This is a genomic window from Phenylobacterium sp. (assembly GCF_030693625.1).
Classification (GTDB): domain Bacteria; phylum Pseudomonadota; class Alphaproteobacteria; order Caulobacterales; family Caulobacteraceae; genus Phenylobacterium; species Phenylobacterium ferrooxidans.
This window is the reverse complement of the sequence record NZ_JAUYAF010000062.1, coordinates 1-53,238: the sequence shown is the minus strand read 5'-3', so window position 1 is coordinate 53,238 and position 53,238 is coordinate 1. Positions and strand designations below refer to the sequence as shown.

At 66.7% G+C, this 53,238-nt stretch carries 51 protein-coding genes, 3 tRNA genes and 1 pseudogene; 5 read left to right on the top strand and 50 right to left on the bottom strand.

Features of this window, described 5'->3' with window-relative positions; translation table 11 throughout:
* Positions 1 to 234: 234 nt before the first annotated feature.
* From Q8N10_RS13140 to clpX, 39 genes are all read right to left on the bottom strand, one after another.
* Entirely contained in the window at positions 235 to 936 is a 702-nt protein-coding gene (locus Q8N10_RS13140; protein WP_304780162.1) for an ABC transporter ATP-binding protein, read from the bottom strand.
* Entirely contained in the window at positions 929 to 2,224 is a 1,296-nt protein-coding gene (locus Q8N10_RS13135; RefSeq protein ID WP_370690219.1) for a lipoprotein-releasing ABC transporter permease subunit, read from the bottom strand. The genes Q8N10_RS13140 and Q8N10_RS13135 overlap by 8 nt, the downstream gene beginning before the upstream one ends.
* Positions 2,215 to 3,528: a proline--tRNA ligase gene (gene proS, locus Q8N10_RS13130; RefSeq protein ID WP_304780159.1), complete on the bottom strand. Its 1,314-nt coding sequence runs from the start codon at positions 3,526 to 3,528 to the stop codon at positions 2,215 to 2,217. The genes Q8N10_RS13135 and proS overlap by 10 nt, the downstream gene beginning before the upstream one ends.
* 281 nt (positions 3,529 to 3,809) lie before the next feature.
* Positions 3,810 to 4,073 carry a DUF1467 family protein gene (locus Q8N10_RS13125; RefSeq protein WP_304780156.1) on the bottom strand — a complete coding sequence of 88 codons (264 nt, stop codon included), beginning with the start codon at positions 4,071 to 4,073 and terminating at the stop codon, positions 3,810 to 3,812.
* Complete coding sequence (gene mce, locus Q8N10_RS13120) at positions 4,070 to 4,495, bottom strand: methylmalonyl-CoA epimerase (protein WP_304780154.1); 426 nt, start codon at positions 4,493 to 4,495, stop codon at positions 4,070 to 4,072. The genes Q8N10_RS13125 and mce overlap by 4 nt, the downstream gene beginning before the upstream one ends.
* Positions 4,496 to 4,564: 69 nt before the next feature.
* Entirely contained in the window at positions 4,565 to 6,853 is a 2,289-nt protein-coding gene (locus Q8N10_RS13115; protein ID WP_304780152.1) for a CaiB/BaiF CoA-transferase family protein, read from the bottom strand.
* Between the two features lie 120 nt (positions 6,854 to 6,973).
* On the bottom strand, positions 6,974 to 8,662 hold the full coding sequence (locus Q8N10_RS13110; RefSeq protein ID WP_370690218.1) for a ribonuclease J: 1,689 nt from the start codon (positions 8,660 to 8,662) through the stop codon (positions 6,974 to 6,976).
* Entirely contained in the window at positions 8,662 to 9,444 is a 783-nt protein-coding gene (locus Q8N10_RS13105) for a type III pantothenate kinase (RefSeq protein ID WP_304780149.1), read from the bottom strand. Before Q8N10_RS13105 ends, Q8N10_RS13110 begins: the two co-directional genes overlap by 1 nt.
* 2 nt (positions 9,445 to 9,446) lie before the next feature.
* Positions 9,447 to 10,184: a biotin--[acetyl-CoA-carboxylase] ligase gene (locus Q8N10_RS13100; protein WP_304780147.1), complete on the bottom strand. Its 738-nt coding sequence runs from the start codon at positions 10,182 to 10,184 to the stop codon at positions 9,447 to 9,449.
* Positions 10,185 to 11,615: an NADH-quinone oxidoreductase subunit NuoN gene (gene nuoN / locus Q8N10_RS13095; protein ID WP_304780146.1), complete on the bottom strand. Its 1,431-nt coding sequence runs from the start codon at positions 11,613 to 11,615 to the stop codon at positions 10,185 to 10,187.
* Between the two features lie 10 nt (positions 11,616 to 11,625).
* Positions 11,626 to 13,131: an NADH-quinone oxidoreductase subunit M gene (locus Q8N10_RS13090; protein ID WP_304780169.1), complete on the bottom strand. Its 1,506-nt coding sequence runs from the start codon at positions 13,129 to 13,131 to the stop codon at positions 11,626 to 11,628.
* Positions 13,128 to 15,227 (bottom strand): NADH-quinone oxidoreductase subunit L, encoded by a 2,100-nt coding sequence (gene nuoL, locus Q8N10_RS13085; protein WP_304780143.1) that lies wholly within the window; start codon positions 15,225 to 15,227, stop codon positions 13,128 to 13,130. The genes Q8N10_RS13090 and nuoL overlap by 4 nt, the downstream gene beginning before the upstream one ends.
* A gap of 10 nt (positions 15,228 to 15,237) precedes the next feature.
* Positions 15,238 to 15,546, bottom strand: a complete 309-nt coding sequence (gene nuoK, locus Q8N10_RS13080) for an NADH-quinone oxidoreductase subunit NuoK (RefSeq protein ID WP_304780140.1) — start codon at positions 15,544 to 15,546, stop codon at positions 15,238 to 15,240.
* Complete coding sequence (locus Q8N10_RS13075; RefSeq protein WP_304780137.1) at positions 15,543 to 16,160, bottom strand: NADH-quinone oxidoreductase subunit J; 618 nt, start codon at positions 16,158 to 16,160, stop codon at positions 15,543 to 15,545. Before Q8N10_RS13075 ends, nuoK begins: the two co-directional genes overlap by 4 nt.
* An 83-nt stretch (positions 16,161 to 16,243) precedes the next feature.
* A complete protein-coding gene (gene nuoI / locus Q8N10_RS13070; protein ID WP_304780134.1) occupies positions 16,244 to 16,735 on the bottom strand; it encodes an NADH-quinone oxidoreductase subunit NuoI in 492 nt (163 codons plus the stop codon).
* A gap of 7 nt (positions 16,736 to 16,742) precedes the next feature.
* Positions 16,743 to 16,940: a hypothetical protein gene (locus Q8N10_RS13065; protein WP_304780131.1), complete on the bottom strand. Its 198-nt coding sequence runs from the start codon at positions 16,938 to 16,940 to the stop codon at positions 16,743 to 16,745.
* A complete protein-coding gene (gene nuoH / locus Q8N10_RS13060) occupies positions 16,937 to 18,016 on the bottom strand; it encodes an NADH-quinone oxidoreductase subunit NuoH (RefSeq protein WP_304780128.1) in 1,080 nt (359 codons plus the stop codon). Before nuoH ends, Q8N10_RS13065 begins: the two co-directional genes overlap by 4 nt.
* Before the next feature lie 3 nt (positions 18,017 to 18,019).
* The gene (nuoG, locus tag Q8N10_RS13055) at positions 18,020 to 20,062 is read right to left on the bottom strand and encodes an NADH-quinone oxidoreductase subunit NuoG (protein WP_304780125.1); all 2,043 of its coding nucleotides are present in this window, start codon (positions 20,060 to 20,062) and stop codon (positions 18,020 to 18,022) included.
* A gap of 4 nt (positions 20,063 to 20,066) precedes the next feature.
* Entirely contained in the window at positions 20,067 to 21,383 is a 1,317-nt protein-coding gene (nuoF, locus tag Q8N10_RS13050) for an NADH-quinone oxidoreductase subunit NuoF (protein ID WP_304780122.1), read from the bottom strand.
* A 6-nt stretch (positions 21,384 to 21,389) separates the two neighbouring features.
* Positions 21,390 to 21,599: a hypothetical protein gene (locus tag Q8N10_RS13045; RefSeq protein ID WP_304780120.1), complete on the bottom strand. Its 210-nt coding sequence runs from the start codon at positions 21,597 to 21,599 to the stop codon at positions 21,390 to 21,392.
* The gene (gene nuoE, locus Q8N10_RS13040) at positions 21,596 to 22,276 is read right to left on the bottom strand and encodes an NADH-quinone oxidoreductase subunit NuoE (RefSeq protein ID WP_304780118.1); all 681 of its coding nucleotides are present in this window, start codon (positions 22,274 to 22,276) and stop codon (positions 21,596 to 21,598) included. Before nuoE ends, Q8N10_RS13045 begins: the two co-directional genes overlap by 4 nt.
* 10 nt (positions 22,277 to 22,286) lie before the next feature.
* Positions 22,287 to 22,637: a nuclear transport factor 2 family protein gene (locus tag Q8N10_RS13035; RefSeq protein WP_304780116.1), complete on the bottom strand. Its 351-nt coding sequence runs from the start codon at positions 22,635 to 22,637 to the stop codon at positions 22,287 to 22,289.
* The gene (locus Q8N10_RS13030) at positions 22,634 to 23,851 is read right to left on the bottom strand and encodes an NADH-quinone oxidoreductase subunit D (protein ID WP_304780113.1); all 1,218 of its coding nucleotides are present in this window, start codon (positions 23,849 to 23,851) and stop codon (positions 22,634 to 22,636) included. Before Q8N10_RS13030 ends, Q8N10_RS13035 begins: the two co-directional genes overlap by 4 nt.
* Positions 23,852 to 24,490 carry an NADH-quinone oxidoreductase subunit C gene (locus Q8N10_RS13025; protein WP_304780110.1) on the bottom strand — a complete coding sequence of 213 codons (639 nt, stop codon included), beginning with the start codon at positions 24,488 to 24,490 and terminating at the stop codon, positions 23,852 to 23,854.
* Positions 24,487 to 25,083 (bottom strand): NADH-quinone oxidoreductase subunit B family protein, encoded by a 597-nt coding sequence (locus tag Q8N10_RS13020; protein ID WP_304780107.1) that lies wholly within the window; start codon positions 25,081 to 25,083, stop codon positions 24,487 to 24,489. Before Q8N10_RS13020 ends, Q8N10_RS13025 begins: the two co-directional genes overlap by 4 nt.
* Positions 25,053 to 25,430, bottom strand: coding sequence for an NADH-quinone oxidoreductase subunit A (locus tag Q8N10_RS13015; protein WP_304780104.1), 378 nt, complete (start codon positions 25,428 to 25,430; stop codon positions 25,053 to 25,055). Before Q8N10_RS13015 ends, Q8N10_RS13020 begins: the two co-directional genes overlap by 31 nt.
* Before the next feature lie 203 nt (positions 25,431 to 25,633).
* A tRNA-Asp gene (locus Q8N10_RS13010) sits at positions 25,634 to 25,710 on the bottom strand.
* Between the two features lie 129 nt (positions 25,711 to 25,839).
* The gene (locus Q8N10_RS13005; RefSeq protein ID WP_304780101.1) at positions 25,840 to 26,022 is read right to left on the bottom strand and encodes a YegP family protein; all 183 of its coding nucleotides are present in this window, start codon (positions 26,020 to 26,022) and stop codon (positions 25,840 to 25,842) included.
* A gap of 75 nt (positions 26,023 to 26,097) precedes the next feature.
* Entirely contained in the window at positions 26,098 to 27,204 is a 1,107-nt protein-coding gene (locus tag Q8N10_RS13000) for a hypothetical protein (RefSeq protein WP_304780098.1), read from the bottom strand.
* Between the two features lie 58 nt (positions 27,205 to 27,262).
* Positions 27,263 to 27,832: an NADPH-dependent FMN reductase gene (locus Q8N10_RS12995; protein WP_304780095.1), complete on the bottom strand. Its 570-nt coding sequence runs from the start codon at positions 27,830 to 27,832 to the stop codon at positions 27,263 to 27,265.
* Between the two features lie 49 nt (positions 27,833 to 27,881).
* Entirely contained in the window at positions 27,882 to 29,807 is a 1,926-nt protein-coding gene (locus tag Q8N10_RS12990) for an NAD(P)-binding domain-containing protein (protein WP_304780092.1), read from the bottom strand.
* A 77-nt stretch (positions 29,808 to 29,884) separates the two neighbouring features.
* Positions 29,885 to 30,802: an aldo/keto reductase gene (locus Q8N10_RS12985; protein ID WP_304780091.1), complete on the bottom strand. Its 918-nt coding sequence runs from the start codon at positions 30,800 to 30,802 to the stop codon at positions 29,885 to 29,887.
* Positions 30,803 to 30,847: 45 nt separating this feature from the next.
* On the bottom strand, positions 30,848 to 31,789 hold the full coding sequence (locus tag Q8N10_RS12980) for a DUF3618 domain-containing protein (RefSeq protein ID WP_304780088.1): 942 nt from the start codon (positions 31,787 to 31,789) through the stop codon (positions 30,848 to 30,850).
* Entirely contained in the window at positions 31,786 to 32,175 is a 390-nt protein-coding gene (locus tag Q8N10_RS12975; protein WP_304780085.1) for a phage holin family protein, read from the bottom strand. Before Q8N10_RS12975 ends, Q8N10_RS12980 begins: the two co-directional genes overlap by 4 nt.
* 2 nt (positions 32,176 to 32,177) lie before the next feature.
* On the bottom strand, positions 32,178 to 32,810 hold the full coding sequence (locus Q8N10_RS12970; RefSeq protein ID WP_304780082.1) for a hypothetical protein: 633 nt from the start codon (positions 32,808 to 32,810) through the stop codon (positions 32,178 to 32,180).
* A gap of 416 nt (positions 32,811 to 33,226) precedes the next feature.
* A tRNA-Val gene (locus Q8N10_RS12965) sits at positions 33,227 to 33,303 on the bottom strand.
* Positions 33,304 to 33,464: 161 nt separating this feature from the next.
* On the bottom strand, positions 33,465 to 33,737 hold the full coding sequence (locus Q8N10_RS12960) for an HU family DNA-binding protein (RefSeq protein ID WP_293493154.1): 273 nt from the start codon (positions 33,735 to 33,737) through the stop codon (positions 33,465 to 33,467).
* Between the two features lie 158 nt (positions 33,738 to 33,895).
* Positions 33,896 to 36,295 (bottom strand): endopeptidase La, encoded by a 2,400-nt coding sequence (lon, locus tag Q8N10_RS12955; protein ID WP_304780078.1) that lies wholly within the window; start codon positions 36,293 to 36,295, stop codon positions 33,896 to 33,898.
* Between the two features lie 326 nt (positions 36,296 to 36,621).
* Entirely contained in the window at positions 36,622 to 37,884 is a 1,263-nt protein-coding gene (gene clpX, locus Q8N10_RS12950; RefSeq protein ID WP_304780075.1) for an ATP-dependent Clp protease ATP-binding subunit ClpX, read from the bottom strand.
* A 335-nt stretch (positions 37,885 to 38,219) separates the two neighbouring features.
* Between clpX and Q8N10_RS12945 the strand changes: the two genes are divergently transcribed.
* On the top strand, positions 38,220 to 38,885 hold the full coding sequence (locus tag Q8N10_RS12945; protein ID WP_304780072.1) for an HAD-IB family hydrolase: 666 nt from the start codon (positions 38,220 to 38,222) through the stop codon (positions 38,883 to 38,885).
* A gap of 9 nt (positions 38,886 to 38,894) precedes the next feature.
* A complete protein-coding gene (locus Q8N10_RS12940; protein WP_304780069.1) occupies positions 38,895 to 39,149 on the top strand; it encodes a hypothetical protein in 255 nt (84 codons plus the stop codon).
* On the opposite strand, the gene Q8N10_RS12935 is transcribed toward Q8N10_RS12940, so the two are convergent.
* The 7 genes and pseudogenes from Q8N10_RS12935 to Q8N10_RS12905 all read right to left on the bottom strand — a co-directional run bounded on the left by Q8N10_RS12935 (position 39,139) and on the right by Q8N10_RS12905 (position 46,893).
* Positions 39,139 to 39,657, bottom strand: a complete 519-nt coding sequence (locus tag Q8N10_RS12935) for a hypothetical protein (protein ID WP_304780066.1) — start codon at positions 39,655 to 39,657, stop codon at positions 39,139 to 39,141. The two genes, Q8N10_RS12940 and Q8N10_RS12935, sit on opposite strands and share 11 nt — an antisense overlap.
* A gap of 5 nt (positions 39,658 to 39,662) precedes the next feature.
* Entirely contained in the window at positions 39,663 to 40,277 is a 615-nt protein-coding gene (locus Q8N10_RS12930; protein ID WP_304780064.1) for an ATP-dependent Clp protease proteolytic subunit, read from the bottom strand.
* Positions 40,278 to 40,419: 142 nt separating this feature from the next.
* Positions 40,420 to 42,150, bottom strand: a complete 1,731-nt coding sequence (locus Q8N10_RS12925; protein WP_304780061.1) for an ATP-binding protein — start codon at positions 42,148 to 42,150, stop codon at positions 40,420 to 40,422.
* 2 nt (positions 42,151 to 42,152) lie between these two features.
* Positions 42,153 to 42,689, bottom strand: a pseudogene (locus Q8N10_RS12920) (YfiR family protein).
* A 1-nt stretch (position 42,690) separates the two neighbouring features.
* A complete protein-coding gene (locus tag Q8N10_RS12915; protein ID WP_304780058.1) occupies positions 42,691 to 44,619 on the bottom strand; it encodes a TonB-dependent siderophore receptor in 1,929 nt (642 codons plus the stop codon).
* A 176-nt stretch (positions 44,620 to 44,795) separates the two neighbouring features.
* A complete protein-coding gene (gene tig, locus Q8N10_RS12910; protein WP_304780167.1) occupies positions 44,796 to 46,154 on the bottom strand; it encodes a trigger factor in 1,359 nt (452 codons plus the stop codon).
* 154 nt (positions 46,155 to 46,308) lie between these two features.
* Entirely contained in the window at positions 46,309 to 46,893 is a 585-nt protein-coding gene (locus tag Q8N10_RS12905) for a bifunctional 2-polyprenyl-6-hydroxyphenol methylase/3-demethylubiquinol 3-O-methyltransferase UbiG (protein ID WP_304780055.1), read from the bottom strand.
* Between the two features lie 119 nt (positions 46,894 to 47,012).
* Between Q8N10_RS12905 and Q8N10_RS12900 the strand changes: the two genes are divergently transcribed.
* A tRNA-Leu gene (locus Q8N10_RS12900) sits at positions 47,013 to 47,097 on the top strand.
* Between the two features lie 97 nt (positions 47,098 to 47,194).
* Here the strand turns inward: Q8N10_RS12900 and Q8N10_RS12895 are convergent.
* From Q8N10_RS12895 to Q8N10_RS12880, 4 genes are all read right to left on the bottom strand, one after another.
* Positions 47,195 to 47,809: a LysE family translocator gene (locus Q8N10_RS12895; protein WP_304780052.1), complete on the bottom strand. Its 615-nt coding sequence runs from the start codon at positions 47,807 to 47,809 to the stop codon at positions 47,195 to 47,197.
* A gap of 243 nt (positions 47,810 to 48,052) precedes the next feature.
* The gene (locus Q8N10_RS12890) at positions 48,053 to 49,471 is read right to left on the bottom strand and encodes an NAD(P)H-hydrate dehydratase (protein WP_304780165.1); all 1,419 of its coding nucleotides are present in this window, start codon (positions 49,469 to 49,471) and stop codon (positions 48,053 to 48,055) included.
* Positions 49,472 to 49,523: 52 nt separating this feature from the next.
* Positions 49,524 to 50,093, bottom strand: a complete 570-nt coding sequence (locus Q8N10_RS12885) for a histidine phosphatase family protein (protein WP_304780049.1) — start codon at positions 50,091 to 50,093, stop codon at positions 49,524 to 49,526.
* A gap of 8 nt (positions 50,094 to 50,101) precedes the next feature.
* Entirely contained in the window at positions 50,102 to 51,637 is a 1,536-nt protein-coding gene (locus tag Q8N10_RS12880) for an acetyl-CoA acetyltransferase (RefSeq protein ID WP_304780046.1), read from the bottom strand.
* Between the two features lie 233 nt (positions 51,638 to 51,870).
* Between Q8N10_RS12880 and Q8N10_RS12875 the strand changes: the two genes are divergently transcribed.
* Entirely contained in the window at positions 51,871 to 52,209 is a 339-nt protein-coding gene (locus Q8N10_RS12875; RefSeq protein WP_304780044.1) for a P-II family nitrogen regulator, read from the top strand.
* 39 nt (positions 52,210 to 52,248) lie between these two features.
* Positions 52,249 to 53,238, top strand: a 990-nt coding sequence (gene glnA, locus Q8N10_RS12870) for a type I glutamate--ammonia ligase (protein WP_305663936.1), incomplete at its 3' end; no start/stop codon positions are given.

Sequence of the window (53,238 nt, the reverse complement as noted above, 5' to 3'; positions counted from 1 at the left end):
GCGCCGATCACACGCTCACGAAGATCAACTGACAGCGCCTTGCTCATAGGTGCCAGCCTCCGTCACCAGCACAGAGCTTGAATCAGAATCCGCGGGCCCTGGGAATCCCCAACGATTCAATCAGGTCGCAGAATGCTCTAGCTTTTACGTCTTGCCGACGCTGGTCTGGCTCGCGGTGGATTTGCTGGGATGGAAGGGCCGCGCTGCGAAGGCTCCTCCTGCGGCCGACCTCCCCTAAAATCCCGTCTGCGTCTCCAGCTTCCCGTCCTTGAGCCCCAGCACCCGGTCCATGTGCCGGGCCAGTTCGAGGTTGTGGGTGGCGACCAGGGCGGCGACGCCGGTGGCGCGGGCGAGCGCATAGAGGTTTTCGAACACCGCCGCTGACGTATGGGGATCGAGGTTGCCGGTGGGTTCGTCGGCCAGCAGGAGGCGGGGCGAGTTGGCGAGCGCCCGGGCGATGGCCACGCGCTGCTGTTCGCCGCCGGAGAGCTGGGCCGGCTGGTGCTTGACCCGTTCGGCGAGGCCGAGCTGTTCCAGCAGGAAGAAGGCGCGCTCGCGGGCGGGCTTGCGGCCCACCCCGGCGATCATCTGCGGCAGGGCCACATTATCCAGGGCCGAGAACTCCGGCAGCAGGTGGTGGGCCTGGTAGACGAAGCCGATGGTGTGAAGGCGCACCCGGGTGCGGATGCGGTCACTGAGGTTGGAGCAGTCGCGGCCTTCGATGAAGATCTGGCCGGCGGTCGGGCGCTCCAGCAGGCCCGCGGCGTGCAGCAGCGAGGACTTGCCCGAGCCGGAGGGGCCGATCAGGCCCACGACCTCGCCCGGCATGACGTCGAGGTCGGCCTCGTTGAGCACCGTCAGGGTCTTGTCGCCGGTCTGGTAGGTGCGGGTCAGGCCGCGGATGGCCAGGACCTGGTCGGCGTGGGTCTCACTCATAGCGAAGCGCCTCCACGGGATCGAGACGCGAGGCGCGCCAGGCCGACGGCAGGCTGGCGATGAAGGTCATGACCAGGGCGCCGCCGGTGATGCCGCCGACCTCCAGCCAGTCGATTTTGGCCGGCACGCGGGTGAGGAAATAGACGTCGGAGTTGAACACCTGGGCGCCGGTGGCCCACTCCACGAACTGCTGGATCTCGCCGATGAAGGTGCAGAACAGCACCCCGATCAGCAGGCCCGTGGCGGTGCCGAGGATGCCGATGGTGGCGCCGGTCATGAAGAAGATGCGCAGGATGCTCCCCTGCCCCGCCCCCATGGTGCGCAGGATGGCGATGTCGCGGCTCTTGTTCTTCACCAGCATCACCAAGCCCGAGATGATGTTCATGGCGGCGATGAACAGCAGCATGGTGAGGATCAGGAACATGACGTTCCGCTCCACCTGCAGGGCGCCCCAATAGGAGGCGTTCTTCTGGGTCCAGTCGGTGACGATGGAGGCCGGGCCGGCCACGCGGGCGACGTCGGGCTTCATGTCGACGGCCTTGTCGGGATCGGCGAGCTTCATCTCCACGAAGTCGACGCCGGTGTCGCGGCCGAAGAACAGCTGGGCCTGGGCCAGCGGCATGTAGATGAAGGCCTGGTCGTACTGACTCATCCCCACCTTGAAGGTGCCGGCCACGGTGTAGGACTTGCGCTGCGGCGTGGCCCCGAAGGCCGTGGCCCCGCCGGTGGGCGAAATGAGCGTCAGGGCGTCGCCGGCCTGGACCCCCAGGTTACGGGCCAGGTCGTCGCCCACCAGGATCATGTCCCCGCCATACTCGCCGTCGCCGAAGCCCTCCAGGGAGCCGGAGACGATGTTGCTGGAGATGATCTCGGTGGCCTTGAGGTCGGCGGGGGACAGACCGCGCACGATGGCGCCGCTGATCTGGCCCATGCCGAGCGCCATGGCCTGGGCCTCGATGACCGGGGCGGCCTGGATCACGCCCGGCAGGGCGCGCAGGCGCACCACCATGGGGTCGCGCTCAGGGGTCTGCAGCACGCCGCCGGCCACATAGACGTGGCCGTTGAAGCCCAGGATGCGGTTCAGCAACTCGGAGCGGAAGCCGTTCATCACGCTCATCACGATGATCAGCACCGCGACGGCCAACGTGATGCCGATGAAGGAGATGATGGAGATTAGGGCGACACCGCCCTGGCTCTTCTTGGCGCGCAGGTAGCGGCCGGCGACGGTGCGCTCCCAGACCCCGAAGGGCTGGCCGCGGCCTCCCAGGGTCGGGTTGCTCACGCGCAGATGACCTTGAGCGCCTGCTCCAGCGGCAGGGTCTGCTTCTCCCCGGTGGCGCGGCGCTTGATCTCCACCGTGCCGTCGGCGACGCCCTTGGGGCCGACCACGAGCTGCCAGGGAATGCCCACAAGGTCGATGGCCGCGAACTTGGCGCCCGGACGCTGGTCGCTGTCGTCCAGCAGGGGGTCCTTGCCCGCCGCGATCAGGGCCTGGTAGGCGGTCTCGGAAACCTCATCGGTTCCGGCGTCACCGGGCCGCAGGTTGATCACCGCCACGCCGAAGGGCGCCACGGCGTCGGGCCAGATGATGCCGGCCTCGTCGTGGCTGGCCTCGATGATGGCCCCGGTCAGGCGTGAGACGCCGACGCCGTACGAGCCGCCATGGATGGGGTGGTTCTGGCCGTCGGGGCCCGCCACCTCGGCCTTCATGGGCTTGGAGTACTTCTCGCCAAAATAGAAGATGTGGCCGACCTCGATGCCGCGGGCCGAGAGGCGCTTGTCCTCGGGCACCTGGGCGAAGGCCGCCTCGTCATGCATCTCCTCGGTGGCGGCGTAGAGGTTGGTGCGCTGCTCCACCAGGGGCTGGAGATCGCCGTCCCAGTCGACGTCGCCGGGCGCGCCCATCTCCACCAAGTCCTTGTGGCAGAAGACCTGGCTCTCGCCGGTGTCGGCCAGGATGATGAACTCGTGGGACAGGTCGCCGCCGATGGGACCGGGATCGGCCTTCATGGGCACCACGTTCAAGCCCATCCGCGCATAGGTGTTCAGATAGGCGATGAACATGCGGTTGTAGGACTTGCGCGCGGCGGCCTCGTCCACGTCGAAGGAATAGGCGTCCTTCATCAGGAATTCGCGGCCGCGCATGACGCCGAACCGGGGGCGGCGCTCGTCACGGAACTTCCACTGGATGTTGTAGAGGTTCTTGGGCAGGTCCTTGTAGCTCTTCACATAGGCGCGGAAGATCTCGGTGATCACCTCCTCGGCCGTGGGGCCGTAGAGCAGGTCGCGCTTGTGGCGATCGGTGATGCGCAGCATCTCGTCGCCGTAGTCCTCATAGCGGCCGCTCTCGCGCCAGAGGTCGGCGAGTTGCAGCGTGGGCATCAGCACCTCGATGGCGCCGGCCCGGTCCATCTCCTCGCGGACGATCTGCTCGATCTTCTTCAGCACCCGCAGACCGAGCGGTAGCCAGGCGTAGATGCCGGCGGCCTCCTGGCGGATCATGCCGGCGCGCAACATGAGCTGGTGGCTGACCACCTGGGCGTCGGAGGGGGCTTCCCGAAGCGTCGGCATGAAGTAACGCGAAAGACGCATCTGGCGGAGATTCCCGGACGAGGTTCAGATCAACGGCCCTGATAGCCGCTGCGCTTGGACCTTGGCAACGAAGCTGGATGAAAAGAAGGCCGCCCAGGGAGGCGGGCGGCCTTCTCGTCGTCGGGGAAAACGCCACGAGCGGCCTTAGGCTGCCCGCGATGTGACTCTTGGTAACCTGGGTTACGCCGCCCGGCGAAGGCGTTACGTGCGGCCCGGGCCACGACATAGGTTTCGCCCAATCTTTAAGCGCGCAGGCCGTGCGGCGCTGAGGCTCTGGGCAATCAGCCCAGGCCGGAGGGGAGGCTGGGCAGCGGAATGACGTTGAACCGCAGCAGCAGCCACAGAGCCACGAAGACGATCGCCGAGACCCAGGTGGTGGTGATGAACTTCTTCTTGATCTTCGGATCCACGGGCGCGGCCGGATCGCCGCCGTCGCCCTTGTTGATCCCGGCCTCGGCGTGGCTGATCGTCCCGAGGGGCAGGACGGCGAACAGCACCACCCACCAGATGGTGAAGTAGATGGCGATGCCGGTGAACCAGGTCATCGGTGAGCTCCCTTGGGGGTTTCCATGAGTTCGACCAGGACGCCGCCCATGTTCCTGGGATGGATGAAGATCACCGGCACGCCATGGGCGCCCATGCGCGGCTCTCCGGTTCCCAGCACCGTGGCGCCCTTGGCGCGCATGTCGTCGCGGGCCGCGAGGATGTCAGGCACCTCAAAGCAGATGTGGTGCTGGCCGCCGGAGGGGTTCTTGGCCAGGAAGCCGTGGATCGGCGAGGCCTCGCCATAGGGCTCGATCAGTTCGATCTGGCTGTTGGGCGTGTCTACGAAACAGACCCAGACGCCCTGCTCGGGCAGGGCGAACTTCTCGCCGATGGAGGTGGCGCCCAGCAGGTCGCGGTAGACCTTCACGGCCTCGTCGATGGAGGGGGTGGCGACCCCCACATGGTTCAGTCTGCCGATCATGCCGTCCGCCTCGCACTTTGCGAGGGCGGTATAGACGACTTCCGCGGGGTTAGGGGAGCGTCTTCACGCCTACTGCGTGAACAGCGCCGTGCCGCCGTCCCGCAGGTGGGCCAGGTTCGCGGCGGGGCCGAAAATGGCGCCGGCGGCCAGCAGCTCGGCGATGTGGGCGTGCGAATAGCCCATCTCCTCCAGCAGTTCGCCGCTGTGCTGCCCGAGGTCGGGCGTGGGGCGCTGGAAGCCGCTGGCGCCGCGGGCGAAGTCGGCATAGGCGCGCACCCCGAGCATGTCCCCCAGGCGAGGGTGCCGCCAGACCTCGAAGAAGTCATTCTCCCACAGCCATTCGCTCTCGAAGGCCTCGTAGCCGCGCAGCACCGGCGCGCAGGGCACGCCCTGAGCCAGCAGGTCCGCCAGGACGCCGTCGCGCATGCGGGTGGCCAAGGCCAGTTCCAGGGCGCGGGCCAGATGACCGTCCCGCGGCGCGGTGAGCGCATTGGCCGGCAGGGGGATGCGCAGAACCCCGCACACGCTGTCGGCCTCCTCCCTTGTCTCGCAGACCAGGGCGATCCAGCCGTCCGCGCACGGGTAGTATCGATGCAGGGCCCGGAGACCGAGACAGTCCTGGGCCCCGACGTCGTTGGGCGGGCGGTCTTCATAGGTGGTGACCTCGCCAAGCTGGAAGGTCAGGCTCTGGGCCATCAGGCTGGTGACCACCTCCTGCCCCTTCCCGGTTGTCTCCCGGGCGTTGAGGGCCGCGATGATGGAGAAGGCGACCACGGCGGCGGTGGCCACGTCATTGACCGGAATGGTGTGGAGCACCGGCTCCCCCTCCCCGCCCTGAGCCGCCATCATCCCGCCCTCGGCCTGCAACAGCGGGTCGAACCCCGGCAGGACGGCGCGCGCGCCCTTGTCGCCATAGGCGTTGATCGAGCAGGAGACGATGCGCGGGTTGACGGCCTTGAGCGCCGCATAGTGGATGCCGAGGCGCTCGCGCACACCGAAGCGATAGTTGTCGAGAATGACGTCGGCGCCGCGCACCAGGTCGAAGAACATCTCGCGGGCGGCGGGCTGCTTGAGGTCGATGCCCAGGCCGCGCTTGCCCCGGCTATAGGCCATGAAGCCACCGCCATTGCTGCGGAAAGGGTCGCCTTCGATGGGTTCGATCTTGATCACGTCGGCGCCGAGATTGGCCAGCACCCCGCCGGCATGGGCTCCGGCGATCACCGTGCCCAGGTCCAGCACCTTGATCCCCGACAGCGGCTGCGGCCGGTCATTGGCGCCGGTGGGCTGGGGGGCAGGCCGGTCGGGCCAGGCGTGGCCGTTAAGGGGCTTGGCCAGGTGGCGTACCGAGCCGGGGGTGACCGAGAGGCGCGAGGGCACATTGGGCATGTGGACGGGGCCGAGCTCGGGATGGTCCAGCGTCACGCGGGCCTCGGCGGCGGCCACGGCCTCGCCGGCGAACCAGGGCTCGCGGGGACCAACCGGCGCGCAGGGGACCCCGTTGGCCTGCAGCAGCTCCAGCCACTCTGCGCGGGGGCGGGTCTTGAACACCGCCTTCAGGGCCTCGCGGGCCAGCAGTGGGTCCGAGGCGAAGGTCTCCCAGTGGTCGCCGAGGCCCAGAGCCTGGATGGCGCGGTGGTAGAAGGCCACGAACAGGGTCGCCAGGAAGAACCACTGGCCATCGCCGCACTCATAGAGCCGGTAGCTGGGCGAGGCCCCCAGGGGCGCGCCACGCGGCAACGGCGGGTCGGCCAGCACCCGGACCGGACCGGTCACCTCGGAGACGCCGTGCAGGCCGCTGACGGTCACCGCCTGGCCCTTACCGCTGCGGTGGCGCTCCAATAGGGCCGCGCTGATGGCGGCGGCGCCCATCACGGCCTGGCCGTAGTGGCAGAGCGGCAGGATCAGATGGATCGGCTGGTCGGAATAGGCGCCCTGCCGGAACGCGACGCCGCTCAGCGCGGTCAACAGGCTGTGGTGCGACGGCAGCTGGCTCCAGGACCCGGTCGTGCCATAGGGCGGCATCCAGGCGTGGATCAGGTGGGGATGAGCCTCGGTGATCGTTCGGGCGTCCAGGCCGAGGGCCTCGAGCTTGCCTGGATGGTGGTCGAACAGGGCGACGTCGGCGCGGGCGATCAGGTCACGGGCCGCGCCGATCCCAGCCTCGGTGGCGAGATCGAGGGTCAGCAAGCGCTTGTTGCGGTTCCAGGCCAGGTAGCCGGGATGATCCCTCATCCGGTCGCCCTGCGGCGGCTCGACCTTGATGATGTCGGCCTCGAAGTCCCCCAACATCATGGCGGCCATGGGCCCGGCCAGCCCTTGCGTGAAGTCGACGATGCGCACGCCGGCGAATGCGGACATTGAGACGCCCTCCCTGGTGCGGGGCGCGTCATGGCGCGCGCCCTCGCAGGGCTCGCGGGCGGCGAGCCGGGGACATCAAACCATAGCCAAGGCTCGAAACAAGTCCGAGCGGTCGGGAAGTTAGATTCGCAGCACGGTGGTTTCGACGACGGGACGTCGCCCCCAGACCCGCTGGCTGGCCTTCTTCACCGCCCGCGAGATGGCCTTCTCGATGGCCTCATCGTCGTCCCGCTCGCCACCCTTCAGACGGTCCAGGGCGCGCTCGGCCTCGTCGGCGAGGTCGTCCATCATGTCTTCCATGGGGTAGTCTTCCTCGGCGGGAAGACCAAGCGCCCGGACCTGTGGCCCGGAGACGATCTTGCCCCGCGGGTCGAGGGCGACGGAGACCGCCAGCATGCCGTTGAAGGCGGCGTGGCGGCGTTCGCGCAGGGCGTCGCCGTTCTCCGGCGTCAGCATGCCGCCGTCGACATAGATTCGGCCGGCCTGGACCTCGTCGATGATCTCGGCGCGGCCAGGCGCCAGGCGGACCATGTCACCGTTGCGGGGCGAGACGGTCTGCGGCACCTGCAGATCCTTGGCGAAGGCGGCGTGTTCCAGCAGGTGGCGGCGCTCGCCATGGGTGGGGACGGCGATCTCCGGCCGCGCCCAGGCGTACATCTGGGCCAGCTCATCGCGGCACGGATGGCCCGAGACGTGGATGCCCGGGTGGTCGCGCTCGGTGTAGAGGCGCACGCCGCGGTCGGCGAGCCGGTTCTGCAGGGCGCGGATCGGCACCTCGTTCCCAGGGATGACGCGGGACGAGAAGATGCAGGCGTCCCCCTGCCCCAGCTTCACGAAGGGGTGGGAGCCGTCGGCGATACGGAACAGGGCGGCCCGGGCCTCGCCCTGGCTGCCGGTGCAGAGATAGAGGATGCGGTCCTCGGGGAAATCCCGGGCCTCGTTGTCGGCGATGAAGGGCTTGAGGTCGGCCATCATGCCGACCGACTTGGCCGCCGCCGACATGCGGTGCATGGAGCGGCCCACGAGGCAGACCCGACGACCGGCGGCCTCAGCGGCGCGGATCACCGAATCCATCCGGGCCACGTTGGAAGCGAAACAGGCCACGGCCACCTTGTGATGCAGGCCCTTGATCAGGTCCCCCAGGGCGTCGCGGACATCAGCCTCGGAGCCGGCCGTGCCGTCGACGAAGACATTGGTCGAGTCGCAGACCATGGCGAGGATGCCTTCGTCCCCAAGCTTGCGGATGGCGTCCTCGTCGGTGACGCTGCCCAGGACGGGGTCCGGATCGATCTTCCAGTCGCCGGTGTGCAGGATGGTGCCGAGCGGGGTGCGGATCGCCAGGCCGTTGGGCTCGGGGATCGAGTGGGTCAGGGTGATCAGGTCGATCTCGAAGGGACCCAGGGTCACCTTCCCACCCAGGGGCACCTCGGTGATCACCGCGTCGGCGGCGGCGGGATTTTCCCGCAGCTTCTCGCGCAGCAGGAAGGCGGTGAAGGGGGTGGCGTAGAGCGGCCCGCGCAGGCGCGGCCACAGGCGCGCGACAGCGCCGATATGGTCCTCATGGGCGTGGGTCAGGACGATCCCCAGGATGTCCTTCTTGTGCGCCTCCAGGAAGGTCGGATCGGGCAGGATGATCTCGACGCCGGGCGTGGTCTGATCCCCGAAGGTGATGCCCAGGTCCACCACGATCCACTTGCGCGCGTGCGGTGGGCCGTAGCCGTAGAGATTGAAGTTCATGCCGATCTCGTTCGAGCCGCCGAGCGGCAGGAAGACGAGTTCGTCGTCGGCTTTCGCCTTGATCTTGGACATCAGCTCACCGCCGCGGGGCGCGGGTTGCGCCGTGAAATTTCCAGCATGCCGCGAATGGTCAGGTCCGGATCAAAATGGTCGATTGCGAGCGTCGCGCCGTGGAACAGGCTGGCGACGCCGCCGGTGGCCACCACGGTCATGGGTTCACCCCACTCGGCCTTGAGACGGGCGATGAGCCCCTCGATGAGGGCGACATAGCCCCAGAAAACGCCTGACTGCATGGCTCCGACTGTGTCCTTGCCCAGAACTCGCTGGGGCTTCTGAATGGCGACGCGGGGCAGTTTCGCCGCCGCACTGTGCAAGGCTTCCATCGACAGATTGATGCCTGGCGCGATCACACCGCCCTCGAATCCGCCATCCGCGGCGATCACATCGAAGGTGGTGGCGGTGCCGGAGTCGATGACGATCAGCGTCCCCGGATAAACGATATGCGCCCCGATTGCGTTCACAAGGCGGTCGGCGCCGGCCTCGGAGGGTTTGTCGATGCGGATCGGGATGCCCAGGTCGGCGTTCTCGCCGATCACCAGGGGCTCCACGTGGAAATAGCGGCGCGAGAGATTGCGCAGGTTGAAGATCGACTGCGGCACCACGCTGGAGATGATGCAGGCGTCCAGCACGCCAAACTGCAGGCCCGCCATGTTCAACAGCTGCGACAGCCAGACTGCGTATTCGTCGGCCGTGCGGCTGGAGTCGGTGGCCGCCCGCCATTGGGCGATCCAGCTGGTCCCGTCGTGCACGGCGAAGAGGGTGTTGGTGTTGCCCTGTTCGATGGCGAGCAGCATCTTTAGGCCTCTCCAAAGAAAACGTCGCCGGCGGTTATGCGCAAAACCACCCCGTCGTCCAGCCGCAGGCGCAGGGCGCCGTCCAGGTCCAGGCCCTCGGCGACGCCACGATGGGTCTGGTTGGGCAGGCGGGCTTCACAGGGTTGTCCCAGGCCGTGGGCGCGGTCGGTCCAGCCCTTGGCGATGGGGGCGAAGCCGTCCTGCTCCCAGGCCGCGCGCCAGCGCTCGAAGGCCTGGGCCAGGATGTCGAGGGCCGCGCGCGGTGATGGCGGCGGACCCGGCATGAATTCGGCGAAGGCCGCGGCCGGGCGCTCCACATCCTGCGGAGCGTGGGCGAGATTGACCCCGATGCCGACCGCCAGCCAGATGCGGCCATCCGGCAGCGGACCCGACTCCACCAGAATCCCGACGGCCTTGCGGCCGTGCACCAGCAGGTCGTTGGGCCACTTCACTGTGGCCGCGCCGGGGGCCAGGCAGGTCTCGGCGAGATCGGCGGCGGCCAGGGCGGCGACGAAGGAGATCTGGGCCGCCTCCCCCGCCGGCTTGTCGGTGGCGAACAGAAGGGTGGCGGCGAGATTGCCGACCTTGGTCTGCCAGTCGCGGCCCCGGCGGCCGCGTCCGGCGGTCTGAGTCAAGGCCGTGATCCAGACGGGCCCGGTTTCACCGGCCTCGGCGCGGCGACGCGCCTCGGCGTTGGTGGAATCGATCTCGTCGTAGGACTCGACCGGCGGGATCGTCACCTAGGCCAGGCCGAAGGCGGCCGCGGCGGCCTTGGCCAGCGGGTCGATGAACACCAGGGCGCCGAGAACCAGCGGGAAGGAGAACAGGGCCGCGGCGATGGCGATGGTCTTGGCCTCGACGGGCGGGGTGTCGGTCCCGCCCACGCCGCCGTCGAACCACATCACCTTGATCAGGCGCAGATAGTAGTAGGCCGCCACGACGCTGCCCACGAGGCCGATCACGGCGGCGACGCCGAGACCGGAATTGATGGCCGCTTTGAAGACGTAGAACTTGGCCCAGAAGCCGGAGAACGGCGGCAGCCCCAGGGCCGACAGCGAGAACGCAGTCATGGCCAGGGCGATGCCGGGACGTTCCTTCATCAGACCGGCCATGTCCTGGATGGTCTCCATCGGCTTGCCGGCCCGCGAGAGGGCCGCCAGACAGGCGAAGAAGCCGGTCACGTCGACCATGTAGAGAACCATGAAGACCAGCATGGCCTGCACGCCCTCGGCCGTGCCCGACGCCAGGCCCAGGACCGCGTAACCGACATTGGCGATGGAGGAATAGGCCCAGAGGCGCTTGAGGTTGTTCTGGGCGAGACCGGCGAAGGCGCCGACGCCGATGGACAGCAGGGCGATGATCACCAGCACCTGGCCCCACTGGGCCGAGGCGCCGGAGAAGCCCTCGCTCAGCGCGCGGGCGAACAGCACCATGGCGGCCAGCTTGGGCGCGCCGGCGAAGAAGGCCACGACGGGCGTGGGAGCGCCTTCATAGACGTCGGGGGTCCACATGTGGAACGGGGCCGCGGAGACCTTGAAGGCCAGGCCGCAGATCAGGAAGACCAGGCCAAATAGCACGCCCGTCCCGGCCCCGGCCTGAACCGCGACGGCGATGTCGTCGAACTTGGTGGAGCCGGCGAAGCCGTAGATCAGCGAGGCGCCGTAGAGCAGCAGGCCCGAGGACAGCGCGCCCAGCACGAAATACTTCAGGCCGGCTTCCGAGGCCTTGGCGTCGTCGCGGTGCATGGCGGCCAGCACGTAGAGGGCCAGGGACTGCAGTTCGACGCCGATATAGAGCGAGATCAGGTCGCCGGCCGAGACCATCATGGCCATGCCGAGCGCGGCCAGCAGGATAAGGACCGGGAACTCGAAGTTGCGGATGTTGCGCTGGGCGAACCACTTCTGGCCCAGGGGGATGGCGATGGCGCTGGCGATGAAGATCGCCACCTGGCTGAAGGCCGAGGCGTCGTCAGCCACCAGACCGCCCGCGAAGCCGCGCCCCTGCGTCCCGAAGGCCGCGTAGTAGGCGGCGATCGCAAGGGCGGCGACCGAGCCCAGGGTCATCACCGTGGTGGCGCGCGGCGCGAAGGCCCCGAACACCAGCAGCACCAGGGCCGCGATGGCGAGGGTCAGTTGCGGACCAGCAAGGGCGATATCGGCGGAGAAGGTCATGGAGAGGCCCCTAGGCGCCGATGGCCGCGCTGTAGAGCGCGACGAGGTTGTCGACCGACGCCTGGGTCAGGTCGAAGACGGCGGCCGGATAGATACCGAGATAGAGGGTCGAGGCGATCAGCGGCGCGAAGATGGCCACCTCGCGCCAGTCGAGGTCGCTGATCTCGGCCAGGGCGGGGTTGGTAAGTTCCCCGAAGATCACCCGGCGATAGAGGCTGAGCGCATAGACCGCCGAGAAGATAACGCCGCTGGCGGCGAAGATCGCCGTCCAGGTGGAGACGCCGTAGGCCCCGGTCATGGTGAGGATTTCGCCCACGAAGCCCGAGGTGCCCGGCAGACCGACATTCCCCATGGTGAAGAGCATGAACACCGCCGCGTACCAGGGCATGCGGTTCACCAGCCCGCCGTAGAAGGCGATCTCACGGGTGTGCATGCGGTCATAGACCACGCCGACGCAGAGGAAGAGCGCGCTGGCGATCACGCCGTGGCTCAGCATCTGGAAGATCGCGCCCTGCACGCCGATGTCGTTGCCGGAGAAGATGCCCATGGTCACGAAGCCCATGTGGGCCACCGAGGAATAGGCGATCAGCTTCTTGATGTCGGTCTGACGGAAGGCCACCAGCGAGGTGTAGATGATCGCGATGACGCTCAGCGCGAAGACCAGGGGCGTGAAGTACTCCGAGGCCTGGGGGAACATCGGCAGACTGAAGCGCAGGAGACCGTAGCCGCCCATCTTGAGCAGGATGCCGGCGAGGATCACCGAGCCCGCCGTGGGCGCCTCGACGTGGGCGTCAGGCAGCCAGGTGTGGACCGGCCACATGGGCATCTTCACCGCGAAGGAGGCGAAGAAGGCCAGCCACAGCCATATCTGCAGGCCCGGATCGAACTTGTAGACCATCAGTTCGGGGATCGAGGAGGTCCCGGCGATGCCGATCATGCCGAGGATCGCCGCCAGCATCAGGACCGAACCCAGCAGGGTGTAGAGGAAGAACTTGTAGGCTGCGTAGACCCGGCGCTTGCCGCCCCAGATGCCGATGATCAGGAACATCGGCACCAGACCGAATTCGAAGAAGGCGTAGAACAGCACCAGGTCCAGGGCGCAGAACACGCCGATCACCAGGGTCTCCAGGACCAGGAAGGCGATCATGTATTCCAGCACGCGGGTCTCGATCGACTTCCACGAGGCCGCGATACAGATGGGCATCAGGAAGGCGGTCAGCAGGACGAACAGGATCGAAATCCCGTCCACGCCCATGCGGTAGTGAATGCCGGCGAACCAGTTGGCGTCCTCGACGAACTGGAAGCCCGGATTGGCGGGATCGAACTCCGCCACCAGCACGATGGAGAGGGCGAGCGTCGCCAGGGTGGTGACGAAGGCGATCCACTTGCCGGCGCTAACGGTCTTCTCGTCCTCGCTCTTGGCGAAGAAGCGCAGCACCAGGATGGCGGCCACGCCGAGCAGCGGCGCGTAGGTGATCAGGGAAAGCAGGCCAGTCATGATCTCACTCCCCCTCAGGCCTGCCACTGGAAGACGGCGAAGGTCAGCAGACCCAGCACGCCCAACAGCATGACGAAGGCGTAGTGATAGACGTAGCCGGTCTGCAGCAGACCCGCCCGGCGGCCGACGTCGTAGGACACCGCCGAGACACCGTCGGGGCCAAGACCATCGATGATCTTCTGGTCGCCGACCTTCCAGAACAGGTCGCCCAGCAGCCGGGTGGCCCGCACGAAGGTCGCCTCATAGATCTCGTCGAAGTACCACTTGTTGTAGAGGAAGCTCCACAGCGGCCCCTTCTTGGCGGCGATCCGCGCGCCCATGCCTTCGTTGGCGATGTAGTAGAACCAGGCTGCCGCGAAGCCGATGGCCGAGACCACCAGCGGCGCCCAGTGCAGCCAGGTCGGCGAGTGGTGGGCGTGCTCTAGCACCTGGTTGGTGGGGGCGTTGAAGATGGCGCCGCGCCAGAAGGCGTTGCGGTCCTCGCCCACGAAGGCTTCGACGAAGGCGTAGCCGGCGAACACCGCGCCGACCGCCAGGAGCGCCAGCGGGACCAGCATCACCAGCGGGCTCTCGTGGGGCTTGTGGGCCCCATGATGGCCATGGGCGTCATGATGGTCGTCCGGGAGCGGCTCGCTGTGGGTCTCGATCTGGGCGGGGCTGGCGTGGTCGTCGGCGCCATGGGCGTGGTCGGCGTGGTCGGCGTGGGCGTGATCATCATGCGCCCACTTGGCCTTGCCGTGGAAAGTCATGAAGGACAGACGCCAGGAATAGAAGGCCGTCAGGCCCGCCGCGCTGAGGCTGACCAGGAAGGCGAAGAAGGCCACCGGATTGTGCTCGCCCGCGGCGTAGGCCGCCTCGATGATGGTGTCCTTGGAGAAGAAGCCCGCGAGGCCGATGTCGGTCCCGGGGATGCCGAAGCCGGTGATCGCCAGGGTGCCGATGGTCATGACCGCGTAGGTCACCGGCAGGTACTTCCACAGGCCGCCCATTTTCCGCATGTCCTGCTCGTGGTGCATGCCGTGGATCACCGAGCCTGCGCCCAGGAACAGCAGCGCCTTGAAGAAGGCGTGGGTGAAGAGGTGGAACATGGCGGCCTGATAGGCGCCCACGCCGGCGGCGAAGAACATGTAGCCGAGCTGCGAACAGGTCGAATAGGCGATGACCCGCTTGATGTCGTTCTGGGCCAGGCCAACCGTCGCCGCGAACAGGGCGGTGATGGCGCCCACCAGGGTGACGATCTGCTTGGTCACCGGGGCGTATTCGAACATCGGCGACAGCAGGCAGACCATGTAGACGCCGGCCGTCACCATGGTGGCGGCGTGGATCAGGGCCGAGACCGGGGTCGGGCCCTCCATGGCGTCCGGCAGCCAGGTGTGCAGGAAGAACTGCGCCGACTTGCCCATGGCGCCCACGAACAGCAGGGCGCAGGCGAGGTCCACAGCGTGGAACCAGTGGCCGGCGAAGAACCAGCCCGTGGTGGCGAACTCGGTCACCCGCGGGAAGATCTCGGCGAACTGGATCGTGCCGAACATCCAGAAGACGGTCATGATGCCGAGCGCGAAACCGAAGTCCCCGACCCGGTTGACCACAAAGGCCTTGATGGAGGCGGCGTTAGCCGTCGGCTTGTGGAACCAGAAGCCGATCAGCAGGTAGGACGCCAGGCCCACCCCTTCCCAACCGAAGAACAGCTGCATGAAGTCGGCGGCGGTGACCAGCGCCAACATGGCGAAGGTGAACAGCGACAGATAGGCGAAGAACCGCGGCTTGGACGGATCCTCGGCCATGTAACCCCAGGAGTAGAGGTGGACGAGCGAGGAGACGCTGGTCACCACCACGAGCATGACGGCCGACAGGGTGTCGATGCGGATCGACCAGTTGGACTGGAAGTCGCCGATATTGATGAAGGGTAGCAGGTGGACGGTGAACTTGGCCGGCCAGTCGCCCCAGATCACCCCATGGAACGCGGTCCAGGCGATGGCGCAGGAGAGGAACAGCGCGCCCGTGGTGATGGCCTGCGAGGCCAGGTTGCCGATGCGGCGGCCCGAGAGGCCGGCGATCAAGGCGGCGATCAAGGGCGCGAAGACGCCGATGGTGACGAGAAGCTGAGGAGTCATGTTCGGGTCCTCAACCCTTCATCACGGAAACGTCGTCCACGGCGATGTCGCCGCGGTTGCGGAAGAAGGTCACCAGGATGGCCAGGCCGACGGCGGCCTCGGCCGCGGCGACGGTCAGCACGAACATGGCGAAGATCTGCCCCGTCACGTTGTGCAGATAGACCGAGAAGGCCACCAGGTTGATGTTCACCGCGAGCAGGATAAGCTCGATCGACATCAGGATGACGATGATGTTCTTGCGGTTCACGAAGATCCCGAACACCCCGATGGTGAACAGGATCGCGGCGACCGCCAGGTAGTGGGCGAGCCCGATGCTCATTCGTCGATCCCCGCGCCGGGTTTGATGGAAATGACCCGCATGCCGGTCTTCGGCCCGCGCGCCACCTGGTCGGCGATCACCTGCCGGCGCACGCCGGGCTTATGGCGCAGGGTCAACACGATGGCGCCGATCATGGCCACCAGCAGTACCAAACCCGCCGCCTGGAAGAAGTAGATGTAGTCGGTGTAGAGCACCCGCCCGATGGTCTCGGCGTTGGAGATGTCCGCGTCCGAGGCCTGCGGCGTATCGTTGAGCCGCGCCGCACCGCCCGTCGAGACGGCGGTGGAGACCAGGATCATCTCGAAGGCCAGGATGCCGGCGACACCCGCGCCAAGGGGCATGTAGCGGGCGAAGCCCTGCCGCAGCGAGGCGAAGTCGACATCCAGCATCATGACGACGAAGAGGAACAGCACCGCGACCGCGCCGACATAGACGACCACCAGGAGCATGGCGAGGAACTCGGCCCCCAGCATCACGAACAGGCCCGCGGCGGAGAAGAAGGCCAGGATGAGGAACAACACCGAGTGCACCGGGCTGCGGGCCGAAACCACGCAGACACCGGCGACCAGGGTCACCGTCGCCAGCAGATAGAATGCGATCGCGTGAACGGCCATGACGGCTCTTCTCAGCCCCTCAATTTCAGTGACCGGCGCCTGACGGCGACGCGGTGATTAGCTTTCGGAATCGCGCCCGGGTCTTACCGGTAGGGCGCGTCCAGTTCCAGATTCTTCGCGATCTGCCGCTCCCAACGGTCCCCGTTATCGAGCAGGCGTTCCTTGTCGTAGTAGAGCTCTTCGCGGGTCTCCACCGCGAACTCGATGTTCGGACCTTCGACGATGGCGTCCACCGGGCAGGCCTCCTGGCACAGGCCGCAATAGATGCACTTGACCATGTCGATGTCGTAGCGGGTCGTGCGGCGGCTGCCGTCCTCACGGGGCTCGGCCTCAATGGTGATCGCCTGGGCCGGGCAGATGGCTTCGCACAGCTTGCAGGCGATGCAGCGCTCTTCGCCGCTCGGATAGCGACGCAGGGCATGCTCGCCCCGGAAGCGCGGCGACTGCGGCCCGCGTTCGTGCGGGTAGAGCACCGTGGCCTTGGGGCGGACCATGTACTTCATGGCCATCCCGAAGGCGCCGACGAAGTCCATCAGGGCCGCGCCTTTCACGGCCTGGGTAATACGCTGCATCATATCGCGGTCACTTTCGTTTGCAGACGTAGGCGGTGATGGACTGGGGATCACCTTCCTTCGCCAGCTGCAGGTCGCCGCCCTTGGCCAGGCACACATCGCGCGCCTTCTTCAGGGCGTCATAGCTCGCCACGCCGCCATCGGGCGTGACGCCGCTGGCGCAGGCGGCGCAGAGCATCATGCTGGAGATGACGACCAGGATCCTCATGCCGCGGCGGGCCCGAAGACGCGCCAGGCCGCCACCAGCACCACGGCGACGCCGGCGGTGGGCAGGAAGACCTTCCAGCCCAGGCGCATCAGCTGGTCATAGCGGTAGCGGGGCACGATGGCCTTGGCCATGGCGATCAGGAAGAAGAAGAAGCAGGTCTTCAGGAAGAACCACATCAGGCCGTAGAAGCCCTGCGCCATGTCCCCCCACTGGTGGACAAAGGCGAAGTCGATGGGCGCCTGCCAGCCGCCGAAGAACAGCACCGTGATCAGCGAGCACATCAGCACGATGTTCACCAGTTCGCCGATCATGAAGAGCAGGAACGGGCTGGAGGAGTATTCCACCTGGTAGCCGGCCACGAGTTCGGACTCGGCCTCGGGCAGGTCGAAGGGGGGGCGGTTGGTCTCGGCGAGCGCCGAGATGAAGAAGATCACCGCCATGCCGAACATCACAATGGCGATGGGCCAGTTGTGCAGGCCGCCACCGAGGAAGTTCCAGTTCCAGAACCCGCCGGCCTGCTTTTCGACGATGGTGGTCAGGTTCATGCTGCCGCTCAGCAGGATCACCGTGATGATCACCAAGCCGATGGAGACCTCATAGGAGACCATCTGCGCGGCGGAGCGAAGGGCGCCCAGGAAGGGGTACTTCGAGTTGGAGGCCCAGCCGCCCATGATGATGCCGTAGACGCCCAACGAGCTGATGGCGAACAGGTACAGCACGCCGACATTGATGTTGGACAGCACCCAGCCCGGCGCGAACGGGATCACCGCCCAGCCCACCAGGGACAGCAGGAAGGTCAGCACCGGGGCCAGCAGGAACACCGTCTTGTCGGCGCCGTCCGGGATGACCAGTTCCTTGAGCACGAACTTGATCAGGTCGGCGAAGGACTGCAGCAGGCCGAAGGGACCCACGACGTTGGGGCCCTTGCGCATCTGGACACCCGCCCAGATCTTGCGGTCGGCCAGCATGAAAAAGGCCAGGCAGACCAGCAGCGGCAGGACGATCAGCATGATCTTGCCGACCGTGATCAGGGTCCAGCCGAGCTCGGTGGCCCAGAAATTGATGGTCGGATCCATCCCCTACTCCGCCGCGATCTTGGAGGCGTCGGCCGCTACGGCCGCGCACTCGGCCATCGTCACGCTGGCGCGGGCGATGGGGTTGGTCAGGTGGAAGGCGCGCACTCCGCTGACAAGCGGCGCGTCGGTGGCCGTTCCGGCCGCCACGATCCCCGAAAGGTCGATGGCCGAAGCCGCCGCGCCCGGGGCGTAGTCGATCCGCCCGAAGGTCGGGTGGTCGGCGAACAGCTTGGCGCGCAACTGGGCCAAGGTGTCGTAGGGCAGGGTCGCGCCCAGGCGGTCCGACAGAGCCCGCAGGATGGACCAGTCTTCACGCCCCTCCCCCTTGGGGAACACCGCGCGCTGGCCCAGCTGGACCCGGCCCTCGGTGTTCACATAGAGGCCGTCCTTCTCGGTGTAGGCCGCGCCGGGCAGGATCACGTCGGCCTTGTGAGCGCCGGCGTCGCCGTGCGTGCCCATATAGATGGTGAAGGCGTCGCTGGCGGTGACGTCGATCTCGTCGGCGCCCATCAGGAACAGCACGTCGAGCGCGCCCTTGGACGCCATCTCAGCGGCGGTCTTGCCGCCCTCGCCCGGGATGAAGCCCAGGTCCAGGCCGCCGACCCGGCTGGCGGCGGTGTGCAGCACGTTCCAGGTCATGCCGAAGGTCTTGGCCACATCGGCCGCCGCCTTGGCGATGGCTCCGCCGTCGGCCCGGCCCAGGGCTCCGGCTCCGATGATGATGGCCGGGTTCTTGGCGGCCTTCAGGCGCTTGACGAAGTCGGACTTGGATTTGGCCAGGCCCGACAGGCTGGCCGCGCCCGCGCCGAGATATTCGTAGCCAAAGGTCAGGTCGGCCTGTTCGCCGATGACGCCGACTTCCAGGGCGCCGGCGACCCAGCGCTTGCGGAACCGGGCGTTGAGGACGGGCGCCTCGGTGCGGGGATTGGTCCCCACGAAGAGGATCATGTCGGCGTTTTCGACGCCGGCGATGGTGGAGTTGAACAGCCAGGTCTCGCGGGTCCCTGCGCCCAGGGCCATTCCGTCCTGACGACAGTCCAGGCTGGTGACGCCCAGGGAGCCGAACAGGTCCTTGGCGGCCTTCATGGACTCCGCGTCCTGCAGGTCGCCGGCGATGACGCCGATGCGGTCGGGGCTGGCGACCTTCAGCTTGGAGGCCACCAGGTTCAGCGCCTCGGCCCAGGTGGCGGGACGCAACTTGCCGGCTTCACGGACATAGGGCTTGTCGAGACGCTGGCGCGACAGACCGTCCACGGCGTAGCGGGTCTTGTCGCTGATCCACTCCTCGTTGATGTCCTCGTTCAGGCGCGGCAGGACGCGCAGGACCGCGGGACCCCGGCTGTCGACACGGATCGAACAGCCCAGGGCGTCCATGACATCGACGCTCTCGGTCTTCTTCAGCTCCCAGGGGCGCGCGTTGAAGGCGTAGGGCTTGGAGGTCAGGGCGCCGACCGGGCACAGGTCGATGACGTTAGCCGACAGTTCGCTGGCCACGGCCTTGTCGAGATAGGTCGTGATTTCAACGTCTTCGCCGCGGGAGATGAGACCGATGTCCGGCACGCCGGCCACTTCGGTGATGAAGCGGACGCAGCGGGTGCACTGGATGCAGCGGGTCATGACCGTCTTGATCAACGGCCCCATGAACTTCTCTTCGACCGCGCGCTTGTTCTCGCCATAGCGGCTGTCGTCCCTGCCATAGCCCATGGCCTGGTCCTGCAGGTCGCACTCGCCGCCCTGGTCGCAGATCGGGCAATCCAGCGGGTGGTTGATGAGCAGGAACTCCATCACCCCTTCGCGGGCCTTCTTGACCATCGGCGAGTTGGTGATGATTTCCTGGCCGTCGGAGGCCGGCAGGGCGCAGGACGCCTGCGGCTTGGGCGGGCCGGGCTTCACCTCCACCAGGCACATGCGGCAGTTGCCGGCGATGCTCAGGCGCTCGTGATAGCAGAAGCGCGGGATCTCTTCCCCGGCCAGTTCCGCCACCTGCAGAACCGTCATGCCGGGCTCGAACTCGACCTCGACGCCGTTGACCTTGGCTTTAGGCATACGACTACTCCGCCGCCACCAGGGCGGCGCCCTGAACATGCGGCTTGCCCGCGCGATAGCTGGTGATCCGGTCCTCCACCTCGTGGCGGAAGTTGCGGAACAGGCCCTGGATGGGCCAGGCCGCGGCGTCGCCGAGGCCGCAGATGGTGTGGCCTTCGACCTGGGAGGCGACGTCGAGCAACATGTCGATCTCGCGCATCTCGGCCTCGCCGGTGACCATGCGTTCCATCACCCGCCACATCCAGCCGGTGCCTTCGCGGCACGGCGTGCACTGGCCGCAGCTCTCATGCTTGAAGAAGCGCGAGACCCGGGCGATCACGCGGACCAGATCGGTGTCCTCGTCGAAGAGGATCATGGTGGCCGTGCCCAGGCGCGACTGCACGCGGGGCAGGTCGTCGAAGTCCATCAGGACGGTCTCGGCCTGTTCACGGGTGATCATCGGCATGGAGACCCCGCCCGGGATCACCGCCTTGAGCTTGCCCCAACCGCCGCGTACGCCGCCGAAGTGATCCTCGATCAGCTGGCGCATGGGGATGGACATGGCCTCTTCGACCACGCTCGGCTTGTTCACGTGACCCGAGGCCGCCATCAGCTTGGTGCCGGCGTTCTTGGGTCGGCCGAAGCTCGAGAACCAGCCGGCGCCACGGCGCAGGATCGTGCCGACGACGGCGATGGACTCGACGTTGTTGATGGTGGTGGGGCAGCCATAGATGCCGGCGCCGGCCGGGAACGGCGGCTTCAGGCGCGGCTGGCCCTTCTTGCCCTCCAGGCTCTCCATAAGGGCGGTCTCGTCGCCGCAGATATAGGCGCCGCCCCCATGGGTGACGTGGAGGTCGAAGTCCCAGCCGTTGACGTTGTCCTTGCCGATCAGCTTGGCCGCATAGGCCTGCTTGATGGCGGCTTCCAGACGCTCGCGCTCGGCGACGTATTCGCCTCGGATATAGATGTAGGCAGTGTGGGCGCGGATCGCGTAGCTGGCGATCATGCAGCCTTCGATCAGTAGGTGCGGATCATTGCGGATGATCTCGCGGTCCTTGCAGGCGCCGGGCTCGGACTCATCGGCGTTGACCACCAGATAGTGGGGTCGCTCGCTGAGCTGCTGCGGCATCAGGGTCCACTTGAAGCCGGTGACAAAGCCCCCGCCTCCCCGGCCGCGCAGGCCGGACTCACGAATCTGCTCGCAGACCCATTCGTGGCTCTGACCCAGCATCTCGCGGGTCGCGTTCCAGCAACCGCGCGCCTTCGCACCTTCCAGGCCCCAGTCTTGGAGCCCGTAGATGTTCGTGAAGATGCGGTCCTTGTCTTCCAGGATGCCGACCAAGACCCCCTACACTCCCTTTTTCGCGGGCGGCGAGCCCGCGATGAACCAGATTTGCGCGCCGAACCCGATCAGCAGCGCCATCCCAAAGACGACCAGCAGCCAGGATTGGCTGAACCGAAAGGCGCAGACGATCGCCGCGATGGCCACGAAGACGCTGGCCGCGGAGACCGCGACCATGACCGTGAACCGGCGCTTGGCGACCTCGGCCTCTGTCATGCGACAGGCGCCTTGGCCTTACCCTTGGGGGCGGCGTTCGGCAGCGACTTGATCGGCTTGGCGGCCGACCCGTCATAGAGCTTGGGGTCGTTCAGCGTGCTGTTGCCGCCCAGGACGGCGCTGCCCTGACGGCCGATCTCGGAGCCGGGCGGCGGCGTCTGGCCGGCGGCGAAGGCGTCCAGCAGCTTTTCGAAGCCCTCGACGGTGAGGTCCTCGTAATAACGGTCGTTGATGGCCGCCATGGGCGCGTTGGAGCAGGCGCCAAGGCACTCGACTTCCTGCCAGTAAAACTTGCCGTCCGCCGAGCGGTGGCTGTCTGGGCCAAAGCGCTTGCGGCAGACCTCAAGCAGGGCCTCGGAGCCGCGCGACTGACAGGCCGTGGTGCCGCACACCTGCACCAGGGCCATCGTTCCCACCGGCTCCAGCATGAACATCGTATAAAAGGTGGCGACCTCGTAGACCCGGATGGTGGCCATCTTCAGCAGGTCGGCGACGGCGCGGATGGCGGGCTCCGACACCCAGCCCTCCTGCTTCTGCACAAGCCACAGGACTGGGATCACCGCCGACTGCTGGCGGCCGTCCGGGTATTTGGAGATCCACCACTGAACCTGCTTCATCGTCTCGGCCGAGAAGGCGAAGCTGGCGGGTTGATCTGGGGAAAGGCGTCGAACGCTCACGGTCAGAGCCTCACTTCACGAAGTCGACCCGGACGATCTTGGCGTCCGAGATGGTGTAGATGGCCGCGACCTCGAAGGTGTCGCCGCCGGGCGTGCGGGCGACCCGTTCGTGGTCGATGACGCGCGAGCCGATGACCACCCGGGCCAGCAACTCGGCCTTGTTCTGCGGGAAGTCGGAGAACAGCTTCTCATGCCGTGCGCGGATGGCGTCGATCCCGTCGGCGGTGATCGCGCCATTGAAATCGGCCAGCACCGCATTGTCGGCGTAGTAGGCGCAGAAGGCCGAGAGGTTCTGGCTGTTATAGGCTTCGAATTGGCCGTCCACGACGTCGAAGGTCGAAATGCAGGCGGGCGCGCTCACCGGTCCACCTCCCCGAACACGATGTCCAGCGACCCGATGATCGCTGAGACGTCGGCCAGCATGTGGCCCTTGGCCATCCAGTCCATGGCCGCCAGGTGCGGATAGCCGGGCGCGCGGATCTTGCAGCGATAGGGCTTGTTGCCGCCGTCGCTCACCAGGAAGACGCCGAACTCGCCCTTGGGCGCCTCGACGGCCGCGTAGACCTCGCCTTCCGGAGTGCGGAAGCCCTCGGTATAGAGCTTGAAGTGGTGGATCAGCGCTTCCATCGAGCGCTTCATCTCACCCCGACGCGGCGGCGAGACCTTGTTGTCCTCGGTCAGGACCGGGCCGGGGGTTTTGCGAAGGCGATCAACGCACTGGCGGATGATCTTGGTGGATTCACGCATCTCCTGCATGCGGCAGAGATAGCGGTCATAGCAGTCACCGTTCAGCCCGAGCGGAATCTCGAAGTCCATCTCGTCGTAGCACTCGTAGGGCTGGCTGCGGCGCAGGTCCCAGGCGATGCCGGAGCCGCGCACCATGACGCCGGAGAAGCCCCAGTCGATGGCCTCCTGGCGCGTCACCACGCCGATATCGACGTTGCGCTGCTTGAATATGCGATTGCCGGTGATCAGCTTGTCGATATCGTTGACCGGACGGGCGAAGGCCGCGGCCCAGTCGTCGATGTCGTTGATCAGCGCCTCGGGCAAATCCTGGTGGACGCCGCCGGGGCGGAAGTAGTTGGCGTGCAGCCGCGCGCCGCAGGCCCGTTCATAGAAGACCATCAGCTTCTCGCGCTCCTCGAAGCCCCAGAGAGGCGGAGTGAGCGCGCCGACGTCCATGGCCTGGGTCGTGACGTTCAGCAGGTGGTTCAGGACGCGGCCAATCTCGGAATACATCACCCGGATCAGCTGGCCGCGAATCGGAACCTCAAGGTCCAGGAGCTTCTCGATGGCCAGGCAGAAGGCGTGTTCCTGGTTCATCGGCGCCACGTAGTCGAGGCGGTCGAAGTACGGGATGTTCTGGAGGTAGGTGCGGTACTCCATCAGCTTCTCGGTGCCGCGATGCAGCAGGCCGATGTGCGGGTCGACCCGCTCCACGACCTCGCCGTCCAGCTCCAGGACCAGACGCAGAACGCCGTGGGCCGCGGGGTGCTGCGGGCCGAAGTTGATGTTGAATTTGCGGACCGGGATCTCGTTTTCCGAGAGCGTGGTCAGGGATGCGTCGTCGGCCATCTACTTCGGAGCTCCCGGATGCGGGCCACCGGTCCCGGGCGACTTCTCATCACCGGGCAGGATGTAGTCGGCCCCTTCCCAAGGTGAGAGGAAGTCCCAGTTGCGGAACTCGACGGACTTCACGGGCTCATAGACCACGCGCTTCAGTTCGTCATCGTAGCGCAGCTCGACATAGCCGGTCATCGGGAAGTCCTTGCGCAGCGGATGCCCGTGGAACCCGTAGTCGGTGAGGATGCGGCGCAGGTCGGGATGCCCTTCGAAGAAGATCCCGTACATGTCGAAGGCCTCGCGCTCATACCAGTCGGCGCAGGGGTAGACACCGGTGGCCGTGGGGACCGCGGTGTCCTCGTCGGTCTGCACCTTCAGGCGCAGGCGCTGGTTCTTGGTGAGCGACAGCAGGTGGTAGACCACGTCGAAACGCTGCGGGCGCTCCGGGTAGTCGACACCGCAGAGGTCGATCAGCTGGGCGAAGCCGAACTTGTCGCGCATCAGGGTCAGGGCCTGGACGACGCGGCTGACCGGAGCCGTCAGGGTCAATTCGCCGAAGGCCAACGAATAGCCGGCCACGGCGCCGGCGCTGTCGGCGACCAGTTGCTGGCCCAGGCTCTCGAGCGTGGAGATCTCGACCGGCCAGCTCATCGCTCGATGGTCCCGGTACGGCGGATCTTCTTCTGCAGCTGCAGCACACCATAGACCAGGGCCTCAGCCGTCGGCGGGCAGCCGGGGACGTAGATGTCCACCGGCACGATCCGGTCGCAGCCGCGCACCACGGAGTAGCTGAAATAATAGTAGCCGCCGCCGTTGGCGCACGAGCCCATGGAGATCACGTAGCGCGGCTCCGGCATCTGGTCGTAGACCTTGCGCAGGGCGGGAGCCATCTTGTTGCAGAGGGTGCCAGCGACGATCATCACGTCGGACTGCCGCGGGCTGGCGCGCGGCGCGAAGCCGTAACGCTCCAGGTCGTAGCGCGGCATCGAGGCGTGCATCATCTCGACAGCGCAGCAGGCCAGGCCGAAGGTCATCCACATCAGCGAACCGGTGCGCGCCCAGGTGATCAGGTCGTCGGCGGCCGCGGTGATGAAGCCCTTGTCGGCGAGCTCAGACGAGACGCCGTCGAAGAAGGGATCGTGGAGCTTGGGGTTGTAGCCCTCGACGGTCGAGCGACCGGCCGAGAGCGCGGGAGCGGAACCCGCGGGAACGATCACTCCCATTCCAGGGCGCCCTTCTTCCATTCGTAGATGAAGCCGACGGTCAGCACGCCCAGGAAGGACATCATCGACCAGAAGGAGAACTGGGCCACGTCCTGCGGCAGGTTCATGAGCGAGACCGCCCATGGGAACAGGAAGGCCACCTCGAGGTCGAAGATGATGAACAGGATCGAGACCAGGTAGAACCTGACGTCGAACTTCATGCGCGCATCGTCGAAGGCGTTGAAGCCGCACTCGTAGGACGAGAGCTTTTCGGGGTCCGGCGCCTTGGGGGCGAGAACCGCCGAGGCGAGGATGAAGACGACCCCCAGAACCGCCGCGATCCCTAGGAAGATCACGATGGGGAGGTACTGAAGAAGGAACGCGTTCATGGAATCCTCGAAGGAGTCGCGCCCTTCTAGACCACGAATGGAACCGATTCAAACGGCTCAATGACGCTGGCGCCGCACCCGCGAAAAAGACCGATGTTCGAGATGCGAATGCCTCTCAGGTGCGCCCAACAGACGCACCGATGCGTCGCGCGAAGACGCGCAACATAGCGGCCTGCCGGTAGATCATCGATGTCGGGAAGAAGTGGCGCGAATGACGGGACTCGAACCCGCGACCTCCGGCGTGACAGGCCGGCGCTCTAACCAACTGAGCTACATCCGCATGTGGGCCGTGTGGGCCCGCGAGGGGCGTCTGATAGGTCCCGACCGGAATCGTGTCAACGGGCGAGTTCGATTAGTCGCACTTCACCCTGTGAATAATCCCCTCCGACGCCCAACGGCGGGGCTGGGATCAGTCGGTGGTGTCGTCGGTTTCGGCGTCAGGGCCGTTCTTCTTCATGGATTCGATGGCGTTCTTCGCTGAGGCCTTCGAAGAGTAACCCTCGGTAGAGAACATGACCTCGCCGTTCGGCGCCTTGAATTTCACCCTGAATTCGCCAGCCTTGTCCTTCGAGATCTCGAACTTGTACGCCATGGGGTCGCTCCGCTTGTTGAGTCGCCTGTTAGAGTCAGGAGGCTAGAGCCAAGTCGTCACAGCCGCCAGACGGCGTCAGATCACGAACGAGCCACGATCGTCCGACAGTGTTCCCTGATTGACGGCGTCTGCGATGCGCTCGGCCCGGAGAATCGGATGAGTCATGTTCGTGGCCTTGCGGGCCAGGACATAGGCGGCGATCAGCCGCGCCTCGTCGGCGGTCTTCCAGTTGGTTGGATCGGTGGCGCCGATCTTGGCGATGGCGGCGGCCAGGGTGCCGGGTACGTGTCCCGGGCGATTGACGTGCTCATCCAGCACCAGGGCCACCCCCTGCTCGGAGGTAAACCAGCGCCGGACCGCCACGCCGGCCGCCTTGGCGTGGAGGAACTTCGCCAAGCGCCCAGCGGCGAAGCTGAGCTGGCAGGCCCGCATGTCGTGATGGTGCCCCGCGCGCCAGAATCGGTAAGCCCAAACCGCGCCGCGCAGTTGCAGCTTCCGCGCGGCGGTGTTCAGAATCACGCCGTTCAGCACCAGATAGCCTGTGGTGGCCGTAGCGCTGGCGGTCTGCACATCCAGACCGTAGCGGCCGAAGCAGTCCTGGAAGGCGGCGGGCCAGGTCCGCTTCATGGCCGCCAGCAAGGCCGGAAGTTCGCCCGCATCCCCAGCTGGACCGCAGGTCCACTGGAAGAGGCCGATCGACATGTAGCTATTGTCGTAGGAGTTGACGGCCTCCAGCAGACCCTCATTGGCCGAGATGGCGCGCACCACCCGCACGGCCGACGGCTTCAGGGCGGTCGGAGGCGGATTGCCCGCCAGCCACCCGGCCAGGGAGGTCCGGCCCGTGGTGTAGAAGCCGCCCTTGTAGACCGAGGCGAAGGCCCGTCCGTCCGGGGTGATGGCCTTGCCCCCCGAGACGATCACCGGGTGATCTGGGTCATCGGGCATGGGCGGCGGCGCGGGCGCGGGCGGGGCCGGGGTTGCGACCGCGACCGCCGGGCTGAGGAACTGGCTCGCGACCCAGCCGCTGCGGATCGGCGCCTTCAGGGTGGTGATCCGCGTCCAGCCCGCCCTGGACTCGAACATTTCGACACCGAGGCCCTTGTCCAGGCTGGGCGGAACAACCGTGGCGTCCGGCCCGTCCCGCAGCCGCAAGCCCTGCACCGTCACCACAGCCTGAGTCATGCCGCCCTCCCCGGCTCAACACATAGTTGAACAACGGCGAAGGACGCCTGGCAATGGTCTAGCTTGGGGAGCGCAGGGTCTTCAGCGCGGCGGCCCAGCGGGCCAGTTCGGTGAGCATGGCGCCGGCGGCCTTGTCCTGCAGCTCCGGCGGCTTGAAGCCCGCTTCGGACAGGTGCTGGCTGAACATCGGCAGGGCCACACCCTCGGGGATGGGCATGACCTTCACGCTGGTGAGCAGCAGCTTCTCCATCTGCACCGCGCGCAGGCCGCCCGACGCCCCGCCGTAGCTGACGAAGGCGGCGGGCTTATAGGCCCACTCGTGCACGAGGTAGTTCACCGCGTTGGTGAAGGCCGGCGGCGGGCCGTAATTGTACTCCGGCGTCACGAAGACAAAGGCGTCGGCCGCCTCGACGCTCGCGCTCCAGGCCTTGGTGTGGTCGTGCGAATAGTCGCGCAGGCGCGGATGCTTCGGCTCATCGAAGACGGGCAGGTTGAAGCTGGCCAGGTCCACAAGTTCGGCGTCGAAACTGTCATGGCCTTGGGCGATCGCGTCGAACCATTCGGCGATCTTCGGGCCCAGCCGGGTCGGGCGAGTGCTGCAGATGATGGTGTGGAGCTTGAGCGGCATGGGACCTCACGGGAACGAACACGTCGTCCCCGTATAGGCCTGCAGCCGCCTACCCCGCCATCTCGCGTTCCTTGGAGAGCACGAAGTCCTGCGGATCTGGCGCCAAGGTGGCGCGCCAATAGTCTACCAAGGCAAAGGGCCAGTTCTGGCTGACCCGGCCCTTCTCGTTCTTGTACCAGCTGGTCACCTGCGGCGCGCCCCAGGCCATCAGCCTATTGCCCTCGTCCACCTTGATGTTGAAGGCGTCGTGCACCTCGGGCCTGGGCTCCATCGCCTGGGCCCCGGTTTCGGCCAACAGCTTCAGACAGCCCAGGATGTAGCGGACGCTGCACTCGGAGAAGAAGATGATGGAGCCGTTGACGACGATATTGGTGTTGGGTCCGTAGATCATGAACAGGTTGGGGAAACCGGGCGTGGTCATGCCGAGGTAAGCGCGCGCGTCGCCATCCCAGGTGTCGTGCAGGTCGGCCCCGCCGCGCCCCTTGATCTTCATCGGATAGAGGAAGCGGCTGGCGTGGAAGCCGGTGCCGTAGATGATCACGTCGAAGTCCCGCGCCGCGCCGTCGGCGGTGAGGATGCCGGTGTCGGTGATCTCAGTGATGGCGTCGGTCACCAGCTCCACATTCGGGCGCTTGAGCGCGGCGATCCAGACCCCGTTGTCCAGCAGGGCCCGCTTGCCGCCGATCGGATAGGTGGGGATCACCTTCTCGGCCAGGTCGGGGCGGTCACCGGCCTGCATCCGCAGGGCCTCGGCCACCATGGCCCGGAACATGGCGTTGGCCGCGCTGACGGCGGTCTCGTCGCCTTGCCAGGCCGGGTCGGCCCGCACCCCGTCCAGCAAGCCGTCAGTGACCATCCAGAACAGGAAGAAGCGGTACCACTTGTCGTAGTTGGGGATGTGCTCCAGCAGCCAGTTCATCCCGGCCGGCACATCCTCATGATAGTGGGCGGTGGGGAAACCCCAGGGCGGGGTGCGCTGGAAGACGGTCAGGCTGGCCACCTTGCCGACGATCTCCGGCACGAACTGGAATGCGCTGGCGCCGGTGCCGATCACGGCCACCCGCTTGCCTGTCAGATCGACGTCATGGCGCCACTGGGCGGAATGGAAGGCCGGGCCCTTGAAGCGCTCCCGGCCCTTCACGTCGGGCAGGCGCGGGCGATTGAGCTGGCCCACGGCGGTGATCACCGAGGTCGCTTCGACCTGTTCGCTCCCCTGGGCCGTCTTCAGCGTGACCTTCCAAACGGCGCGGGGCTCGTCCCAGACCATCTCCTCGACGCTGGTCTCGAAGCGGATCTTCTTGCGCAGGTCGTAGCGGTTGGCGACCCCCCGGAAGTAGTCCAGCAGCACCGGCTGGGTCGAGAAGTGCTGCGGCCAGTTGTGGTTCGGCTCGAAGGAGTAGGAATAGATGTGATTGGAGCTGTCGACCCGGCAGCCCGGATAGGTGTTCTCCAGCCAGGTGCCGCCGACATCGGCGTTCTTGTCGACGATCTCGAAATCGACCCCGGCCTGGGTCAGGCGGATGCCGGTCAGCAGGCCCGACATGCCGGCGCCGATCACCAGCACATGCATGCGCCGCGCGGCCTCCTTCAGGAGGGGCGTGTCCCACTGCGGATCCTTGCTGGACTGGCCGCCGATGGCCAGCTCGTCATTCAGGAAATCGGCATAGTTCTCGGGGATGTCGGCCCCGGCCACAAAGCTCATCATCCGGCGTAGAGCGGCGGGGTCGGGGGTGATAGGCGCCGGGGAGCCCTTGGCCACCCAGTCGAGAATGGTGGCCTTGGCCTGGCTGCGGAACTTGACCTGCTCGGCCTCGGGCACACCGGTCTCGCCGCGCGACAGTGGGGTGTAGGTAGGCGTCCACTCCTTGCGCAGCCAGTGGAGATCGCCGGTAATTTGGACCAGGGCGGCGGCCAGAGCCGGCTGGTGCGCCGCCTCCAGCCCCTGGTCGAGCGCACTCAGATCGAGCTTCGCCATCGTGTCCTGCCCTGATTTGTCGTTGTTCTTGCAGGCAGAATACGCCTCTTGGCGTTCGGCGAAAGGGCGCCCCGACGTCACGTCCCGGCGCTTTGCGCCTCGGCGATCGCGGCCGCCAGCTCGGGCGCCAGCGCGCGGCCAGACGCGTCGAGGTTCTCCAGCAGATGGGCCAAGCGGGTCGTGCCCATGACCGCGCAGGCGACATCGCGGTTGGCCAGGACATAGGCAAGGGCGGCCTGCGGACCGCTGACACCCGCCTGTTGGTGCAGGAAGGCGAAACGCCGGCCGGCCAGCACTTCGGCGCGGTGGTTCTTCAACGCACGCAGGGTGTACCAAATGTCCCGCGGCGCCCTTAGCTTCAGGATCTGGCCGCCAGTGTGGCCCATGGCCAGAGGCATGCCCGCCAGCACCCCCTTCCCCGCCGCCGCCGCGCGCGCGATGAGCGGGCCACGTTCCGGCCGCAGGACATTGTAGTCCACCATCACGACGTCGAACTGGGGCAGGCCCGCGACGTGGTCGATGACGGCCGGATCGAAACTGTTGACCCCGAACGCCTGAACAAGGCCCTGAGCCTTCAGGCGCTCGAGCGCCTTCAGCAGATTCTCGTCGAGGTCGATGATGGCCGGGCCATGCAGCTGCAGCAGCGGCAGACGCTCCAACCCCAGATTGGTCAGGCTGCCCAGCACGCTAGCCTCGATCGCGTCGGGCGACATGTCGCGCACGATACGGCGTCCGTCATGGCGCGTGCCGGCCTTGGTGGCGATGACGAGACCTGAGATGTCCCGTCCCCGCAGAGCGCGGCCAAGCCTTGGCTCCGCATTGCCGCTGGAATAGCTCGACCCGGTATCGAGGAAGGTGACGCCCCGATCCAAGGCGGCGTGAACCAGGGCGATCGCATCGCCCTCATCAAACGCCCGCTGGCCCCACCAACTCGCACAGCCAAAGCCGATCTCCGAGACGGTCAGGCCGGTGTCACCGAGCGGGCGGTAGAGCATGGCCGCAGGTATACACGCCGCCATGCTCCGAGGCCTAGCGGCCGTCTAGTGGCTATGGCGGTCCTCTACCTCCTGGCGGGCGGCGTCCACGCCGGCGCGCAGGACGGTCTGAGCCTTGTCGATGATCGATCCGGAGTCTTGCGAGCCCAGGAGGCCCTCTTCATCCGCGGTTTCCCGGACCGCTTCCAGGGCCGCGCCCGCGGCGTCCTTGGCGACCGAAATGCCTTCGCCCAGCCGCGTTCGGCCCTCGTCGAGGGCCTTGTCCCGCAGCGCGCCGAAGGTGCGATCCTCCATCCCCGTCGCTGGCATGGCCGCGCCCAGGGCCGCGCCCACGGCGATGCCCAAAGCGCCGATGATCAACGGCTCCTGCTCGAGCATGTCCATGAACCCGCGTTGCATCCCTTGGCCAGTCCGCAGGGCTTGTCCCCCCGCGGCCTGAACGCCGTGCTTGGCGTGTCCCGCCTGGCCCATGACCTGGTCCTTCAGGTGCATGGCGGTTTGCTGGACACGACCAGCCACCTCGCCGGCGAGATCGGACGCCTGATGGGCCATATGGGCGGCTCCAGATGTCAGACCTCCGGCCACGCCAGTGTCAGTAACGCCAGCTGTCAAGCTACTCGCCGACGCGCCGTAGTCACCGACGGGATCAGAGGGCTGGCTCACCCCACTCGTCGTCCGCGGATCAGCGTGGGAGCCAAGCGCGCCAAACAACCCGCCCTGCGTCGCCTGGCTCGTCTGCGAAGAGCCCTTGCCAATCATCAACCAAGCCATGCCCGCGCCCACCATGGCCAACGCCAAAGGATTTTCTTTCACCTGGGCGCCGAGAGTGCCGACCATGTCGGCCGCGCCCGTGCCCTTCAGGGACTGGGTCAGCTCGTCGATCAACTGGCCGGGAGTCATCTTGTCCTTGAGGGCCTCGACCGTGCGGTCGATTTCCCCGCGGGTCTGTTCGACTTCGCGTTCGATTTCAGCGGATGAGCGGGTCATTTCACCTGTTCCTTCGCAAGTTCAGCGTCCTTGCCGACTTGGCGCAGCGTCCGATCGGGGGTGAGGTTGGCAGGCTTGGCGAGGTTGGCGCCGGCGCGAAGCAGCAGCACACCGAGAGTGGCCACGACGACGCCCACAAGCAGGGCCGCCCAGGCGGGGTCCATGATGTTGGACAGGGCGAGAACAAGCGCCTGCAGAAGCACCAGGAGCGCAGCCAACAGGAGGATGGCTCCGCCAGCCATCTCTCCGCCGGCCCGTGTGAGAACCCCCAGCTTCTCGGAGAACTCAGCCCGGACAAGTTCAGACTCCTGGCGGAGCAGCGTGGTCACATCGCTGGTAAAATCCCCCAGCAACTGGGGGATCGAGCGGGCTTCCGGGTCAGCCATGGTCAAGCGCCTCCCTTGAGGGCGTCACGTTTTCCACCGAGCACGTCCACAGGTTCGCCGCCCAGCGTCCCGGCAAGGCCCGCTTCCTCACCAACGTTTGTCGGTGTCGCAGACCAAGGCTCCGAACCCCTAGAGGCGCCAAGGCCCTCCTCGCCGCCCTGCAGAGCCTGGGCCATGTCGGCGGCGATGGGATCGGCAACGCCGGCCGTCTCATAGGTCGAAAGCGGCCCTGGGTCCTCGGATGCGCTCGACGCGGCCTTGGCGGACTCCGGTTCGCCGCCGCCTTCGGCATGATGCGCGGAGCTGCGCGCAATGCGTCCTAGGGCGACACCGGCCAGAACGGCGCCAGCCATGAAGGCTGCCGGATTGGCGCGACCGAAGTCGCGCACCGCGAGCAGCAGGTCCTGCGGTTGCTTCTGCGAAACCGTTCGCGAAAGCGACTCCAGGCCCTCAGCCGCCTGTGATACGAGACCTGCGACCATGGTCTGGTCGCTCTTTCCCAACTCCTCGCCAGCCTTCCGCACCGCATCGGCGAAGGTCGCCAGCGCGTCGGCCGCAGCGGCCTTACCGCCCTCGATACGCTCACTGACCTGGTCCTTGGCGGCCTCGGCGAAGTGGGCGGTTTCCTTGGCCACGGTCTGACCAGCAGACTGGACCCCAGTCCGCACCTGATCGAGGGGATTGTCGCGTCCAGCCCCGGTGGGTCCGGCGCCCTCTTGGTAGGTATCTGTCATGCGGTCGCTCCTGGCTAACGAAGGCCGAGGAACGACAGGACGACGAGCACCACGACGATGAGTCCGATGATGTAGATGATATTGCGCATGCCAGCCTCGCCTCGGTTGATGGGAATACAAGGCGCGAATTGGCGAATATGTTCCGGGAGAATTGCGGCCCAGCGCGCGCCACTGTCCGGGCGACGGAGAGCCGGCGCGGCGCCACGCCTCGGTCTGCCGGCTGGAGATCCTGCAGCCTCGGCGCCACCGCCGAGGCTGGGCCTGTCCTTGAATGGTGGAGGAGACCTGCCCGGCGGCGCTCGCCGGGCGAGCCAGGATGGTGGGCGGCGAGGGGTTCGAACCCCCGACCCCCTGGGTGTAAACCAGGTGCTCTGACCAGCTGAGCTAGCCGCCCTTGAAGACTTCGGGAGCGCCGGTCGGGTTAAACGGCTCCACTTAACGCCCCCATGAAGTTGGGTTCTTAGCGCCCTCCCCGGCGCGCAGAAACCCCCATATGAAAAGGGCGGCCACCTCCCCGGCGCCCGCCCCTTCGAAAAAACTGTAGAGATGAGCGGCCTAGTTCAGCGAGCTCTTCAGGCCTTCGCCGACCCGGAACCGGGCGGTCTTGGAGGCGGGCCGCTGCACGGTTTCGCCGGTGCGCGGATTGCGGGCCGTACCCGCCGCGCGGTTGACCGGCACGAAGCTGCCGAAACCGACGAGCCGGACTTCCTCGCCGCTCTTCAGGGAAGCGGTGACGGAGTCAATAAAGGCTTCCAGCGCGTCTTTCGCCTGCGCCTTGTTGAGGCCCGCCTTTTCGGCGATCGCCGTGACGAGTTCGGCCTTGGTCATTTGGTGTTTCTCCCAGCCCGTTATAGGTCCGCGGCCCCCCCGCGGTGTTCGCGAGGCTGCTTCGCGTGACGCGATTATGGCGGTCTCGCGGCAGGCGTCAAACGAAGGCGGCGCGGGAATACCCCGCGCCGCCTGATTATTTGCAGTTAATCCGGTATTCAGTGCGTCAAAACAGCTTCCGGGTCGCTGTCGTCGGTGACGACCGGAATGGCGGGCGTCGCCGGTTCCGTCCACTCGATCGGAGTAAGCGGCTCGGTCAGGGCCCGGGCCAGCACTTCGTCGATGTTGGACACCGGGATGATCTCCAGCCCGTTCTTCACGCTGTCGGGGACATCGGCCAGGTCCTTCATGTTCTCCTCAGGGATCAGCACGGTCTTGACCCCGGAACGCAGGGCCGCAAGCAGCTTTTCCTTGAGGCCGCCGATGGCCGTCACCCGGCCGCGCAAGGTGACTTCGCCGGTCATGGCGATGTCCTTGCGGATCGGGATGCCGGTCAGCACCGAGACGATGGCCGTGGCCATAGCCGCGCCGGCCGACGGTCCGTCCTTGGGGGTGGCCCCGTCCGGCACGTGGATATGAACGTCGGTCTTCTCGAAGACCGGCGGTTCGATCCCGAAGTGCACCGCTCGGCTGCGGACGTAGGAGTTCGCCGCCGAGATGGATTCCTTCATCACGTCCTTCAGGTTGCCCGTGATGGACATGCGGCCCTTGCCGGGCATCTTGACCGCCTCGATGGTCAGGATGTCGCCGCCGAATTCGGTATAGGCCAGGCCGGTGATGATCCCGACCTGATCCTCCGCGTCGGTCTCGCCGTAGCGGTACTTCTTGACCCCGGCGTACTTGGCCAGCCGCTCTTCATCAACGGTGATGGCCAGCAGCTTTTCGCGGCCCAGGTCCCGAACCGTCTTGCGGGCTAGGTTGCCCAGTTCGCGCTCCAGCGACCGCACGCCGGCTTCCCGGGTGTAGTAGCGGATCAGGTCGCGAATGGTGTCGTCGGGGACGACGAACTCCACCGCGGTCAGGCCGTGGTCCTTGGTCAGCTTGGGCAGCAGGTGCCGCTTGGCGATCTCCAGCTTCTCATCCTCGGTGTAGCCGGGGATGCGGATGATCTCCATGCGGTCCAGCAGGGGCTGGGGCATGTTCAGGCTGTTGGCCGTGGTGACGAACATCACCGGCGACAGGTCGTAGTCGACCTCGAGATAGTGGTCGGCGAAGGTCGAATTCTGCGCCGGGTCCAGCACCTCCAACAGGGCCGAGGACGGGTCGCCGCGATAGTCGGAGCCCATCTTGTCGATCTCGTCCAACAGGAAGAAGGCGTTGGTCGACTTGGCCTTCTTCATCGACTGGATGACCTTGCCGGGCATCGACCCGATGTAGGTGCGGCGGTGACCGCGGATCTCGGCCTCGTCACGCACCCCCCCCAGGGACACCCGCACGAACTCGCGGCCGGTCGCCTCGGCGATGGACTTGCCCAGCGAGGTCTTGCCCACGCCGGGGGGCCCCACCAGGCAGAGGATCGGACCCTTCAGGGAGCCGGTCCGGGCCTGGACGGCCAGGTATTCCAGGATGCGTTCCTTGACCTTCTCCAGGCCGTAGTGGTCGTGCTCGAGGACGGCCTCGGCCTTCACCAGGTCGATCGGCTTGGTCTTGGCCTTGCCCCACGGAATGGACAGCAGCCAGTCGAGATAGTTCCGCACGACAGTGGATTCCGCCGACATCGGGCTCATGTTGCGCAGCTTCTTCAGCTCGCTGTCGGCCTTGGTGCGGGCCTCCTTGGAGAGCTTGGTCTTCTTGATGCGCTTCTCGAGTTCGATCAGCTCGTCACGGCTGTCGTCCTGCTCGCCCAGCTCGCGCTGGATCGCCTTCATCTGTTCGTTGAGGTAGTACTCGCGCTGGGTCTTCTCCATCTGGCGCTTCACGCGGTTACGGATCTTCTTTTCCGTCTGCATGACGCTGATCTCGCCCTCCATCAGGGCGTAGACCTTCTCCAGGCGCTTCACGACATTGAAGATTTCCAGCAGGTTCTGCTTCTCGGCGATCTTCACCGACAGGTGGCTGGCGATGCGGTCGGCCAGCTCGCCGGGCGAGTCGACCTGCGGCATGGAGGCCAGGGCCTCCGGCGGCACCTTCTTGTTGAGCTTCACATAATTCTCGAACTGCTCGACCACGGCGCGCGACAGCGCCTCGGCTTCGGTCGATGCAGCCCCGTCCTCAGTGATGAAGGCCACCTCGGCTTCGTAGAACTCGGCCTGGTCAGTGAATTTCGAGATGCCGGCGCGGGCCTTGCCCTCCACCAGCACCTTCACGGTGCCGTCGGGCAGTTTCAGCAGCTGGAGCACGGAGGCCACGACGCCGACGTCGTAGATGGCCTCGGGCGACGGATCGTCGTCGTCCTTGTCCTTCTGGGTCGCCAGCAGGATCTGCTTGCCGGGGGCCTTCATGGCCTCCTCGAGCGCGCGGACGGACTTCTCGCGGCCGACGAACAGCGGCACCGGCTGGTGCGGGAAGACAACGATGTCCCGCAGCGGAAGAATGGGCAGAGTCTTGATCTCAGACATATGCATCTACTCCTGGTGGGCCCCCTTCAAAAGCAGGGCCCGTCCCATATTCCGACCGGTTTCCCCCAGACGATGTGCCTGAGTCGGTCGGCCCGTCCGCCCAGCCTGGGCGAATTGTCGGTCATTTATGTGGACGGTTTGGCCCCCTCTACAAGCTGAGCCAGATCGTCCGCGACAATGCGTCTGGAATTGGTGACGCGCGAGACACAGGAAATGGTGCGCCGCCGCAACAGGTGCAAGAGCCTCGGCAAGAGCGGTGATCTCAAACGACAACGACCGCGGCAAGGGCGCCGCGGTCGTTGATGTTGGCGTTGAAAGCTCGGCGGTTAGGCCGCGCCGCCCTTGTCCCGACGCTCGGCGTAGATCACCAGGGGCTGGGCCCGGCCTTCGACGACCTCGGCATTGACCACCACTTCCTCGACGCCGTCATAGGTCGGCAGCTCGTACATGGTCTCGAGCAGGATGCCTTCCAGGATGGAGCGCAGGCCGCGCGCGCCGGTCTTGCGGATGATAGCCTTGCGGGCCACCGCGTTCAGCGCGTCGTCGGTGAAGGTCAGGCCGACATTCTCCATGTCGAACAGACGCTGGTACTGCTTCACGAAGGCGTTCTTCGGCTCGGTGAGGATCTTCACCAGTGCCGGCTCGTCCAGGTCGTCCAGGGTCGCGATGACCGGCAGACGACCGACGAATTCCGGGATCAGGCCAAAGCGCAGCAGGTCGTCCGGCTCCACCTGGCGGAAGATCTGGCCGGTGCGGCGGTCGTCGGGATCGGAGACCTTGGCGCCGAAGCCGATCGAGGTGCCCTGGCCGCGGGCCGAGATGATCTTTTCCAGGCCGGCGAAGGCGCCGCCGCAGATGAACAGGATGTTGGTGGTGTCGACCTGCAGGAACTCCTGCTGGGGATGCTTGCGCCCGCCCTGCGGCGGCACGGAGGCGACGGTGCCTTCCATGATCTTCAGCAGGGCCTGCTGCACGCCTTCACCCGAAACGTCGCGGGTGATGGAGGGGTTGTCCGACTTGCGGCTGATCTTGTCGACTTCGTCGATGTAGACGATGCCGCGCTGCGCCCGCTCGACATTGTAGTCGGCGGCCTGAAGCAGCTTCAGGATGATATTCTCGACGTCCTCACCGACGTAGCCCGCTTCGGTGAGCGTCGTGGCGTCGGCGACGGTGAAGGGCACGTCGATGATTCGGGCGAGCGTCTGCGCCAGCAGGGTCTTGCCGGTGCCGGTCGGACCGATGAGCAGGATGTTGGCCTTGCCCAGTTCGACGTCGTTATTCTTCGAAGCGTGGTTCAGGCGCTTGTAGTGATTGTGGACCGCGACCGCGAGCACCTTCTTGGCGTGATCTTGGCCGATCACGTAATCGTCGAGGACTTCGCGGATTTCCTTCGGGGTCGGCACACCGTCCTTGGACTTCACGAAGGAGATCTTGTGCTCCTCGCGAATGATATCCATGCACAGTTCTACGCACTCATCGCAGATGAACACGGTAGGGCCCGCGATAAGCTTGCGGACCTCATGCTGACTCTTGCCGCAGAATGAGCAGTAGAGCGTGCTCTTTGAGTCTCCGCTGGCGGCCTTGGTCATGGTCGTTTCTCACTCTCTCGACGCGCGGCCGACTGGCCGGGACGTCCGTCCCCGGAGGCGTTCCTGACGCCATCGATGCAGGATACGCGCCGCAGGTTGTCTAATCCTTGACATTCCTCGATCCGACCAAGGATCACAAGCCTTTGGGGGACATCGCGAAAATTGGCGGCCGGGGCGCCCGATGGCGGGCCAGTCCGAATCCCTAGATGGGTGTGCGCCAGTTCGGGACAAGCCTTCGGCTCCGGGCGCCGCGAAACGCCTCCCCCCCAAGGTGCGTGCTGCGCCTGCCGATTGTTCCCGGTAGACACGCGGCGGATACGGCGCGAGGGGGAGCCATGGCGAAACGATCCTTGCGCGGCGGCGGCGCTCCGTCCCACGAGATGCTGGACGATCAGATCGAAGACGCGGGCGTCGTGGCCTTCGATTTCGACGGCACTATCACCGTGCGTGACAGTTTCACCGAATTCCTCAAATGGCGCGTCGATCAGGGCCGCTATATGGCGGGAATGACCCGGCTGGTCCCGGCGGCGATCTCGTATCTGGCGCATCGCAATCGTGGACGCATCAAGGCGGCCGCCGTGCGGGAATTTCTCAAGGGCGTCACCCGCGACGAGCTGGAAGCGCAGGCTCGCGCCTTCGCCGAGGTCGCGGCCCCCAGCCTGCTGCGCCCCGACGCCCTGCAGACCTGGCGGCGCTGGCGGCAGCGCCACGCCAAGCTGGTGATCGTCAGCGCCTCCCCCGACATCATCGTGGCCCCCTTCGCCCGAGGCCTCGGGGCCGACGCCCTGATCGCCACGGAACTGGCCTTCGACGCCGACGACCGGGTGACCGGCGGGTTCCTCGGCCCCAATTGCCGCGGGCCGGAGAAGGTGCGCCGGCTGCGCGCGATGTTCGGTCCCGACTTCACCCTGAAGGCTGCCTATGGGGACACCAGCGGTGACCGCGAGATGTTGAAGCTCGCCGATCATCGTGGCTACCGTGTCTTCAAGGAACGTCCCTGAGGCCCGACCGTGAAGCATGCCGGTGAGATCGCGCTGGATCAGCTCGAGCCCCTGCTGGCCCGGGTCCGCGCCCTGCCCGGCCTGACGGAGAAGAAGCGTGGCGTCTTCTACCGGAAGTCCCGCGCCTTTTTACATTTCCACGAGGACCCCAAGGGCCTGTTCGGCGACGTTCGCGCCGCCGACGATAAGGATTTCGACCGCTTCGACGTGACGCAGGGCGGCGACGACCTGATAGCGGCGGCGGAGGCACGGCTCACGGCTTAGCCGACCAGGGCTGGGTCTGGCCGATGATGGTCAGGGAGCGGTCGGCGCGCACCGCTTCGAGCACGCCGCCTGAAATCTCTTCATTGGTAAGCCAGCGGGAGCCGTCCGGCTCGAGCTTGAAGCCCAGCACCACTTGCCGGAGTTCGCAGCCCGGCAGGTTTTCGACGACCTTCCGCGCCGTCTCGAGCCGCCAGGGATGGGCGGGGTCGGCCGCGGCGCTGCCCAGAACCTGGAACAGACGCCCCTGGACCTGCTCGGCCAGCAGGCGCGGGGCCTCGATCTTCAGGGTGTGGAACCAGGCCACCGCCAGGTCGATCGGGCCGGAGCGGGTGATCGCCGCTCCGAGCGCGGCGGCGAACGAAACCCGGTCATGGTAGTCGCAGGCGAATCCGTCCGGGCCAGGCGCCCGTCGCGACAAAAGCGAAAGGCGCCCGCCGTCGCCGGCGAGCGCCTCGCATAGTCCCGAAAGCATCCCGGTCCCGCCCACCACCAGGGTGTGCGCACCCAAGGCGGCTAGTCCTCGGAGCGGTTGGCCTGGACGAGGTCGATCAGACCCCACTCCTTGGCTTCATCGGCGGTCATGAAGGTGTCGCGGTCGAGCTTTTCCTCGACCTCTTCATAGGAGCGTCCGGTGTGCTTGGCGTAGATCTCGTTCAAGCGGCGCTTGGTCTTGATGATGTCCTCGGCGTGACGCTCGATGTCCGAGGCCTTGCCGGAATAGCCGCCCGAGGGCTGGTGAACCATGATGCGGGCGTTGGGCAGCGAGATCCGCTGACCGGCCTCACCGGCCATCAGCAGGAAGGACCCCATCGAGGCCGCCATACCCATGCAGAGGGTGACCACCGGGCTCTTGATGTATTGCATGGTGTCGTAGATCGCGAGACCCGACGTCACCACGCCGCCGGGCGAGTTGATGTACATCTGGATCTCTTTCTTGGGGTTTTCGGCCTCAAGATACAGCAGCTGGGCGCAGATCAGCGCCGACATCCCGTCCTCGACGGGACCGTTCAGGAAGATGACCCGCTCCTTCAGGAGGCGGGAGAAGATATCGAATGCACGCTCGCCGCGACTGGTCTGCTCGACCACCATCGGGACAAGGTTCAGGGCGGTCGTCGGCGGATCAAACATTGGGAGGCAGCCCTTCTCGATGTGAACGACTCTCGAACGCGAGCCGTGTACCCGGTGGATATCGCGTGCCGGTGGGGCCCGCGCAAGGTGACCAATAGCCCCGATAGCTCTTAAGAGTTGGCGAAATTGCTTTCGGGGGCCCTCAGCCGGGTCTCGCGGAGTCCAAGGCGGCGGCCAGGGCGCCGATCCCATAGGGCTTGGTGAGCAGGGTCAGCCCCTCCTCGGCCGCGGCGGCGACGCCGGGGCTGAAGCCCGTCGTCAGCAGCACCGGGAGGCTGGACCAGCGCCGGCCGATCTCCCGGGCGAGCGCTATGCCGTCCATCTCCCCCGGCATCACCAGGTCGGAGAATACGATGTCGAAGCCCGGACTGGCCTCCAGCGCCGTGATGGCGGCCGCCGCGCAGTCGACGCGGGTGACGTTGTAGCCGAGCTCCACAAGCATGCCGCAGACCAGGTCCGCGACCCCGTCGTCGTCCTCCACCAGCAGGAGATCGCCCTGTCCGCCCGGCGCGCGGGTGACCGGCGACAGGTCGGGCGCCGGGACCGGCAATGGGTCCTCCGTCCGCGGCAGCAGCAGGAAGATCGTCGAGCCGCGCCCGACCGTGCTCTCGATCCGCACGTCGCCGCCCGACGCGCGGCTGAAACCGTAGACCTGGCTGAGGCCCAGCCCCGTCCCCTTGCCCACCGCCTTGGTCGTGAAGAAGGGTTCGAATACGCGCGAAAGCGTCTCCGGCGCCATGCCGGCCCCTGTGTCGGTGATGCCCAGAACGACATGATCGACCGGGACCGCTTCATCGGCCCCCGCCGAGCGATTGTGCCCGCTGATAGTGATCTTGCCTCCGCCCGACATGGCGTCTCGCGCGTTCACGGCCAGGTTCAGGATGGCCAGCTCGAACTCGGAGGGATCGACCTGCACCCGCCAGAGATCGGCGGGCAGGTCCACCACCACGGAGATATCCTCCCCCAGGGAGCGGTCCAGCAGGAGACGCATCCCCTCAAGCTGGGCGTTGAGGTCGATGACCTCGGGTCGCAGCGAGGTCCGGCGCGAGAAGGCCAGGAGTTGGCGGGTCAGGCTGGCGCCCCGGTCCACCGCCTGACGCATGCCGTCGATCAGCATCTTGCGGCGCTCCGGCTTGTCGGTGCGCTCCATCAGATCAAGACCGCTGGAGGCGATCATGAGGATGTTGTTGAAGTCGTGGGCGACGCCGCCGGTGAGCTGGCCCATGGCCTCCATGCGCTGGCTCTGGCGCAGGGCGCTCTCGGCGCGCTCGCGCTCGTGCATCTCTTCCTGCAGGTTGCGGTTGGCGTCGGCCAGGTCGCTGTTGGTGCGGGTCAGGACGGCGTGGGCGGCGGCGAGGACGCCGACGACGAGCAGGGCCATGAAAAGCAGCAGGCCCAGGCCGACATAGCGCGAGAGCCGCCGGGTGATCGGATCGGTGTCGATGCGCAGCGCCACCAGACCGAGGTGCTGGCCAGCCTCTGACACCGGCGTCACGACAACCAGGTGCCGACCGACGAAGGCGGGAGGCTGGAGCTTCACGCTGGCGTCGGCCTGGGCGCCGGCATCGCGGGCGTAGCCGGCCACCAGGGCGCCCGCGTCGTTGTGGACACCGGCCGAGACCACCTGAGGATTGACCCGCAGCGCCTCGACATATTCCTGCGCCGCCGGACGGTCATCGAAGGCCAGGGCCGCGGTGACCGTAGCCGCCAGGATTTCACCCTGGGCCGTGGCCTCCCGGATCTTCTGGGCGCGGTAATTCTGTTCGTCATAGATCGCGATGCCCAGGCCGCTGAGCACCAGGAGAATGGCGCCGATAGCCGCGATGGCGGGGATCAGGCTCCAGCGGATCGGCAGCTTGTCCAGGAGGGCCATGCCTAGCCCCCGCCACGAGCGTTCAGCGCCAGGCTGAGCAGCTTGGAGCTGATGGTCAGGCCGTTGTGGGCCGCGGCGCGGGGATCAATCGTGAACCGGACTCGGTTCTCGCGCAGAACAAAGTTGACGATACCGCCCGCGCCGCTCGCCTGGTCGGTGACGGTGAGCACTGGCGCGCCGTGAGCGCTCTGCAGGGCGTCAACCGCTGCCGGCGCGCGCGGGGCCGACAGATAGAGCACGTGACAGCCGGTGGCCTTTTCCGTCCGCGCCAAGCGGCGGACACTGATGGGCCGCCCGCCGACCTTCTGGCCGCGCACGGCCTAGTCCAGCACCGCGCCGAAGGGATCCCCCACGAGAACGCAGAGCGCCACGGACTGGGTGGGGGAGGTGAAGGCCGCCGCGGGCCACTCCACGAAGGGCACGAACTTGTAGAGATAGGTCGCCTTGACCGGCGCCTCGAGACTGTCGGCGGCGCGGGCGGTGGCGATCGGCGCAAGACAGAGCACGGCCGCGATCAGCAGCCGAGCCGCGGCCTTCATGTCAGAAACCCCAGCGCAGGCTGGCGCGCACGCTGCGCGGAATCTCCCGCCGCGGCACCGAGCCGTTGACGAACTCCAGGTGCTGGTCGTTGAGCAGATTGTCCCCGATCACCGCCAGCTCGACCTGGTCGGTCACCCGCCAGGCCAGCCTGGCGCCCAGCTCGGTGTAGGCGGCGACCGCCGGGCTCTTCAGGTCGTCGATGCTGCGCAGATCGATATCGAGATCCAGGGTTGGGGTCAGGCTCATATGCGACCGAAGGGAGAGCTGATAGCTCGGGTCGTTCCCGGCGAAATTGACGCCGAAGGTGTCGCGACTGCCAGGATCAAGCGACAGGTCCTTGCGCAGGGCGTTGGCGCCGGCGGTCAGCCGCCAGCCTGCGCGCACCTGCCAGGAAGCCCAGGCCTCGACGCCATAGGTCTCGCCGCGCATTCCGTTCCTGATCTCCAGCGGGAACACCGCCGGGGTGAACGACTCCACGGTCCGCAGATCGTCATAGACATTGTAGTAGGCCGACACCGACACCGAGAGGTTGGGTGAGGGTTGGCCTCGGTATCCGGCCTCGTAGGCGATCAGTTCCTCCGACACGAAGGCGGGGCCGCCGGCGATTAGGCCGGGATTGATCAGGTCGCGGTCGAACCGTGAGGGGGTGCGCACGCCCCGGGAAACAGCGCCCCAGAACAGGGCGTGATCGGCCGGCCGCCAGGCCAGACGAGCATTGGGCAGGTATTCCAGGCCCGTATAGCTATTGTGTTCCAGCTTCAGGCCAAGGGTCAGGATCAAGTCATCGCGCAGGGTGATCTCGTCCTGGACGAAGATATTGCCCAGCCGGGTGGTGCGGCTGGCGGGGGCGAGGAACGAGGTGCGGAACGCCCCGCGGAAATTGTCCTGGTTGTGCCGATAGCCGCCCCCCACCACGATGGTATGGCGGCCCCGAGCGGCTAGGGCGTACTGCAGATCCAGATTGTAGACCTCCAGGCTGTCCTTGATTCCGGAGCTGATCGTGCGGTGGTCACGGGCATAGTAGGCGGTGGCCTCCACAACCCCGCCGCCCTGCGGCCGGCGAGTCCAGCTGCCAAGCAGGTTTCCGCCACCAATGGCCCCCTCGGCCCGCGCACCCGGTACGGGTTCGCTGGACCCATCATAGAGGTCGCCCTGCAGGGTGAAGGCGTCGCCCTCCCCGCCCCAGTCGACCTTGAATCCAGCCTGGGCCCGGTCCCAGGAATCGCCGCCACCGGCGCCGGCCGTGGTGCGGCTCTCACCGTAGTTGGCGGCCATGCCGTAGATGCGGAAAGCGCCGGTCTCACCGAAGCGCCCGCCGTAGCGGAGGTTGGCGGCGGTATCGTCGGAGCCCGTCGTCAGGTGCGCAAGACCGCCCTGGGTGTCGGCGGCCTTGCGGGTGATGACATTGATGACGCCATTGACGGCGTTGGCGCCCCAAAGCGCTCCCCCCGGCCCACTGATCACCTCGATACGCTCGACATCGTCAAGCATCACCCCCTGGGCGTCCCAGAAGACGCCGGAGTAGAGCGGGGTGTAGATACTGCGGCCGTCGATCAGCACCTGCAGCTTGTTGGAGGTGCCCGTGGAGTGATTGAACCCGCGCGCCGAAACTCCATAGCCGGAGGCGTTCATCCGCGCGACCTGCAGATTGGGGGCGAGGCGGAGGGCCTCGGGCAGACTGTCAGCGCCCGAGAGCCGGATTTCGTCATTGCTGATCACATAGACGGCGGCCGGAGCGCCGCTCAGGGCCTCGGGGCGTTTGGAGACCGAAGTAATCTCCACATTGGCGAGCTCTTCCAACGACAGGCGAGAGAGGTCGGCAAGAGAGCCCGCCGCGTCGGCGTCGGCCCAGGCGGGCTGTGCGGCCAGCAAGGCTGCGGTGGCGCACGACGCCAGGGCTCGGCCTGCGATCCGAAGAAAGAATGGCATTCGGAGCCCCCGCCCAACTCTCAACCAAGCGGCTCACAGGCAGCGCCCCGGGCCGACGAGCCTCCTGACCACGTCAGAAAGCTCCGCAATCACCCGAAACGCGAAGGATGCGAAAATGGTTCCGCAACGAAAAAGGGCGCCCGGCGGGCGCCCTTGATCTCGTCTGTCGAGGCCCTCTAGGCGCCGTAGCCGGCCGGCATGTCGTCTTCCTTGAGCAGGTCGTCCTTGGACACCTTCTCATCCTTCACCTTGGCCTGTTCGATGATCAGGTCGACGACCTTGTCCTCGAAGATCGGGGCCCGGAGCTGGGCCTGGGCGGCGGGATTCTGGCGGAAGAAGTCGAAGATCTGCTGGGCTTGCGGGCCGTAGCGCATGGCTTCGGCACGCATGGCCTCAGCCAGTTCCTGATCGGTGATCTGGACGTTGTTGACCCGGCCGATCTCGGCCAGGACCAGACCCAGGCGCACGCGGCGCTCGGCGATCTTACGGTATTCGGTCTGCAGGACGTCGTCGGTCTTTTCCAGGTCTTCCGGCGGCAACGTGCCGCGTTCCTTGTCGGACTGAACCTGACCCCAGATCTGGGCGAACTCGGCCTCCACCATCTTGGGCGGCAGGGGGAAGTCGTGCTTCTCGTCCAGCACGTCCAGCAGGGCGCGCTTCAGCTTGAAGCGTGAAGCGCCCGAGTATTGGCCTTCCAGGTTGGTCTTCAGCAGCTCCCGGAGCTTTTCAAGGCTTTCGACGCCCAGGCGCTCGGCCAGGCCGTCATCGGCCTTGGACTCCACCGGAGCCTTCACTTCCTTCACCGTGGTCTCGAACTCGGCGTCCTTGCCCGCGAGGTTCGGGGCCTGATACTCGGCCGGGAAGGTCACCTTGACCATGACCTTGTCGTCCGGCTTGGCGCCGACCAGCTGCTCTTCGAAACCGGGAATGAAGCTGCCCGAACCCAGCACCAGCTCGGTGTCCACGCCCGTGCCGCCTTCGAAGGCGACGCCGTCGGCGCGGCCGATGAAGTCGATGACGACCATGTCGCCGTCCTTGGCCTTCACGGTCTTGCCGGTGCGGGTCTCATAGGTGCGGTTCTGCTTGGCCAGTTCGTCGACGGCTTCGTCCACCTCGGCGTCGGTGGGCTCGTAGACCGGGCGCTTCAGCGAGATCTTGGTGAGGTCGGTGGGCTCGAACTCGGGCATCACCTCGATGGCGATGTCGTAGGCGAGGTCGGCCTTGCCATCGATGACCTGGGCCATGTCACCGTTCGGCGTCAGGTCAGGATCGCCGGCGGGGCGCAGCTTGTTCTCCTCGAGCACCTTCTGGGTGGTCTCGTTGAGGGTCTGCTCCACGACTTCGCTCATGATGGACTTGCCATAGAGCTTGCGGACGTGAGCCTGCGGCACCTTGCCGGGGCGGAAGCCCTTGATGTTCAGGGTGGGGGTGATCTCGGCGATCTTGGCGTCCAGGCGCTCGACCAGGTCCGACATGGGGACGGTGACGCTAAAGACCTTGCTCAGGCCTTCACCAGACTTCTCAACGATCTGCATCGACATTCTTGGATTTTCCGGACACGGCGCGGTGTCATGCGCCTTTCAGGTCCGCCTCGGCTGAATAGGTAAGCGCCGCCAGGGTTGGCGGCGAGCGGGCGACCTTATGTCATTTCACGGCGCGCACTCCAAGCCCAAAGAGGGCGGCGCGCCCTCACCCCACGCGGCGGACCAGGACGTTGGTCCAGCCCTCGGTCTCGCGCCCGGGCCTCACGTCATAGCTTACGGTGATGGCGAGAGTTTCCAGGCCCCCGACCTCGTGGATCAGGGCTCGGGCGGCTGGTTCATCGAGGTCGGTGAACAGCCGCCCGGGCGTGTGGCGTTCCCCCCTGCCGAGCTTGAAAGACAGCTCCCAGACGCCGCCTGGAACCAGGGCTGCCCGGAGTCTGCGCATCATGTCCGGCAGGTCACGACGGGGAACATGCAACAGCGAGGCGTTCGCCCAGATGCCGTCGAAGGCCTCAAGCCACGCCACCTCGGCGAAGCTGAGGTGCAGAACGGCCAGGCCCGTCAAGGCTGAGGCCCGCGTCACCATGGCGGCGGAGCCGTCGAAGGCGGTGACCTCGAAACCCAGCTCATGGAAGGCCAGGGCGTCCCGGCCCGAGCCGCAGCCGGCGTCCAGAATCCGGCCGCCTGGTGGGAGGGCCGCGACAAAGCGGCTTCGGCCCTCCGACAGGTCAACGAAGGCGGTGTCGGCGAAGAACCGCTCAGCGTTGTCGTCGTAGTAGCCTGTGGACAAGGCCCTCTCCCCGCGTGTGGCCACCAGGCTCTGCGGCGGCGGGGGTCGGGTCAAGCTCTTCGGCATGGCGCGCGTCGGCTTGCCCATTTCGTCCGCCCAGCTATAGACGGGCCGTGTTGGCGGCTATGGCGGAATTGGTAGACGCACCTGGTTTAGGTCCAGACGCCGCAAGGCGTGGGGGTTCGAGTCCCTCTAGCCGCACCAACCTTCCAGCGAGATTCCCCCACTGGCCCGAAGGCCATCGACAAGATGACGGCGACGACCGCCCGGCCCATCGCGCCCTGAGGCGCGGCTCCGCACTCTAGCCTGCCACCTCCATGGCCAGGGGGATCAGGGACGCCAGCAGGAGCAACGCCATGGTCACGTTGAAGGCCTTGAGCACCGCCGGACGGTCCAGGAACCGGCGCAGGCCGACGCCGAAGCTGGTCCAGATGGTGACGCAAGGTCCGTTGACCGCCATGAACACCAAGGCCACCAGCATTACATTGAGATTGTAGTTCTCCGCCGGGGCGTAGGCCGTGATGGCGCCGATGGCCATGGCCCAGGCCTTGGGGTTGACCCACTGGAAGGCGGCGGCCTGCCAGAAGGTCTGGGGCCGGCCGCCGGCCTGGCCGCCCGCCATGCCCTTGGAGGTGGCGATCTTCCACGCCAGCCAGATCATGTAGAGGCCGCCGGCCACGGCCAGCACGTCGTGCAGCCAGGGGAAGGCCAAGAACAGGCCGCCGAGGCCCAGCCCCACCGCCAGCACCATCACCCCAAAGCCGATCGCCACGCCGCTGAGGTGAGGCAGGGTCGCCCGGAAGCCGAAATTGGCCCCTGAGGCCATCAGCATGGTGTTGTTGGGGCCAGGGGTGATCGAATTGACGAAGGCGAACAGGGCCAGCGCCAGCAACAGGTGGGGTGTCAGGGACGTCATCGGCTTTCCTTCGGAGGAGCCAGAAGACGGACGAGGGGCGCTCGAAACCTGCAAAACCCCTCGCCGCGTCGGGAGGGGTTTGGATCAGTCGAACCTAGATCGCACTCCCCTCGAGCACAGCTACGCGGCAGGCCATGAAGGCCTGGGCGTGAATAGCGAGGGCTGCGCAGGAGCGGGTCACGTGCGGGGTTCCTAGAGAACGCCGGCCTCGTAGCACGGGCCAACAAGCTTGGCCACGGGGGGCTAACGCAGGTCGTACAGACGCCGCAGGACGGCGGGCGCCAGGCCCGGCAGGTCCTCGGAGATCAGGCCCGGGCCGTGCAGGTCGGCGGCGTCGGCGTGGATCCAGGCCGCCGCGCAGGCCGCCTCGAAGCTTTCCATGCCCTGAGCGATCAGGGCGCCGATGAAGCCCGCCAGCACATCGCCGGAGCCGGCGGTGGCCAGCCAGGGTGACCCGTTGGTGTTGACCGCCGTGCGACCGTCCGGGGCCGCGATGACGGTGTCGGGGCCCTTGAGCAGCACGATGGCGTCGGCCTTCTTGGCCGCGCGGCGGGCCGCGGCGATACGTTCGGGCGCCTCCTTCAGGAACCCCGGGAACAGCCGCTCGAACTCCCCGGGATGGGGGGTCAGGACGTCATCGACGTCCAGCACCGAGAACAGCTCCTCGGGGTCGTCGCGAAACACGGTGATGGCGTCGGCGTCGATCACCAGGGCCGCTCCGGTGCGCGCGAGCGCCAGGACATTGAGCAGGGTCGTCTCGTTCACCCCTGCCGCGGGGCCGATGATGGCGGCGTCCACATCGGCGGCCAGCTGCTCCAGCTCCACCTCGGTGTCGAACCCACGCAGCATGACGGCTTCCAGGTGGGCGGCGTTGACCGAGAGCGCCTCGGTGGGCGACAGCAGGGTCACCAGCCCCGCCCCCATGCGCAGGCCCGCGCGCGCCGCGAGGCGGGCTGCGCCAGTGTTCCAGGCCTCGCCGCTCACCACCACCAGCCGGCCGCGCGCATGCTTGTGCGCGCCGGCGTCCGGCCAGGGGAAGCGCGACAGCCAGAGTTCCGGGGTGTTCTCCAGCAGGGTCGCGCCCTCGGTCACCAGCCCGATGTCGGCCACGACGATGTCACCGCAGCGGCTGGCGCCCGGCTCCAGCACATGGGCCGGCTTCTTGGCATGGAAGGTGATGGTCAGGGCCGCGCAGAAGGCGACGTCGCCGACCACCTGGCCCGTATCCCCGGCTAGGCCGCTGGGCAGGTCGATGGCGATGACGCGGTCGGGGATGCGCTCGCACAGCCGGGCCATGCGCGCCGCCTCCCCGTCGAGCGGCTTGCTGAGGCCGGCCCCGAACAGGGCGTCGACGTAGAGGTCCGCCTCGCGGGTCGCCTCGCCGATTTCGCAGGTATCGCCGCTCCATTGCGCCGCTGCGGCCTTGGCGTCGGCGCTGGCCGGCGGGGCCAGGCGCTCGACCCAGACGTCCCAGCCGCGCTCGGCCAGGATGCGGGCGACGACATATCCGTCACCGCCATTGTTGCCCGGGCCGCACAGGACGACGGTGGGTCGCGGCGCATGGCGCTGGCAGATGGCGTCGGCCACGGCCAGGCCGGCGCGGGCCATCAGCGCCTCGCCAGTGGTCCCGGCCGCGATCGCCGCGGCGTCGGCGGCCGCCATCTCAGCTACGGTGAGGATCGGCCGCACGGCGCTTACTCCTGGGACTCTAACTCTAAAGGACGCCGGTGGTGGCTTCTCGCCCCTGCTCCACCAGGCGCAGGGTCTCGCCGTCGGTCTCAAGCACGCTGATCGAGGCGTGGTCGGGCCGGAAGACCAGAACGCGCTCATCGCCAGCAAGCTGTGACATCACCGCGTTGATCGCCACATAGTGGCTGAAGACGGCTGTGCCTGCCCGCGCATTGAGCGAGCCGGCGACGTCCTGGCGCCAGGCGTCGTAGTCCAGGTCGCCCTTCACGTCCTTCCAGAGCCCCTGGAAGACCTCGCGCAGCCACGGCGGCCGCTGCTCGGCGGTCAGGCCCTTCGGCGTGGGAATTTCGCCGACGAAAGGGTCGATCTCGATCTCAACGCCCAGGGCCTGCGCGGTCGGCATGGCGGTTTCCCGGCAGCGGCGCAGGGGCGAGCTGACCACCTTGGTAGGGCGCTCAGCCTCTGGCAGGGCCAGCAGCAGGTCGCGGGCGGCCTCCGCCTGAGCCCGGCCGGCGTCGTCCAGGCCCGGATCGTCATCGGCCTCGCCCCAGACGGCGGCCGGCTTGCCGTGGCGGATCAGGTAGAGTCGCGACATGGGAAATCTCAGTCTGGAATGAAGATGTTCTTCTGGCCGTCTTCGGTCTGACTGACCGTTCCCGTACGCCCCACCCCTTCGCGCGATTCGAGGTCGCGCAGGGTGGCCTCGTCGCTAGGGGTCACAGCTACGAAGCGGCGGCCCTCGGAATCTCGGCCGACGACGATGCCCATCATGTAGCCCTCCCGGCCGTGAACCACCGTGTACGTCTCAATCGTGGCGGCGCCTTGCGGCTGTTCGATGACAGTCGGATGGGCCAGGGCGTCGATCTGATCCTGGATCACCTTCGGGTCCTGGCGTTCGAAGGGCTTGGTGGGCAGGTTGGTGGAATAGACCCCGGTGGACTGCTTGGTGAGGAACCAGCCATTGGCGGTCACCAGACCCCAGTCGCCGGGGTTGTCCCGCAGCCGCTGCATCATCACGGCGATGGAGTGCATGGCGTAGTTGTTCCCGGGCCCGCCCATATAGGGCAGCCCGCCGGTCACGGTCAGGCCGCGCGGGTCGTCCAGCTTCAGGCCCAGTTCCTCCGCGCCGATCTCCACGGCGACCGGGAAACAGGAATAGAGGTCGATGTGGCCGATGTCGTCGAGGCTGACGCCGGCCATCGACAGCGCCCGCTGGCCGGTCAGGCGCATGGCGGGACTGGAATGGTAGTTCTGCCGGTCGATGGGAAACCACAGGTCATAGGCGTCGGCGCAGCCGTGCAGGTAGACAAACTTTCCCTCCGCCACGCCCAGTTCGCGCGCTTTCTTGAGGCTGCACACGAGGACGCCAGCCGACTGGTCGACCTCCATGATGGCGTTGAGATACTTGGTGTAGGGGAAGCCCACCATCCGGTTGCGCTCGGTCACCGTGATCAGCTCCGCCGAGGAGCGCGCCACCGGGAACCAGGCTTCGGGGTTCTTGGCGGCCACCTCGGTGAAGGGGGCGAACAGGTCCCCCATCTGCTTCTGGTGGTCGGGGATCGAGCGGCCGTCGCGGCCGCGCAGGGCGTTCTCGAACAGCGGGTAGACATTGATGGGCCGGCCCAGGCCGTGCCTGTTCTCGTACGGCGTCGAGCCCGGACGCGGATCGCCGATGCGTTCCGGGGCCTGCAGCTCCTCGGCGTCGTCCCAGTCGTCGAACCCGAGGCCCTTGGTCAGGCGCTTGGTGGCCGACCCCAGGAACTCGCAGCCCACCACCAGGGTCAGGTCGTTGTCGCCGCGGGCGATCCGCTCGCAGGCCACATTGATCAGCTGCTGAGGGCTGTTGCCCCCCATGTGGGAATAGACCGCCCAGTCGGGCTTGGCCCCGATGCGCCCGGCCAGGGTCGCGGGCGGATTGGTGGAGTGCGGCACCAGCCGGCCGCCCCCGGGGGCGTCGATCGTGAACCCCACCACCGCCAGGCCGTCGATGGCCGCCAGGACTTCCGCGCCCAGGCCGGCGTCGGCCGCGGCGCGTTCCGCCGCAATCTTCAGCAACTGCGTCGGGGACGGCGAAGCGCCCGCCTCACCACGATAGGTGAATTGGCCCGCGCCAATGAGAACTGGGGTCCTGTCGTCCATGTCACACGCCTCCGCCCGAACTTGCGCGCGATCCTAGGCGCCGGAAGCCGGCGGACAAAGGCGATTCCGGCGGTGGTTATTTCTTGCGCAGCCTCTGCTGAGAAAATAGACATTCGCGGATTCCCATCCGCCACCGCGCAAACCTCGGCGGGCGCCCCCTTGTCGCCCCGCGCCGGAGCGTGCTCGTAGCCGGCAACCGCTGGGGCGGCGCTGTTTGAGTACCAAGTCGGGCCATGAAGAAAATCGAAGCGATCATCAAGCCGTTCAAGCTCGACGAGGTGAAGGAAGCCCTTCAGGAACTCGGCGTCCAGGGCATGACCGTGCTGGAAGCCAAGGGCTACGGCCGCCAGAAGGGCCAGACCGAGCTCTATCGCGGCGCCGAGTACGTCGTGGACTTCCTGCCCAAGATCAAGATCGAGGTGGTCATCGCCGACGACCAGCTCGAGCGCGTGCTGGAAGCGATCATCGGCGCGGCGCGCACCGGCCGCATCGGCGACGGCAAGATTTTCGTTTCGGACATCATCGACGTGCTGCGGATCCGCACCGGGGAAACCGGCGCCGCCGCCGTCTAAGACTTTAGCCTATCGAGACATCTGCAAGGGGATACGACTATGGCGACCGCCAAGGACATTCTGAACGAAATCAAAGAGAAGGACGTGAAGTACGTCGACGTGCGCTTCACCGACATCCGCGGGAAGATGCAACACGTCACCTTCGACATCGACCTGATCGACGATGACTTCCTCAACGACGGCACGATGTTCGACGGCTCGTCGATCGCCGGCTGGAAGGCCATCAACGAAAGCGACATGAAGCTGCGTCCGGACCTGGACAGCGCCTATATCGACCCCTTCTACCAGCAGACCACGCTGTGCCTGTTCTGCGATGTCGTGAACCCCGACACCGGCACCCCCTATGACCGCGACCCGCGCTCCATCGCCAAGGCGGCGCTGAACTTCGTGAAGGCCTCGGGCATCGGCGACACCGTGTTCTTCGGTCCGGAAGCCGAGTTCTTCATCTTCGACGACGTGAAGTGGTCGGTGCAGCCGAACAACACCGGCTACTCCTATGACTCCATCGAACTGCCCGGCAACTCGGCCAAGGAATACGCCGAAGGCAACATGGGTCACCGTCCGGGTCCGAAGGGCGGCTACTTCCCCGTCAACCCGATCGACTCGGCCCAGGACCTGCGCGGCGAAATGCTGGCGGTGATGGGCGAGCTCGGCATGAAGCCGGAAAAGCACCACCACGAGGTGGCCCCGGCCCAGCACGAACTCGGCCTGAAGTTCGACACCATGATCGTCATGGCCGACCGCCTGCAGCTCTATAAGTACGTCATCCACAACGTGGCGGCGGCCTACGGCAAGACGGCCACCTTCATGGCCAAGCCGATGTTCGGCGACAACGGCTCGGGCATGCACGTGCACCAGTCGATCTGGGGCGACGGCAAGCCGCTGTTCGCCGGCGACAAGTACGCCGGCCTGAGCCAGATGTGCCTCTGGTACATCGGCGGCATCATCAAGCACGCCAAGGCCATCAACGCCTTCTCCAACTCCACCACCAACATCTACAAGCGTCTGGTGCCCGGTTACGAAGCCCCG

Excerpts from the sequence above, each read along its gene's own strand:
- Q8N10_RS13075 (WP_304780137.1), bottom strand. The coding sequence starts at position 16,160 with ATGGCCGTTCACGCGATCGCATTCTATCTGCTGGCGACGGTGACCCTG.
- Q8N10_RS13140 (WP_304780162.1), bottom strand. The coding sequence starts at position 936 with ATGAGTGAGACCCACGCCGACCAGGTCCTGGCCATCCGCGGCCTGACC.
- Q8N10_RS12980 (WP_304780088.1), bottom strand. The coding sequence starts at position 31,789 with ATGACCCGCTCATCCGCTGAAATCGAACGCGAAGTCGAACAGACCCGC.
- nuoL (WP_304780143.1), bottom strand. The coding sequence starts at position 15,227 with ATGACTCCTCAGCTTCTCGTCACCATCGGCGTCTTCGCGCCCTTGATC.
- Q8N10_RS13020 (WP_304780107.1), bottom strand. The coding sequence starts at position 25,083 with ATGGAAGAAGGGCGCCCTGGAATGGGAGTGATCGTTCCCGCGGGTTCC.
- Q8N10_RS12960 (WP_293493154.1), bottom strand. The coding sequence starts at position 33,737 with ATGACCAAGGCCGAACTCGTCACGGCGATCGCCGAAAAGGCGGGCCTC.
- Q8N10_RS13030 (WP_304780113.1), bottom strand. The coding sequence starts at position 23,851 with ATGGCCGACGACGCATCCCTGACCACGCTCTCGGAAAACGAGATCCCG.
- Q8N10_RS13015 (WP_304780104.1), bottom strand. The coding sequence starts at position 25,430 with ATGAACGCGTTCCTTCTTCAGTACCTCCCCATCGTGATCTTCCTAGGG.
- Q8N10_RS12990 (WP_304780092.1), bottom strand. The coding sequence starts at position 29,807 with ATGGCGAAGCTCGATCTGAGTGCGCTCGACCAGGGGCTGGAGGCGGCG.
- Q8N10_RS13000 (WP_304780098.1), bottom strand. The coding sequence starts at position 27,204 with ATGACTCAGGCTGTGGTGACGGTGCAGGGCTTGCGGCTGCGGGACGGG.
- Q8N10_RS13125 (WP_304780156.1), bottom strand. The coding sequence starts at position 4,073 with ATGACCTGGTTCACCGGCATCGCCATCTACTTCACCATCTGGTGGGTG.
- Q8N10_RS13065 (WP_304780131.1), bottom strand. The coding sequence starts at position 16,940 with ATGAGGATCCTGGTCGTCATCTCCAGCATGATGCTCTGCGCCGCCTGC.
- Q8N10_RS13115 (WP_304780152.1), bottom strand. The coding sequence starts at position 6,853 with ATGTCCGCATTCGCCGGCGTGCGCATCGTCGACTTCACGCAAGGGCTG.
- nuoG (WP_304780125.1), bottom strand. The coding sequence starts at position 20,062 with ATGCCTAAAGCCAAGGTCAACGGCGTCGAGGTCGAGTTCGAGCCCGGC.
- Q8N10_RS12895 (WP_304780052.1), bottom strand. The coding sequence starts at position 47,809 with ATGACGTCCCTGACACCCCACCTGTTGCTGGCGCTGGCCCTGTTCGCC.
- Q8N10_RS12880 (WP_304780046.1), bottom strand. The coding sequence starts at position 51,637 with ATGGACGACAGGACCCCAGTTCTCATTGGCGCGGGCCAATTCACCTAT.
- Q8N10_RS13005 (WP_304780101.1), bottom strand. The coding sequence starts at position 26,022 with ATGGCGTACAAGTTCGAGATCTCGAAGGACAAGGCTGGCGAATTCAGG.
- nuoH (WP_304780128.1), bottom strand. The coding sequence starts at position 18,016 with ATGGATCCGACCATCAATTTCTGGGCCACCGAGCTCGGCTGGACCCTG.
- Q8N10_RS13110 (WP_370690218.1), bottom strand. The coding sequence starts at position 8,662 with ATGTCCAAGATCAAGGCGAAAGCCGACGACGAACTCGTCTTCCTGCCG.
- Q8N10_RS13045 (WP_304780120.1), bottom strand. The coding sequence starts at position 21,599 with ATGACAGAGGCCGAGGTCGCCAAGCGCCGGTTCACGGTCATGGTCGCG.
- Q8N10_RS12930 (WP_304780064.1), bottom strand. The coding sequence starts at position 40,277 with ATGTTTGATCCGCCGACGACCGCCCTGAACCTTGTCCCGATGGTGGTC.
- Q8N10_RS12925 (WP_304780061.1), bottom strand. The coding sequence starts at position 42,150 with ATGGCCCTCCTGGACAAGCTGCCGATCCGCTGGAGCCTGATCCCCGCC.
- nuoI (WP_304780134.1), bottom strand. The coding sequence starts at position 16,735 with ATGATGCAGCGTATTACCCAGGCCGTGAAAGGCGCGGCCCTGATGGAC.
- Q8N10_RS12890 (WP_304780165.1), bottom strand. The coding sequence starts at position 49,471 with ATGGCGGCCGCCGACGCCGCGGCGATCGCGGCCGGGACCACTGGCGAG.
- Q8N10_RS12995 (WP_304780095.1), bottom strand. The coding sequence starts at position 27,832 with ATGCCGCTCAAGCTCCACACCATCATCTGCAGCACTCGCCCGACCCGG.
- lon (WP_304780078.1), bottom strand. The coding sequence starts at position 36,295 with ATGTCTGAGATCAAGACTCTGCCCATTCTTCCGCTGCGGGACATCGTT.
- nuoK (WP_304780140.1), bottom strand. The coding sequence starts at position 15,546 with ATGAGCATCGGGCTCGCCCACTACCTGGCGGTCGCCGCGATCCTGTTC.
- Q8N10_RS13105 (WP_304780149.1), bottom strand. The coding sequence starts at position 9,444 with ATGCTGCTCGCCATCGAACAGGGCAACACCAACACCCTCTTCGCCGTG.
- tig (WP_304780167.1), bottom strand. The coding sequence starts at position 46,154 with ATGCAGATCGTTGAGAAGTCTGGTGAAGGCCTGAGCAAGGTCTTTAGC.
- Q8N10_RS12915 (WP_304780058.1), bottom strand. The coding sequence starts at position 44,619 with ATGCCATTCTTTCTTCGGATCGCAGGCCGAGCCCTGGCGTCGTGCGCC.
- Q8N10_RS12885 (WP_304780049.1), bottom strand. The coding sequence starts at position 50,093 with ATGTCGCGACTCTACCTGATCCGCCACGGCAAGCCGGCCGCCGTCTGG.
- Q8N10_RS12975 (WP_304780085.1), bottom strand. The coding sequence starts at position 32,175 with ATGGCTGACCCGGAAGCCCGCTCGATCCCCCAGTTGCTGGGGGATTTT.
- Q8N10_RS12985 (WP_304780091.1), bottom strand. The coding sequence starts at position 30,802 with ATGCTCTACCGCCCGCTCGGTGACACCGGCCTGACCGTCTCGGAGATC.
- nuoN (WP_304780146.1), bottom strand. The coding sequence starts at position 11,615 with ATGACCTTCTCCGCCGATATCGCCCTTGCTGGTCCGCAACTGACCCTC.
- mce (WP_304780154.1), bottom strand. The coding sequence starts at position 4,495 with ATGATCGGCAGACTGAACCATGTGGGGGTCGCCACCCCCTCCATCGAC.
- clpX (WP_304780075.1), bottom strand. The coding sequence starts at position 37,884 with ATGACCAAGGCCGCCAGCGGAGACTCAAAGAGCACGCTCTACTGCTCA.
- Q8N10_RS12945 (WP_304780072.1), top strand. The coding sequence starts at position 38,220 with ATGGCGAAACGATCCTTGCGCGGCGGCGGCGCTCCGTCCCACGAGATG.
- proS (WP_304780159.1), bottom strand. The coding sequence starts at position 3,528 with ATGCGTCTTTCGCGTTACTTCATGCCGACGCTTCGGGAAGCCCCCTCC.
- Q8N10_RS12875 (WP_304780044.1), top strand. The coding sequence starts at position 51,871 with ATGAAGAAAATCGAAGCGATCATCAAGCCGTTCAAGCTCGACGAGGTG.
- Q8N10_RS13025 (WP_304780110.1), bottom strand. The coding sequence starts at position 24,490 with ATGAGCTGGCCGGTCGAGATCTCCACGCTCGAGAGCCTGGGCCAGCAA.